52 protein-coding genes are annotated in these 56747 nt (G+C 63.4%); 26 read left to right on the top strand and 26 right to left on the bottom strand.

Annotation, left to right across the window (positions count from 1 at the left end):
• Window positions 1-5 precede the first annotated feature (5 nt).
• From ureG to ACQCSV_RS01430, 3 genes are read left to right on the top strand one after another with little or no spacing between them, the layout of a single operon-like run.
• The gene (ureG, locus tag ACQCSV_RS01420) at window positions 6-620 is read left to right on the top strand and encodes an urease accessory protein UreG (protein WP_354162631.1); all 615 of its coding nucleotides are present in this window, start codon (window positions 6-8) and stop codon (window positions 618-620) included.
• A complete protein-coding gene (locus ACQCSV_RS01425) occupies window positions 617-1486 on the top strand; it encodes an urease accessory protein UreD (protein WP_426939021.1) in 870 nt (289 codons plus the stop codon). The genes ureG and ACQCSV_RS01425 overlap by 4 nt, the downstream gene beginning before the upstream one ends.
• Complete coding sequence (locus tag ACQCSV_RS01430; protein WP_354162637.1) at window positions 1487-2545, top strand: nickel transporter; 1059 nt, start codon at window positions 1487-1489, stop codon at window positions 2543-2545. It begins immediately after the preceding gene.
• A 67-nt stretch (window positions 2546-2612) separates the two neighbouring features.
• On the opposite strand, the gene arfB is transcribed toward ACQCSV_RS01430, so the two are convergent.
• From arfB to ACQCSV_RS01445, 3 genes are all read right to left on the bottom strand, one after another.
• Window positions 2613-3035: an alternative ribosome rescue aminoacyl-tRNA hydrolase ArfB gene (gene arfB / locus ACQCSV_RS01435; protein WP_426939022.1), complete on the bottom strand. Its 423-nt coding sequence runs from the start codon at window positions 3033-3035 to the stop codon at window positions 2613-2615.
• 74 nt (window positions 3036-3109) lie between these two features.
• Entirely contained in the window at window positions 3110-3376 is a 267-nt protein-coding gene (locus tag ACQCSV_RS01440; protein WP_426939023.1) for a type II toxin-antitoxin system RelE family toxin, read from the bottom strand.
• Entirely contained in the window at window positions 3373-3639 is a 267-nt protein-coding gene (locus ACQCSV_RS01445; RefSeq protein WP_354155956.1) for a type II toxin-antitoxin system Phd/YefM family antitoxin, read from the bottom strand. The genes ACQCSV_RS01440 and ACQCSV_RS01445 overlap by 4 nt, the downstream gene beginning before the upstream one ends.
• A gap of 199 nt (window positions 3640-3838) precedes the next feature.
• On the opposite strand from ACQCSV_RS01445, the gene ACQCSV_RS01450 reads away from it, so the two are divergent.
• Window positions 3839-5071 carry a multidrug effflux MFS transporter gene (locus tag ACQCSV_RS01450; RefSeq protein ID WP_426939024.1) on the top strand — a complete coding sequence of 411 codons (1233 nt, stop codon included), beginning with the start codon at window positions 3839-3841 and terminating at the stop codon, window positions 5069-5071.
• Between the two features lies 1 nt (window position 5072).
• Here the strand turns inward: ACQCSV_RS01450 and ACQCSV_RS01455 are convergent, their stop codons facing one another.
• Genes ACQCSV_RS01455 through ACQCSV_RS01465 form a run of 3 tightly spaced genes read right to left on the bottom strand, consistent with a single transcriptional unit; the run spans window position 5073 to window position 7740 of the window.
• The gene (locus ACQCSV_RS01455; RefSeq protein WP_426939025.1) at window positions 5073-5777 is read right to left on the bottom strand and encodes an alpha/beta fold hydrolase; all 705 of its coding nucleotides are present in this window, start codon (window positions 5775-5777) and stop codon (window positions 5073-5075) included.
• Window positions 5778-5786: 9 nt separating this feature from the next.
• The gene (locus ACQCSV_RS01460; protein ID WP_354155958.1) at window positions 5787-6566 is read right to left on the bottom strand and encodes an ABC transporter ATP-binding protein; all 780 of its coding nucleotides are present in this window, start codon (window positions 6564-6566) and stop codon (window positions 5787-5789) included.
• 31 nt (window positions 6567-6597) lie between these two features.
• Window positions 6598-7740 (bottom strand): FtsX-like permease family protein, encoded by a 1143-nt coding sequence (locus tag ACQCSV_RS01465; RefSeq protein ID WP_354155959.1) that lies wholly within the window; start codon window positions 7738-7740, stop codon window positions 6598-6600.
• A gap of 165 nt (window positions 7741-7905) precedes the next feature.
• Here ACQCSV_RS01465 and ACQCSV_RS01470 point away from each other — a divergent pair, with 165 nt between their 5' ends.
• Window positions 7906-9225, top strand: a complete 1320-nt coding sequence (locus tag ACQCSV_RS01470; protein ID WP_354155960.1) for a sensor histidine kinase — start codon at window positions 7906-7908, stop codon at window positions 9223-9225.
• Complete coding sequence (locus ACQCSV_RS01475; RefSeq protein ID WP_354155961.1) at window positions 9225-9878, top strand: response regulator transcription factor; 654 nt, start codon at window positions 9225-9227, stop codon at window positions 9876-9878. Before ACQCSV_RS01470 ends, ACQCSV_RS01475 begins: the two co-directional genes overlap by 1 nt.
• Window positions 9879-9977: 99 nt before the next feature.
• On the opposite strand, the gene ACQCSV_RS01480 is transcribed toward ACQCSV_RS01475, so the two are convergent.
• Window positions 9978-10226 carry a hypothetical protein gene (locus tag ACQCSV_RS01480; protein WP_354155962.1) on the bottom strand — a complete coding sequence of 83 codons (249 nt, stop codon included), beginning with the start codon at window positions 10224-10226 and terminating at the stop codon, window positions 9978-9980.
• A 454-nt stretch (window positions 10227-10680) separates the two neighbouring features.
• Between ACQCSV_RS01480 and mptB the strand changes: the two genes are divergently transcribed.
• Window positions 10681-12300 (top strand): polyprenol phosphomannose-dependent alpha 1,6 mannosyltransferase MptB, encoded by a 1620-nt coding sequence (mptB, locus tag ACQCSV_RS01485; RefSeq protein WP_426939026.1) that lies wholly within the window; start codon window positions 10681-10683, stop codon window positions 12298-12300.
• 189 nt (window positions 12301-12489) lie between these two features.
• Window positions 12490-13077, top strand: a complete 588-nt coding sequence (locus ACQCSV_RS01490; protein WP_426939027.1) for a TetR/AcrR family transcriptional regulator — start codon at window positions 12490-12492, stop codon at window positions 13075-13077.
• Window positions 13078-13089: 12 nt separating this feature from the next.
• On the opposite strand, the gene ACQCSV_RS01495 is transcribed toward ACQCSV_RS01490, so the two are convergent.
• From ACQCSV_RS01495 to ACQCSV_RS01545, 11 genes are all read right to left on the bottom strand, one after another.
• Window positions 13090-13467, bottom strand: a complete 378-nt coding sequence (locus ACQCSV_RS01495; protein ID WP_426939028.1) for a DMT family transporter — start codon at window positions 13465-13467, stop codon at window positions 13090-13092.
• Entirely contained in the window at window positions 13467-13790 is a 324-nt protein-coding gene (locus ACQCSV_RS01500) for a DMT family transporter (RefSeq protein WP_426939029.1), read from the bottom strand. The genes ACQCSV_RS01495 and ACQCSV_RS01500 overlap by 1 nt, the downstream gene beginning before the upstream one ends.
• Before the next feature lie 125 nt (window positions 13791-13915).
• Window positions 13916-14560, bottom strand: a complete 645-nt coding sequence (locus ACQCSV_RS01505) for a DUF5134 domain-containing protein (RefSeq protein ID WP_354167923.1) — start codon at window positions 14558-14560, stop codon at window positions 13916-13918.
• 152 nt (window positions 14561-14712) lie between these two features.
• Window positions 14713-16659, bottom strand: a complete 1947-nt coding sequence (locus tag ACQCSV_RS01510; RefSeq protein ID WP_426939030.1) for a primary-amine oxidase — start codon at window positions 16657-16659, stop codon at window positions 14713-14715.
• Window positions 16660-16942: 283 nt separating this feature from the next.
• Window positions 16943-17944 carry a heme-dependent oxidative N-demethylase family protein gene (locus ACQCSV_RS01515; RefSeq protein ID WP_426939031.1) on the bottom strand — a complete coding sequence of 334 codons (1002 nt, stop codon included), beginning with the start codon at window positions 17942-17944 and terminating at the stop codon, window positions 16943-16945.
• Entirely contained in the window at window positions 17941-18927 is a 987-nt protein-coding gene (locus ACQCSV_RS01520) for a PDR/VanB family oxidoreductase (protein ID WP_426939032.1), read from the bottom strand. The genes ACQCSV_RS01515 and ACQCSV_RS01520 overlap by 4 nt, the downstream gene beginning before the upstream one ends.
• Window positions 18924-19406, bottom strand: a complete 483-nt coding sequence (locus ACQCSV_RS01525) for a dimethylamine monooxygenase subunit DmmA family protein (RefSeq protein WP_426939033.1) — start codon at window positions 19404-19406, stop codon at window positions 18924-18926. Before ACQCSV_RS01525 ends, ACQCSV_RS01520 begins: the two co-directional genes overlap by 4 nt.
• 9 nt (window positions 19407-19415) lie before the next feature.
• Window positions 19416-19796 (bottom strand): cupin domain-containing protein, encoded by a 381-nt coding sequence (locus tag ACQCSV_RS01530; RefSeq protein WP_426939034.1) that lies wholly within the window; start codon window positions 19794-19796, stop codon window positions 19416-19418.
• A 1055-nt stretch (window positions 19797-20851) separates the two neighbouring features.
• Window positions 20852-22429, bottom strand: a complete 1578-nt coding sequence (locus ACQCSV_RS01535; protein ID WP_426939035.1) for an APC family permease — start codon at window positions 22427-22429, stop codon at window positions 20852-20854.
• Between the two features lie 780 nt (window positions 22430-23209).
• A complete protein-coding gene (locus ACQCSV_RS01540; RefSeq protein WP_426939036.1) occupies window positions 23210-23413 on the bottom strand; it encodes a hypothetical protein in 204 nt (67 codons plus the stop codon).
• Window positions 23414-23425: 12 nt separating this feature from the next.
• The gene (locus tag ACQCSV_RS01545) at window positions 23426-23662 is read right to left on the bottom strand and encodes a hypothetical protein (protein WP_426939037.1); all 237 of its coding nucleotides are present in this window, start codon (window positions 23660-23662) and stop codon (window positions 23426-23428) included.
• On the opposite strand from ACQCSV_RS01545, the gene ACQCSV_RS01550 reads away from it, so the two are divergent.
• The 3 genes from ACQCSV_RS01550 (at window position 23651) to ACQCSV_RS01560 (ending at window position 26950) form a co-directional block, all read left to right on the top strand.
• Window positions 23651-23833 (top strand): hypothetical protein, encoded by a 183-nt coding sequence (locus ACQCSV_RS01550; protein WP_426939038.1) that lies wholly within the window; start codon window positions 23651-23653, stop codon window positions 23831-23833. The genes ACQCSV_RS01545 and ACQCSV_RS01550 overlap by 12 nt on opposite strands.
• 119 nt (window positions 23834-23952) lie before the next feature.
• Entirely contained in the window at window positions 23953-25395 is a 1443-nt protein-coding gene (locus tag ACQCSV_RS01555) for an IS1380 family transposase (RefSeq protein WP_426939039.1), read from the top strand.
• A 253-nt stretch (window positions 25396-25648) separates the two neighbouring features.
• Complete coding sequence (locus tag ACQCSV_RS01560) at window positions 25649-26950, top strand: ISL3 family transposase (protein ID WP_354156530.1); 1302 nt, start codon at window positions 25649-25651, stop codon at window positions 26948-26950.
• A 420-nt stretch (window positions 26951-27370) separates the two neighbouring features.
• On the opposite strand, the gene ACQCSV_RS01565 is transcribed toward ACQCSV_RS01560, so the two are convergent.
• Entirely contained in the window at window positions 27371-28093 is a 723-nt protein-coding gene (locus tag ACQCSV_RS01565) for a cache domain-containing protein (protein ID WP_426939040.1), read from the bottom strand.
• Window positions 28090-28779, bottom strand: a complete 690-nt coding sequence (locus tag ACQCSV_RS01570; RefSeq protein ID WP_426939041.1) for a FadR/GntR family transcriptional regulator — start codon at window positions 28777-28779, stop codon at window positions 28090-28092. The genes ACQCSV_RS01565 and ACQCSV_RS01570 overlap by 4 nt, the downstream gene beginning before the upstream one ends.
• A 482-nt stretch (window positions 28780-29261) precedes the next feature.
• Between ACQCSV_RS01570 and hxlB the strand changes: the two genes are divergently transcribed.
• The 8 genes from hxlB (at window position 29262) to ACQCSV_RS01610 (ending at window position 37839) form a co-directional block, all read left to right on the top strand.
• A complete protein-coding gene (gene hxlB / locus ACQCSV_RS01575; protein WP_354156480.1) occupies window positions 29262-29861 on the top strand; it encodes a 6-phospho-3-hexuloisomerase in 600 nt (199 codons plus the stop codon).
• Between the two features lie 57 nt (window positions 29862-29918).
• A complete protein-coding gene (hxlA, locus tag ACQCSV_RS01580; protein ID WP_354156429.1) occupies window positions 29919-30542 on the top strand; it encodes a 3-hexulose-6-phosphate synthase in 624 nt (207 codons plus the stop codon).
• Window positions 30543-30780: 238 nt separating this feature from the next.
• The gene (locus ACQCSV_RS01585; protein WP_354156482.1) at window positions 30781-30996 is read left to right on the top strand and encodes a hypothetical protein; all 216 of its coding nucleotides are present in this window, start codon (window positions 30781-30783) and stop codon (window positions 30994-30996) included.
• A gap of 46 nt (window positions 30997-31042) precedes the next feature.
• Complete coding sequence (gene zwf, locus ACQCSV_RS01590; protein ID WP_426939042.1) at window positions 31043-32611, top strand: glucose-6-phosphate dehydrogenase; 1569 nt, start codon at window positions 31043-31045, stop codon at window positions 32609-32611.
• Complete coding sequence (locus ACQCSV_RS01595) at window positions 32608-33600, top strand: glucose-6-phosphate dehydrogenase assembly protein OpcA (protein ID WP_426939043.1); 993 nt, start codon at window positions 32608-32610, stop codon at window positions 33598-33600. Before zwf ends, ACQCSV_RS01595 begins: the two co-directional genes overlap by 4 nt.
• A gap of 52 nt (window positions 33601-33652) precedes the next feature.
• Window positions 33653-34759, top strand: coding sequence for an S-(hydroxymethyl)mycothiol dehydrogenase (locus tag ACQCSV_RS01600; protein ID WP_354156501.1), 1107 nt, complete (start codon window positions 33653-33655; stop codon window positions 34757-34759).
• The gene (locus ACQCSV_RS01605) at window positions 34756-35376 is read left to right on the top strand and encodes an MBL fold metallo-hydrolase (RefSeq protein WP_426939044.1); all 621 of its coding nucleotides are present in this window, start codon (window positions 34756-34758) and stop codon (window positions 35374-35376) included. Before ACQCSV_RS01600 ends, ACQCSV_RS01605 begins: the two co-directional genes overlap by 4 nt.
• 108 nt (window positions 35377-35484) lie before the next feature.
• Entirely contained in the window at window positions 35485-37839 is a 2355-nt protein-coding gene (locus tag ACQCSV_RS01610) for an FdhF/YdeP family oxidoreductase (protein WP_426939045.1), read from the top strand.
• Window positions 37840-37908: 69 nt separating this feature from the next.
• On the opposite strand, the gene ACQCSV_RS01615 is transcribed toward ACQCSV_RS01610, so the two are convergent.
• From ACQCSV_RS01615 to ACQCSV_RS01635, 5 genes are all read right to left on the bottom strand, one after another.
• Window positions 37909-40146 (bottom strand): putative transposase, encoded by a 2238-nt coding sequence (locus ACQCSV_RS01615; RefSeq protein ID WP_426939046.1) that lies wholly within the window; start codon window positions 40144-40146, stop codon window positions 37909-37911.
• Between the two features lie 286 nt (window positions 40147-40432).
• Window positions 40433-41191, bottom strand: a complete 759-nt coding sequence (gene istB / locus ACQCSV_RS01620) for an IS21-like element helper ATPase IstB (protein WP_354223765.1) — start codon at window positions 41189-41191, stop codon at window positions 40433-40435.
• Complete coding sequence (istA, locus tag ACQCSV_RS01625; protein WP_426938360.1) at window positions 41188-42432, bottom strand: IS21 family transposase; 1245 nt, start codon at window positions 42430-42432, stop codon at window positions 41188-41190. Before istA ends, istB begins: the two co-directional genes overlap by 4 nt.
• 837 nt (window positions 42433-43269) lie before the next feature.
• On the bottom strand, window positions 43270-44007 hold the full coding sequence (locus tag ACQCSV_RS01630) for an IclR family transcriptional regulator domain-containing protein (protein WP_354167911.1): 738 nt from the start codon (window positions 44005-44007) through the stop codon (window positions 43270-43272).
• Window positions 44004-45461 (bottom strand): APC family permease, encoded by a 1458-nt coding sequence (locus ACQCSV_RS01635; RefSeq protein WP_354156497.1) that lies wholly within the window; start codon window positions 45459-45461, stop codon window positions 44004-44006. The genes ACQCSV_RS01630 and ACQCSV_RS01635 overlap by 4 nt, the downstream gene beginning before the upstream one ends.
• A 504-nt stretch (window positions 45462-45965) precedes the next feature.
• On the opposite strand from ACQCSV_RS01635, the gene ACQCSV_RS01640 reads away from it, so the two are divergent.
• The 3 genes from ACQCSV_RS01640 to ACQCSV_RS01650 are packed head-to-tail and all read left to right on the top strand — an operon-like array spanning window position 45966 to window position 50342.
• On the top strand, window positions 45966-47912 hold the full coding sequence (locus ACQCSV_RS01640) for a primary-amine oxidase (protein ID WP_426939047.1): 1947 nt from the start codon (window positions 45966-45968) through the stop codon (window positions 47910-47912).
• Entirely contained in the window at window positions 47909-49564 is a 1656-nt protein-coding gene (locus ACQCSV_RS01645) for an APC family permease (RefSeq protein ID WP_426939048.1), read from the top strand. The genes ACQCSV_RS01640 and ACQCSV_RS01645 overlap by 4 nt, the downstream gene beginning before the upstream one ends.
• On the top strand, window positions 49521-50342 hold the full coding sequence (locus ACQCSV_RS01650; protein ID WP_426939049.1) for a DUF5134 domain-containing protein: 822 nt from the start codon (window positions 49521-49523) through the stop codon (window positions 50340-50342). Before ACQCSV_RS01645 ends, ACQCSV_RS01650 begins: the two co-directional genes overlap by 44 nt.
• 286 nt (window positions 50343-50628) lie before the next feature.
• On the opposite strand, the gene ACQCSV_RS01655 is transcribed toward ACQCSV_RS01650, so the two are convergent.
• A complete protein-coding gene (locus tag ACQCSV_RS01655; protein ID WP_426939050.1) occupies window positions 50629-51936 on the bottom strand; it encodes a LuxR C-terminal-related transcriptional regulator in 1308 nt (435 codons plus the stop codon).
• A gap of 183 nt (window positions 51937-52119) precedes the next feature.
• Between ACQCSV_RS01655 and tkt the strand changes: the two genes are divergently transcribed.
• The 4 genes from tkt to ACQCSV_RS01675 all read left to right on the top strand — a co-directional run bounded on the left by tkt (window position 52120) and on the right by ACQCSV_RS01675 (window position 56713).
• Window positions 52120-54252: a transketolase gene (gene tkt / locus ACQCSV_RS01660; RefSeq protein WP_426939504.1), complete on the top strand. Its 2133-nt coding sequence runs from the start codon at window positions 52120-52122 to the stop codon at window positions 54250-54252.
• A 104-nt stretch (window positions 54253-54356) separates the two neighbouring features.
• Window positions 54357-55478, top strand: coding sequence for a transaldolase (gene tal / locus ACQCSV_RS01665; protein WP_426939051.1), 1122 nt, complete (start codon window positions 54357-54359; stop codon window positions 55476-55478).
• 34 nt (window positions 55479-55512) lie between these two features.
• The gene (gene rpe, locus ACQCSV_RS01670) at window positions 55513-56190 is read left to right on the top strand and encodes a ribulose-phosphate 3-epimerase (protein ID WP_354156486.1); all 678 of its coding nucleotides are present in this window, start codon (window positions 55513-55515) and stop codon (window positions 56188-56190) included.
• 49 nt (window positions 56191-56239) lie between these two features.
• The gene (locus tag ACQCSV_RS01675; protein ID WP_354156487.1) at window positions 56240-56713 is read left to right on the top strand and encodes a ribose-5-phosphate isomerase; all 474 of its coding nucleotides are present in this window, start codon (window positions 56240-56242) and stop codon (window positions 56711-56713) included.
• Window positions 56714-56747 lie beyond the last annotated feature (34 nt).

Consider the following 56747-nt stretch of genomic DNA (forward strand, 5'->3'; position numbering starts at 1 on the left):
GCACCATGAAACTCATCAAAATCGGCGTGGGCGGACCTGTCGGCGCAGGCAAGACCCAGCTTGTGGAACGCCTGACCCGCCACCTCAGCGCCGAGATTTCGATGGCCGCGATCACCAACGACATCTACACCATCGAGGACGCCAAGATCCTCGCGGCCAACGGGATCCTGCCCCTGGACCGCATCATCGGAATCGAAACCGGCGGCTGCCCGCACACGGCCATCCGCGAGGACACGTCGATGAATTCGGCCGCTGTGGAGGAGTTGCGGCTGCGCCACCCCGGCCTCGAAGTCGTCTTCATAGAAAGCGGGGGAGACAACCTCTCTGCCACGTTCAGCCCGGAGCTCGTGGACTTCTCGATCTACATCATCGATGTGGCGCAGGGCGAGAAAATTCCGCGCAAGGCCGGCCAGGGCATGATCAAGTCCGACTTCTTCATCATCAACAAAAAGGACCTGGCCCCGTATGTGGGGGCTGACCTCTCCGTGATGGAGGCTGACACGCTCGAGTTCCGCGGCGACAAGCCGTACTGCTTCACCAACCTCAAAACCGACGAAGGCCTGGAGCACGTCATCAACTGGATCAGGCGCGACGTGCTCATGCTTGATCTCCGCCAGTGACGGTTGCGCCTGCGGCCGAACTCCCGGTGGGCCGCGCCGCCGTCGAACTCGCCGGTACGCTCGCGCTCACCGTGGGTGTGCGGGGCGAGCGCTGCATCGCCACCAGCCAGTACCACCAGGGGGCGCTGCGTATTCTCCGCCCACACTACCTCGATGACACCGGCCAGGTCTGCTACGTGGTGGTCAATCCCGGGGGCGGGTACGTCGGTGGCGACGAGTATGAAATCGACATCGCCGTGGAAGCAGGGGCCCGGCTCCTGCTGACCACGCAGTCAGCGACGAAGGTCTACCGCACGCCCGGGAATCGGGCCGAGCAGCTCACACACATCCGGCTCGGCCCCAACGCGAGCCTGGAATCTGTGCCGGACCCGCTGATCGCCTACCGCGGCGCAACCTACCGGCAGGCCACTGTGGTTGAGATGGATGGCAGCGCCTCGCTGGTGATGGCCGAGATCGTCACCCCGGGCTGGTCGCCGGACGGCGCCCTGTTCGGCTATGACGAGATCCGTCTGCGGAATGAGATCTCGGTCAACGGGCGCCTGGCGGTGCTGGACAACCTGCTGATCCGCCCGCTGAGCGGTGCCGCCCCGCTGGACGGCATGGCTTTCCTCGAGGACTACACCCACGTCGGTTCCCTCCTGGTCATGGATGCCCGTGTGGACGCTGCGCTGCTGAACGAGCTGCATGAGGAGCTGCTGCCGCTGGCCGGCGGGTGCAATCTGGGCATGTCACTGCTCGACGGCGGCCTGGCCATCCGGGCCCTGGCCCGCGCCACCGAGCCGCTGGACGCCGTCATCCGCACCGGCATCGACTTCCTGCGCTTCCGCTGGCACGGCCAGCCCCGCCTTAACCTTCGAAAGTACTAAATGAAAGCGGTCTTGAACCACCATGAGCGGGAAGCCCTCCCGACGGCCCGCCGCTTGGCGGTGACGTTCGCGGCTGTCGCCGCCCTTCACGTGGTGATGCTCGCGCTGCTGGCCGATTCCCTGCGGACAAACCACAACCCTGTGGTGCTCGGCCTGCTGATCACCGCTTACCTTGCCGGTGTGAAGCACAGCTACGACTGGGACCACATTGCGGCGATTGACAACTCCACCCGCCGCTTCGCGGCCCAGGGCCGCAGCCCCGTCAGCGTGGGCTTCGCCTTCAGCATGGGCCACAGCATGGTGGTTGTCCTTGCCGGGGTACTGGTGGTCAGCGGTGCCGGCATCATTCAGGACGCGCTTAATGACGGTTCGTCCGCGAACATGGTTTTGAGCATTACCGGGGCAACTGTCTCGGGCCTGTTCCTGCTGACCATCGGTGTCTACAACGCCGCCGCGTTCCGACGTACTGCCGTGTTGTACCGCCGGGTCAAGGACGGTGCCACCGTCACCCGCGAGGAACTGGCCCCGACCGGTCTGGTGGCCCGCCTGCTCGACAAGCCGCTCTCCCGGGTTAACCGCCCGCGCGACATCTTTGTCCTGGGCTTCCTTTTCGGCCTCGGCTTCGACACGGCCTCGACCATCGCGTTCCTGCTCCTCACGGCGACGGCCGCCCTGGCTGGCATCTCCCCGGTCGCTCTGATGGCCCTGCCCTTCGGCTTCATGGCGGCGATGACGCTGTGCGATACGGTGAACGGCGTCGCGATGATGAAGATGTATGGGAGCGCCGTAGTGGACCCCCGCCGGCGGATCGGCTTCAACATGGTTATCACCGGTGTGTCCGCAGCGTCCGCCCTCTTCATCTCGGTCATCACTATCGCCGGCGTACTGCACGCGATGCTCGGACTCACCGACCCGGTGACCACCTTCCTGGCCGAACTCGACCTCGGCCACGCCGGGCTGGTCCTCGTGGCGCTGCTGCTGTTCATCTGGGCTGCGCATACCTGGATTCGCCGCGCCGGCGGATCCGCCTCAGCCACAACGGGCGCAAACCCGCAGTGATAGGGCCCGGCGGCGGGACCGCCGCTTGGTCCCGCCAGCGGGACCGCCGGCGCCAGGTTGGGCGGCGCTACTCGGCTGACGGCCGTTGCCGCTGCCGTTTCGTCGCCGACCGCTCTTCCTTGGCGGCGAGGCGGCGGCGGTTCGAACCCCGGGTAGGTCTGGTCGCCCGGCGCTTGGGGCCTTCGGGTGCCAGGCCTTCTGCCACCAGCTCGGTGAGCTTGGCCAGGGCGGTCTCGCGGTTGCGCAGTTGGGAGCGCTGTTCGGAGGAGGCCACGGTGATGATTCCGGTAACGAGGCGTGGTCCCAGACGTCTCAGCAGCATCTGCCGTTGGTCATCCGAAAGGGCGGCGGAGCCGGCGATGTTCCAGGAGAGTTCGGCGCGGCTGTCCGTCGTGTTGACGTGCTGACCGCCTGGCCCGGACGAGCGCGAAAACCGCCAGCGCAGCTCCGACGCGGGAATCGTGAGCGCGGGTGACACCTCCAGATCCATGCAACCAGCGTTGCACACTATGGGCGTGATCCACGCCGTCCAGGCCCGGCCCCGACGCAGTTGGGCGCACGCTCTTAAACCTGGTGTTGGTAGATGTCGCGCCGGTGGCCCATGGCGACGACCAAGACGATCTGCTGTGCGTCCCGGATCTCGTAGATGATCCGGTAGTCGCCGGTACGGACACGCCAGTCGCCGCTGTTTCCGGAGAGCTTCTTGGCTCCTGGGGGACGCGGCGTCGCGGCGAGCAGTTCGATGGCGGCTTGGATGCGTCGGCGTGCGTCGGGCGGAAGCTTGCGCAACTGCCTGACAGCGGCCGGAGCAAGCTGCACGGCATAGCTCACGCCAGGCCCAGTTCCGCCTTGACTTCCTCCCAAGGCACGGGGCCGTTGCCCGTCTCGGCCATTTCGTTCCGCGCAGAGTTCGCCGCGCGGAGATCCTCCAGGTCCTCGGCAGCCTCGATCAAGCGGGCGAGATCCTCGGCGTCGATCAAAGCGGCCACGCGGCGTCCCCGGCGTAGCAGGTACACCGGTTCATGATTCACCCGCGCGGTATCGACCGCTTCCGAAAGCCGGCTGCGTGCGTCGGTCACAGTCATCTCACTCATGACTGTATTTTAGTCCCAATCCGCCGAAACGTACATAAGCGCTACTAGGGCGAAAATGACCCTCCGCCACGCCCGTCGGGTGCAGCGGAGGGAGGTACTGCCAGACCCCTGACAGGCAGGGCCCTCGCTAGGTCCGGTATGAACGGGTTGTATTGAACGTGAACCCCAGTCCTGCCCCTACCCATAGACCGGAGCCAGCGTGTCCGCCGTCGTAACCCCGATTTCCGCACGCGAGCAGGCAGTCGGCCGCCCCCTCGCGATTGTGCTTGGTTTGCTGACCATCTTCGGTCCCATTTCCATGGACCTCTACCTGCCGGTCCTCCCGGCGCTCACCGCCGAGCTTCAAAGCACGACGTCGGTGGCCCAGTTGACCATCACCGCGTGTCTGTTGGGCCTCGCCATCGGTCAATTGGTGGCCGGGCCCCTCTCCGACCGGCTGGGTCGGCGGATGCCGCTGCTGATCGGCGTCGTTGCCTACACAGTCACCTCGATTCTCTGTGCGCTGAGCCCGACCGTCGAGACGCTCATCATCGCGAGGTTCGTTCAGGGTCTGGCCGGAGCCGTGGGCATTGTCATTGCGCAAGCCGCCGGACGGGACGTCTACTCGGGTGCCAAGCTGATCCGCTACTACGGCCGCCTCACGGTTCTCGGCGGACTGGCCGCCATCATTGGTCCGGTCATTGGCGGGCAATTGGCCACCGTGACCGACTGGCGCGGAGTGTTCCTGTTCCTCGCCGCCGTCGGGGTCGCGGTCCTGGTGGCGTCATTGGTGGTCTTCAAGGAGACCCTGCCCGCGAAACGGCGGGTGACCGGAGGCCTCTCCCATACCATCCAGGATTTCCGCCGGCTACTTGCCGACCCGGTGTTCGTCGGCGCCGTGCTGATCACCGGGTTCACGTACTCGGCGGTCTTCGCCTATTTGAGCGGGGCAACATGCATACTCCAGGGCACGTATGGGCTCTCCCCGCAGGGTTACTCGTTTGCATTCGGCCTGAATTCACTGGGCTTTATGGTTTTCGGGTTTATAGCCGGCCGGCTCGCCGAACGGTGGTCCGAACGTGGGACGCTCACCGTGGGCCTGATAATGACTGCGGTTCGCGCCCTGGGGCTGCTGGCGACGGCGCTCCAGCACCTGCCGCTGATTGCAATTATTTTGTCCGTTTTCACCATGGTCAGCGGGGTTGCTGTGACCAGCCCGCCGGCCACCTCGCTGGCACTCAAGGATTATCCCGACATGGCCGGGACGGCCTCCTCATTGCTGGGGCTGGCCCGGTACGCCTTCGGAGGGATCGCCGCTCCCTTGGTGGGCATCGGCGGCGCCACCGACGCCGTTCCGTTCGGGATAGTTGCAGCCGTTTCCGCGGCAGCGGCCGTCCTTTGCCTAAGGCTGGTCAGGAGGCGGCGCAGCCCAAGTGTTATCGGCCGGATGTAACTCACCCCGCCCGCTCCACCGCCGCCAGGATCGCCTGCCCCAGCTCCACGGGTTTGGTGAACTGGGGCCAGTGCCCGGTGGGAAGGTCCACGTACTCGACGTCGCGGATGCGAGCCAATTCCTCGGTGAAGGGGTGGCTGGCGTCGATCCATTCCGTCAGGAGCGATGACGGGAATTCGCACGCGATCACCGTGGCGGGGACGTTGTAACGGCGGATGTCATGCAGGCGCTGCCGGCCGTAGGCCACACCCTTGGGCTGCGGAATGGCTCGGGCCCGGAAGGACGCGCGGAGCTCGCCGGTGAGGTCCACCAGGTCGGCGTCCTCGAATCCGTCCCACGGCGGCAGCGGCACGTCGTCGCCGTCAGTGGGCAGCTCGTCATTTATGGCGCCGCCCTCGCCCAGAGGTCCGCTGTCCACGTAGATGTTCCTTGCCACCCGGCCTGGCCGCGCGTCCGCCACCGCGTGGATGATCGCGCCCCCGCCGGAGTGCCCCACGAGGACCACTTGCCCCTCGAGGCCATCAACGAAATTTACGACGGCGGCAATATGGTCCTGGAGGCTGATGCCGGCCCGGGGTGTATCGACAGATTCGAGACCGGGCAGCGTCAGCGGATGAGTTGCGTGCCCGGCCGCCTCCAAGGCCGGCGTCACCTCCTCCCACGATGAGGCGTCCAACCAGAAACCGGGTACCAGGATGATGTCCATGACGGAACCCTACTCCGCGCCCCCGGCACTCGGTAAGGCATTAAGCAAGGCGCCGGGTACAGCCGGCACAGACAAACCGCCGTCGCGCATTGCGGCGACGGCGTCGGTCAGCGGCACGAATTCCGTGTCGTGTGTGACCATCACGGTGGCCACTTTGAACTCGTCCGTGACCCGGCGAAGCAGCCCGACGATGGAGGCGCTGCGCGCGTGGTCCAGCGCGGCCGTCGGCTCGTCCACCAGCAGTACTTTTGGACTGCCCATCAGGGCCCGGGCAATGTTCACCCGCTGCCGCTGCCCGCCCGAGAGCTGATGCGGGCGCTTGTCCGCGGACTCCGCCAAGCCCACAAGGTCCAGCAGCTCAAGAGCGCGCGAACGCGCGGCCTTCAGGGACTTGCCGCGCAGGTGGTGGCCGATCATCAACTGCTCGACGCCGGTCAGGGAGGCCAGGAGGTTGGGCTGCTGGAAGATGATGCCCACCTTCTCCCGGCGCAGCGCGGTCAGTTCCTTGTCCTTCAGTCCCGCCGTGTTGGTCCCGTCAATGACCACGTCCCCACTGGTGGGGCGGACCAAGGTTGCCGCCACGGCCAGGAGGCTGGACTTGCCCGAGCCGGACGGGCCCACCAGCGAAACCATCCGGCCTGCCGCGACCTGGAGGCTGACGCTGTCCAGGGCCTTGACGGTTCCGCCGCCGTCCGGGTATTCGAGGGTGACGTTGGTGAGGGCCAGCGGCGGGCGGGCCAGGAGGGAGCCGGCAGTTGGCGTGGCCAGGAGTGCAGGTGTGACAGACATGGGAAGTACCTTTCGGAGGGTGAAAAAGGAGTTAGTTGCCGCCGAGAGCGATCAGCGGATCGACGGTGGTCACCTTGCGGACTGCCAGCGCGGCGCCCGCCATGCCCAAGGCCACAATTCCCAGCACGGGCAGCAGCGTGGTGGCTGGCGTAACCAGGAACGGCGCCGCCTGGGCTGCGGCGAACCCGCCAAGAATTCCGACCGCCCCGCCCAGGCCAGCACCGGCCAGCAGCACAATGGCGGCCTGGGTCATGGCGTCGCGGAGCACGTAACCTCCGGACGCGCCCATGGCCTTGAGGACCGCGATATCGCGGGTGCGCTGAACCGTCCAGACCGTCAGGAACGCCACGATCACCAGCGCCGAAATCCCATAGAGGAATGCCTGCATCAGCATCAGCGACCCGTTTTCGCTCTTGAAGGAGCCCAGCGCCTGGAACGATCCTGTGCGGGTGGTGCTGACAGTCTGCGCCATCGCATTGGCCGACTCCTGGTCCACCTCGGCGCCGTCTTGGTAGGTGACCGCCACGACGGTCGCCACCGGAGTGCTCCCCGGCGCGCTGCCGGCAACCGGAGCCAGATGCGCCACCTCGGCCCAGGTGGGTAGCGCTGTCCACACCACGCCGGTGTGCGAATACCACTGGTCATCCACGACGGCGGTGATGGTCAATTCAGTGCCACCCACCGTGGCCGTGTCTCCGACGTCGAGCGAGAGATCTGCGGCGACGGTCGCGCCGATCACTACCGATCCTGCCTTGACCGGCGACGGCGCCAACTGCCCGTCCTCGGCAACGCCGAACACCGCCACGTTGGTGGTGCCGCCGTCGCCGCCCTGGAGGCGGGACTGGCTGATACCCAGGGCCTCGGCCCGGGCCACCCCGGCGGTGCCCCTCCAGCTGTCCACCTGCGCTGCCGTCACCTCGCTCTCGGTGAAGGACGCCGTGGGCTGGTTGGCGCCCGGGGCGCCAAAAACGATGCTGTCCACCGGCTTGGCCTCAGCGCCGGAGCCAGGACCAGACCCTGCACCCAGCTTCCCGATGGCGGACGTGGACTGGTCGCCCAGCCCGGCGGTGAGCCCGGACAGCAGCACCAACAGCAGTGTCACCAAGGCCACCACGCCGCCCATCAGGGCAAACCTGCCCTTGGCGAACCGGATATCGCGAATAGCGAGAAACACGTTGTACTTCCTTCAAGTGGGGTGGATTTCCTTCTGATTCCACTCTCCGGCGCATCGGCCCAACCCACATCGGGGACTTGGTTGAGCCGGGCGGGACAAAGGGCTGACGGAGCGGTCAACCTTTTGGTTGATCCGTAGGCCCCCGCCGGCGCATAAGCTGATGAAATGCCTGCCGCGGACCCACAGACCACCACGTCGGGGGCTGCCATCCTGCGGTTCCTGCGGGTGACGCTTCATCTCAGTTTTGCCGTGCTGCTGCTGGTTGCCATCCTGCGGCTCCATTTGGCGGCTGGCGCGGTGGGCGCGGCAGCCGGCCAGCGCCTTGCCTGGTCCCTACTCGCACTTGCCTTGGCGGCCGCGTATCTCGCCGGCACCATCTTGGAAAAGCGCTTCGCCGCCGGCCGTTCCAGCTTCAACCCGCACCCCTACGCCGCCCCTTGGCTGGGCCTTGTCACGGTGCTGTGGGGCGTCCTCCTCGCGGGCAGCGCCGAGTTTTCCTGGGTCGCCTTTCCGCTTTTCTTCCTCCACCTGCACGTCCTCCCGCGACGGATTGCGCTGCTCACCATAGCCGCGATGACGGCCGCCGTTGTTGCCTCGCAGTGGGTGGCCAGCGGACTGCCGTCACCCACCCTCCCCATGGTCCTGGGACCGGGGCTGGGTGCCGTTTTCGCCGTGGTCACCGGGCTCGCATACCGCGCTCTCTACGAGGAGAGCGAGGCGCAGCGGCTGGCCGCGGACGAACTCCGGCGCACCCGGGCCGAGTTGGCCAAAACCCAGCACGACGCCGGTGTCGCAGCTGAACGTGAGCGCCTGGCCCGCGAAATCCACGACACCCTCGCGCAGGGCCTGTCCAGCATCGTCCTGGTGGCGAGGGCGGCGGAGAAGTCCCTGGCCGGCGGCGATCTTGCCGCCGCCGCCGAGCGGTTCGCGCTGGTGCAGCAGACGGCGTCGAAAAACCTCGCGGAGGCCCGCAGCTTTGTCCGCGGCCTCACCTCGCCGCAGCTCCAGGAGTCGTCGCTACCGGAGAGCCTGCAGCGGCTCTGCGCCGAAACCGAAACTATGGCGGCCGCCCGCGGTGACGGACTCCGCTGCCGCTTCGAGCTCGTGGGCAACCCCGCTGAGCTGCCGCCGCAGTACAGCGTCACCCTGCTCCGGGCCGCCCAGGCCAGCCTGTCCAACATCCGGCTTCATGCCAAGGCAAGCACCGCCGTCGTCACCCTCGCGTTCCTCGGGGACGAGGTCACACTGGACGTGTACGACGACGGCACGGGCTTTGTGCCGGAGGCGCCCGGTACCGGCGTGTCCGGCCGGGCGGACGGCAGTGGGTTCGGGCTGCGTTCGCTCGCTGCCCGGGTGGGTGAGCTGAGCGGCTCGGTGGACGTGGAGACGGCACCGGGCGAGGGGACCGTCATCGCCGTCCGGCTGCCGCTCACAGGCGGGGCGATACCCGGACAGCAGTTGCCCGGCCCGGGAGGGGAAAACTGATGGGGGAGCTCCGCATTCTGCTGGTGGATGACCACCCTGTGGTCCGCGCGGGCCTGCGAGCCATGCTGACCGAATTCGAGGACTTCAGCGTGGCTGCCGAGGCCGCCGACGGGGACGCTGCGCTGCGCGAACTCGCACGGCTGCGGACGCTGGGGGAGCGCGTGGACGTGGTGCTGATGGATCTGCAGATGGGCGCCGGGATGGATGGTGTTACCGCCACGGCAGCGATCCGCAAACTGGAATCCCCGCCACCGGTCCTGATCCTGACCACGTACGACACCGAGGCGGACATCCTGGCTGCCGTTGAGGCGGGCGCCAGTGGCTACATGCTCAAGGACGCCCCGCCGGAACAGATCCGCCAGGCGGTGTTGTCAGCGGCGGCCGGCCAGACGGCGCTGGCGCCCAAGGTTGCGGCACTGTTGATGTCTCGGATCAGCAGCCCGGAAACCGCCCTCACAACCCGTGAGGTCCAGCTCCTTGAACTGCTGGCCACCGGCCTGACCAACCGCGCCATCGCCCGGCGGCTCTTCATCTCCGAAGCCACGGTCAAAACACACCTCGTGCACATCTACGGCAAGCTCGGCGTGGACAACCGGACTTCCGCCATCGCCCTGGCCACGCAGCGGCGAATTATCCGCACGCCGGGCCTGTAACGGTTCCATATTCGGCGTGCATTGCTCCGTCGTCAGGGGAACTTTGAGGTGATCCGATCAGCTGGGGCCGCGTCATTAAAACTTCCTCACGAGCATTTATCAGCCGCGGGTGCTGGAGTCCTTTGCGGACTTAACGATCGCACCGTGGCCCTGAAGGAACATTTTTCGGCCGCCACCGTCATCGGTCCAGACCCAGATGATGGAGAAGTCCGCCGTGGCGGCATCCACAACCCCGGTGCCGGTGAGTGTTCCTTCGGCGAAGCTGACCTGCTCACCGACGACAAACCTCGGGTGGCGGATCCGGTTCTTCTTCCTGCGAGAGGATGTGAGGCTGCTAGGAGCCATCATCGGGTGGCTCCAGCGGCGCTGGGAGCGGTCATTTGGTGGTGATTCATAGGCATCCTTCGGTCGCATGTTGGCTCTGCCAGCTCATTACAACCCTGCCCGCTGCTCCCAGGTCACGCTCTGTGGACGTGGTGGGTCCAGCCTAACCGGGAGTAAGTTCGCGGTGCCTTCCGAACCCAATGCGACCAAGCATCATTTCCCTCTAGCTGGCTGACAGCAACGCGACCGTATATTCAATTGGTCGCGGATAACGTTACAGCCGCTCGCCGAACAGCGGCAGGCTTCGGGCGCTGCGGCGTGCAAAGGGCGGCGTGACGCCTCATTGTGTAACAGGGGGTCCGCCCGCCCCCAGCATGCTGGGGCAGGCCGCGGCCCAACTGCTAAAATGGCTGGGTTGTAGACCGGCCTATAGCTAGTCCAGCCAGCGCCGTAACGTAAGTAGGGGACCACACACGAGATGACGGCAGGCGGTTCGCACATCAGCACTACGAAGAAGTTCCCCGGTCCGTCGAAAAAGACAGCCGCCGGCGCGGAGTTCCCGAAGTCGGCTGCGACCGCCGTAGTTCCCCCCACGAAGCCCCGGGTGTACGTCGCCACCGGGCAGGGGTTCCTCGGCGCCCTCATGATGTTTGTTGGTTCGATAGGAACGGGCTGGATCGCCAACGGCTCACCCATGATCCGCCAGCCGGTGGTCATCGCCCTGCGGACCGAGGGCTGGGGCGTGACGCTGTCCACCGTGCTCCTGACCGTGGGGGCCATGCTCCTGATGCGGTCCTGGCTCAGGCTGGGCCAGCGGCTGGGTGACTGGGGCGAACACTCGCTGCGGTCGGTGGTCATAGCCATCTCCGCCTGGTCCCTGCCGCTCCTGCTGGCCGTCCCCATTTTCTCCCGTGATGTCTACGCCTACACCGGCCAGGGCCGCCTGGTCATGGAGGGGCAAAATCCCTACACCGTGGGCATCTCCACACTCAACAACTGGTTCGCCCTTGGCGCGGACCCGGCCTGGGCAGAGAACAGGACCCCCTACGGGCCCTACTTCCTGTGGCTCGCCCGCGGTGTTGTGCAGCTGACAGGGGCCCAGCCCGACGTGTCCGTGCTGCTTTTCCGCCTGATCGCCGGCTTCGGGGTTCTGCTCTGCGTCATCTACGTGCCGAAGCTGGCAGAACTGCACGGTATTAACGGCGCGCGGGCGCTCTGGATCGCGGTGGCCAACCCACTGTTCCTCATCAGCTTCGTGGCCAGCGCCCACAACGATGCGCTGATGGTGGGCCTCGCCGTCGCCGGTGTCTATTTCGCCGCGACGAAGCGCTACTTGGCCGGCATCCTGCTGGTCACCGCCTCCATCGGGATCAAGCCGATCACCGTGCTGCTGCTCCCGTTCATCGGGGTGATGTGGGCTGGGCCCGCCGCCTCATGGACGCGGAAGTTCCTCATTTGGGGCGCGACGGCGGGAATTAGTTTCGCCGTGCTGGCCGTCAGTGGGATTCCCTACAACCTCGGGTTGGGCTGGGTGTGGGCCATTATGGACCCGACTCCTGGGTACACCGGGTATTCGCCGTCGGGGTTCCTGGGGCAGCAGGTCGAGTTCCTCGGCAATGTGCTGGGACTGCCGGGCGGCACTATCGCGGACCTTTTGCGGACGGGCATGAAGTGGGCGGCTATAGGCCTGGTGCTGCTGCTGATGTTCCGTGGCGATTACTCGCGGGCGGTGCGCCGGCTGGCCCTGGCGTTCGCTGCCGTCGTGATGCTTTCGCCCATCATCCAGCCCTGGTACATTCTCTGGTTTGTGCCGTTCCTTGCTGCCACCGGCATCCGGAACGACTGGCAGATCCGGTGCCTCTACGTAGGCGTGACATTCTTTGTGGTGTTCGGCGCGCAAGACCAGCTCTCAGTCTGGTCCTTTGTAGAGCTGGCCGTTGACGCGTCGTCTTTGGCGTTCGTGACGGCGCTGCTGTTCACGTTCTACCTCCTGGTCCTGGACATCCACACGCGAAAGCTGCTGATCGAGGGCAAACCCTCGGACTGGGCCCGGCGTGGATGGGGCTGGGTGCAGGAGCAGAGGCGCAGGGCCCGTTGAGGCGCGCCCTGCTGGTTGCATCCCTTGCTCTATGTCGGCACGCAAGAAGGAAGAAGCTTGTCTGATACAGCACGAATGTTCAAGTCAACCGTTCTTGACGAAGGGCCTGGGCCTTTTTTCGAACGCGCAGGCAATAGTCTTGAGGAAGTGTCCCTGACGGGCCGAAATCGGGAGACTGGAGAGTGAGCTATGCGGGTATCCGCTGAAGATCGAAAAGAACAGCTGATTTCAGCGACAGTTGAACTTATGCGTCGTGAGGGCGTTCAGTCCGTGACCATCCGGGCCATTGCCAAGGAGGCTAACGCTCCGCTGGCTACAGCACATTATTGCTTCAGCAACAAAGAAGAGCTGATGGAGGCGGCCGCCGAGGCTTGGTTTAAGAACTTGAGCCGCTTCTCAAGCGACGTCCCGGTCCATTTAGGCCTTCGCAAGGCTGTGGAACAAGTAGCCGAAGGCTACTGGCGCGCCCTTGAGGAAGAGCCCGAAAGCATACTCTCGGAGATTGAACTCATTTTGTGGGCAACACGCAATGCCGCCGTAAGCCCGCTGGCCGGGAGGATTTATCCCGCTTATGAAGTGGAGCTCGGAAATATGTTCGCTTCCGCCGCCCAAAACACCGGCGAACAGTGCCTCATGGAATTCGCTAAGCTGGTCAGGATCTTTTTGATGATTTACGACGGAGCGGCCATTCAATACATGACCGACCCGAAGGCCGCCGATCATCGCGCCCACTTCTTTATGATGATTGACGCACTTCTCCTCAAAGCCGGCGTCTGAACCGGCGAGGCCTCAGGCGGGCACCTTGGTGTCGGAACGGTCGGCAGGGGACGTGGCGACCGCAGGCAGGGATTTCAGCCCGGCCGCGCAGCCCACAATCCCGGCGATGAACAGCACTTTCAGGATGCTGAAGGGTTCGATGCCGGTGGCCATCGCCCAGCCCACCGTCAGGGCCGCCCCGATTCCCACCCAGACGGCGTAGGCGGTGCCGAGCGGGATGCTGTGGATGGCCAGGCCGAGGCCGGTCATGCTGAGGGTGGCCGTGACGGCGAAGACCAAGGTGGGCAGCAGGTGGGTGAGGCCGTCGGACAGGCCCAGGGCGGTGGCCCAGACGGCTTCCAGTACGGCGGAGGCGAGGAGCATCAGCCAGGCGGCGGAACGCTTGGTCATTACGCCACGACCTTGAGGCCAACCACGCACGCGGCGATGCCGGTGAGCAGCAGGAGGCGGGCCGTCGTCGGGCGTTCAGCCTTGGTGAGGATCGCGTAGGCGGAGGTCAGCACCACGCCCACGCCCACCCATACCGCGTAGGCGGTGCCGGTGGGGATGGACTGCATGGCGAGGGCGAGGCCGGCCATGCTGGCGAGGACGGAGACCAGGAAGAGGAGGGCGGGTGCGAGCCGGCGCCGGCCGGAGGCCTGGAAGGTCCGGTGCAGGGCGGCGGCCCAGACGGCCTCCATCGACCCGGAAAGAATGAGGATCAACCACGACATAACAGATCCTTTGGCCTCGCTTGTAGGACCCGACGGCGGGTGGCCGGGCCGGAAGTCAGTCGCAAGATCAACCTCCCCGTGGGTTGGTGCCGGGGCCTCCCGCAGTGTTCACCGGGGATCAACACCTACGCCATGGTGGCGAACATGAGGGCCATGATGGCGGCGCCGAGGGCTTCGAGGCTGTGTTGTTCCCGGGGGGAGTGGGCGGTCTTTTTGGGCTCCGTGGTTGCCGGTTTCCGGGTGCGCAGCAGAAGGGCGATGAAGATCAGCGCCGCGGTTGCGAAGATGATTGTCAGCGGGGCGGCGAGGCTGGGTAGGTGATCGAGGGTTGCGGTGGCAGTGGTGGGGGCTGGGTGGGGCATTGCGTGGTGAGTGTTGGGCAGGGGCATGGCTTCTGCGGCGCCGGCTCCGGGGGTGATGTGGCTCGTCATCATGGTGATCATGAGGGCGGCGCCGGCCATGCTGACGCTGTGGTAAACGCATTTCAGGCGGCTCAGGCTGCCTGTGCAGAGTATTTTGAATTCGGGCCGGGCGACGGCCTGGATAATGAACCAGAGCGCTGCGCCGGTGAGGACGGCGATCTGGGCGAGCATCGTGGAAGGTGCGAGGTTCCAGAGCATGGCGGCCATCAGGAGGTTCATGAGGGCGTGGAGGCTGTTGTTGATACGTTCGGTGAGTTGGTCGGGCTTGGTGGCCTGCAGGAGGTGGTAGCTTCCGCTGAGCAGCAGGACGGCTGTGAGGGTCCAGGTAATTGCGGGGATATTGAACACGCGGATCACACTCTCGCTACAGGGTTTGGGTTAGGTGAAGGCGGTCCCCGGTGCTTTGGTTACAGCACCGGGGACCGCCTGTTTGAGGTTGTTCGTTTTTCCAGCTTTAGCTCAGATGTCTGCTTCTTGGCTTCCCTGAAGCTGGGCCGGGCTTATTTGTCGGTGGTGCAGCATGTTGCGGTGTTTGTTGTTTCGGTTCGGTTTTCGTTGGTGGGGAGGTTGAGGGTGGGGTTTTGGTCGAAGAAGCCGTGGGGTTCGAGCATGAAGCCGATGTTTTGGCGGGGCATGATGGGCCAGTCTTCGAGGCGGACGACGTGGTGCATGCCGAAGGTGTACCAGACTACGAGGTCTTGGTCCACGATGTTCCGGTCTGCTTGGGTCCAGATGTGCAGGCCGTCGTCGGCGCCGGTGGCCTGGTTGGGGAATTCGCCGGCGGCGAAGCGTTCGGTCCGGTCGTAGGCGGTGACCCAGAGGTTGTTCCGGGCGAACTGGGCTCGTTTGCTGACGTAGGACTCATCGCCGGCGGCGAGCTGGATGCCGTCGGTGGGGATGAGGCGGTAGGCGACGGGTTCGTCCACGATGTTGCGGCTGTCGCGGTTGGCGATCTTCCAGAAGCGGTGTTTGGAGGAGTCGGTCTTGCGGATGGCGGCCTGTTCGGTTTCCAGGAGCCGGTCCACGGCTTTGAACGCGGTGTGGGTGGGGTTGTGTTCGGGGATTTCCATGTCCACTTCGTAGACGGCGTTTGTGGGTCCGTCGATTTCGAAGTCCATGCGGACGTTGAACATGTGCTGGTGGATCGGGGCGTAGAGTCCGTCGTTGTTCAGGGTCTGGCCGTAGGGGCTCTTCTCGCCGGGCTTCTGGCCGGCGGTGGAGAGGATGCCGGTGGCCTTGACGAGGAACTCGATGCTGCCGTCGAGGAAGAGGTGCCAGTAGAAGGCGTACTCGTAGTTCGCGACGGTGGCGATGAAGGAGATCACGAGTTTGCGGCTGCGGCGGGTTTCGGTGGTGCCTTCGCGGAAGTCGAAGTGCTTCCAGAGGATCGAGTCGTCTTCCTCGTGCATGCAGATGGCGTTCTCGATGGTCAGCGGGTTGCCGTGGCTGTCGGCGGTGATGCCGTCGAAGTACTTGATCTCGCCCAGGCAGTCACAGCCCAGGGTCAGGGAGTTGGCCATGTTCCCGATGTTGTATTCGCCCGAGTCGAAGGCGTTCTTTTTGGCCTGGACGGGGGCGGTGTCGCCGTAGGGGACGACCATTTCCGAGAGTGAGGCCCGGTTGATCACGGGGCGTTCGACACCCTTGTTGCGGAACTTCAGCTGGTGCAGGACCAGGCCTTCGCGGGGGGTGAACCCGACGCGGAAGGACCAGTCGGCCCACTGGACGTGGTTGCCGGTGACGGTGAAGGACGCGCCTTCGGGCTGGGTGATGGAGATGGGCTTGAGGTCGGTGCGGGCCTCCCCGACGTACTTGGGCAGGTAGTTGCCGCTCGCGGACGGGACCGGGATCGCCTGGTCGTCTTCGACCTTGACGACCTCGCCGGAGTTCAGGTCCACGATGACGACGAAGTTCTCGATCGGGTGCGCGTACGGGCTGTCATCTGCCTCCTCGCGGACGAAGACCAGGGCGCGCATCAGGCGCCGGCCCTGATCGTCTTCGCCGAAGTAGCCCACGGACCAGGGCTCGAAGCAGACCAGGGACATGTCGGTGATGCCGCGCTTGGCCAGGGCGGCCTGGACCTCGGGGTCCTTGCGGCAGCTCTCTTCACCTTCGGCGAATTCGTCGAGCATGAACGGGGGGTGGATGTGCGCGGCCAGCTGCGTCCATTTCGAGACGATGCCCGAGTCCAGATCCACGATCGCTTCGTAGGAGCGTGCCTCGGCCCGGTCGACGAGGACCGCGTCGGCCTCGCGGACCGTTGCCGCGCCGGACCGGAGCAGTTCCTTCTCCGGCTCGCGCAGCTCAATACTGATGAAGCGGAACGATTCGGCCGCGGCCTGGCCATCCTTCAGGATCGCCGCGGCCCGGGAAATCTCCTCGCGGGAGAGCGGATCGAGAGGGTGTGCTACCCCTACCTCGGTGTGAATTTCAGTGGTGAGAGTCATGGTTTTCTCCTTGGTTCTTTCTTGAGGATGAGATCCCTAAGGACTGATAGGCGAGTTGCCCCGTGACATGGGTGGCGTTTCGCGAACACTCGGCCTGCATCGCCTGCGCTTGAAAGCCGCCTGGAGGATGCAGGGCCTTGCCGACGGAGCTCAACTCTGAACTCCACGGACGTGATTCCGGTCACGAGTTCCTCTTGCAGCCAAGCTACGTCAAATAAATCATTTAGTCTAGCTTTTTTTATGAATATTCTTTTATTGCCTCTTTATGGCGCGATGCCGGGGTTTAGCGGGCGAGCAGCCAGTCAGATGCAGCTTTGCGGTAGCGGATGATGCCCTTGTATTCGGCCATGTCGTCCGGTAATTCGGCCAGCACATGGCCCATCTTTTCCCGCCACGCAGGTACCCGGGCAATGTCGGTGAGCGGCAGGAGATGGGTCCGGACCAGGAACAGCAGGGCACCGGAGTGCGGGAGGCGGATCAAATGCTGCACTTCCACCCGCAGGTGTAGCTTCTCCGGCATGGCAGGATCGTCGGCTATGGTGGTGCGGTCGGGGCCCCATTCAGGGTACGTTTCCGTGGAGGTATCCATACGCCGGCCTATGGTCATCGTCCAGTTGGTCCGCCGAAATTGTTCCCCGGGCTGCAGGCGCAACAGGAACTGCTCGGCCCGGCTGGTGATGCGTTCTTCCTTCACCCGCGGGACGGGATGGTGGATTTCAAGGAAGTTCATTCCGACGTCGAAACCGAATGACCAGTCGGCGGCGAACGTGACCAGGCCGGCATCAAGCCACAACGTGTCTTCGCGGATATCAAGAAGAATGATGTCGTCCTGGATCTGGGTGCCGAGGAACAGCAGTGGCCCCTTCGGCAGCGAGCTGTCGTCTCCGACGGTGAATTCCACCTCGAGGTTCTGCAGACCGTTACGCCAACGGCAGATGTTCCCTTCCCGATGGAAAGACATCGTATCCGGGTAGTCTTCGGCCATGGAGGACAGCAGGGTGGTGAGGGCGTCCCACACCGCCGTTCGCATGTGGGGGAGGACATTCACGCGGGAAGGGTCGCGGGTCAGCACCTTGGCGCGTTCGGCCAGTTCATCCAGATAGTGTTCGTCGATGTCCACGAGATGGGCGCCCCAGGCGCCCGCCTCTGTCGGCGCTGTCTTGGTGGCTGGTTCGACGTTTGCGCTGTACCGGTAGGTGTCAGAGGCAAAAGGAAAGGGAAAGCGCCTGATCCGTTCCGGGAGGAGAGCGGCGTCAGGATCGGTTTCGATGATCGTGCTACTCAAAGGTCCAACTCCAATTCTGGGTCGTTGCTACGCGAAACGCAGCACATCATTGTGGTGTTCGCGGCCTTTTCCTGCTCGGATAGGTAAAGATCCCGGTGCTGGGGTGCGCCGCGAAGCACCGGCAGGACGCATTCGCCGCAGATGCCTTTACGGCACATATTGGGGATGGTTTGCCCTGCTGTTTCAAGGGTCTCCAGCAGCGAAACGCCGGCTGGAACTTCCAAGCGAACGCCGCTGCGTGCCAGATGCACCGTAAAGGGTTCGCCCGCGTCCAGTTCAGCTGCGCCAAAGGCTTCTGAATGGAGCCGGGCGGATGACCAGCCATGGCCTCGGGCCTCTTCCAGGACCGCATCCATGAAGACAACAGGACCGCACACGTAGAGGTGGGTTCCGACGGGCTGCGTTATGAGCGCTTCCGCCAGAACGTTTTGGAAACTGCCCCGGTCAGTGCACTCGACCAAAGCGGTCAACCCGGGCCCGAGCAGTTCCCGCGCTTCCGTTACGTGGGCGCCGGCGTCTGGCCGGTGCACGTAGATCATCGTTGCTGTGGAGCCCCGTTCCACCGCGGCCCTGGCATGTGAAAGAATCGGCGTGATCCCGATTCCTGCAGCAACAAGCAGATGATGCGTCGCTGTTGATGCGGGAGCAAAAGCACTCCGGGGGCGCGCAACATAAACACGATCACCGACGCAAAGCCGGTGCATGGCTAAGGAGCCGCCGGCTCCTTCGCCGACCCTCAGGACAGAGATGCTGTATTCGGACGGCGCGTTGCCTGAGCCTGTCAGTGAGTATGCATTGACGCCGTTTCCCCATTGGACCACAAGGTGGCTCCCCGGGACATAGGAGGGCAACCTTCCACCTTCCGGGGCAGCCATCGTGATGCTGACAATCGATTCCGTCTGGCGGCTGACGTTTGTGACCTCCAGCTGGAGGCCTCCTTCCACCGCCGGGTGGACGCGGGGCTGGAGCGCTATGGCGGTCATGCTGCCTCCTCGGCGTGGGCTGAGTAGCCCAGGTATGCGCCTCTTCGTCGGGAAAAGTGATCAGCGATGGTCAAGGTGGTGGCGCATCCTTGACACTTCACCTCGGTGCCGGCCGCCTCATCAACGGTGGTGGCAAGGCAATGCGGGCAATAAACAAACCGGGGTCCGGTTTCCTGGGGCAGGAGGGTTACCTCCTCGCCCAGAAGTCCGCAGTCTGCGGCGGCTGCCGCGGCTGCACGGATATCCGTCGGAGGGCCTGCGAGTATCAGACGGACGCCTACACGGGAACCGCTGAACACAGACTTGAGTTCCGAGAGGCTCTCGGCGGTTGCCGATTCGAAATGGAGATCGTACCGGGGCTGGCCATTGGTGTCTGGAAGTGCGGTGTCATCTGAGGATCCGAAAGATACACAGATGACACCGCGGAAACCAGGTTCCAGGCCGTTGCCAGCTGCTGGCGGCATGGACGAGGAACGCATGGTCGGTCCTTAGGGTGCGAAGGTGCGGTCGCCGGCGAAGAACCCCAAGCCGTACTCCGGGGTTTCGAACTTGACGGTGGTGCCCTTGGGGAAGAACAGCACGTCGCGCTCCTTCGCGTGCGTCACTTCGCCCGTGGTCTGGTCCGTGAGGATGAATTCACCCTTGATGACGACCTTCATTTCGTCGTAGGTGTACGTGTACACCAGCGGCTCAGAGGCCTTCAGCTCAAAGAATCCGGCGCACATGACCGACCCCTCGGGGTTGTGGAGGGAATCGCCGATCGCGGCGACCGTTCCCGGCTCGTCCATGGACGGGAGGCCGATGAAGCCGTTCTCTACCTTGTGGATCGATCCGGCCTTGGTCAGTGTTCCTACGAGGTTGGTTTCCATTGTGTCTCCTAAAGATAGTGTCTTGAAAGATTTGTCAGCGCTGCTCGTCTTTGGCAGGGCTGTTCAATCTTTTGGTGCATAAATGACTGAGCCGAGGATCAAGTCAGAACCCCGGTTCGGGCTCCGGGGAGTAATCTTCTGCAAACCGGCATCCTCTAATTTCCAAAGGCCCCAGCCAGGCTCTGCTCCGAGCCCATCGGGTGTGATGCCAGTCACATATGTTCTTCCCCACATGCAAAGCTACGCTATGTAATTCATATAGTCCAGTATTTTTTAGGAATATTCATTTGGAAAATTCAAGTTAATATTTCCCACAACAGTTGACATGTGGGGGCCTGAGCCCCGGGAGTCATCGTCGCCGGGCGTCATTTGCCGCTTTCATGGGACCTGGTTGGCCAGTCACGCAAGCGTCGGGCGTGTTGTGCCGGATATGCCGATAGTCCCGGAATCACGTTCCTGCGGGTTTGAGCTTTCTCGGGCTTCATCCAAGGCCCGGATGCTGTCTTCCTGGACGACGCGGGACCTGCTGTGAGCGAGATGCTGCCCTGCACTGCTGTAGTACGCACATGCGGTGCCGTCCTTGCCGCTGCGGGACATGACCCTCTACGAGGCGCCCAGCCCGCAGGCAGCCTGAGATCCCCCCGCCCCAGCTGGCCGTCCCCTCCGCCGTCTGGCCTGGAAACCGGCGCTTACGCAATCAAGAAAAACCCACCTGACTGCTTGGTAAAGAACATAGGGAAACCCCGCAACCGCGCGGCCATTCGTGTAGACGGTAGCCGAACAGGCGTGCTGAAAAATTCGCCCGTCATGTTAGAAACGTGGATGTCTCGGCAAACTCTGCGAGGCTCAACGCGAGGCTTGGCCCGTGCCGTCTTTGACGTATCGGCCGCCTAGTTCAGAGGGCACGGACACAACCGGTAACGCGATCCTCCAGCACAAAACGGCCAATAAAAGATCTGGCCTGTGATGAAACAAGCTAGGGCCACAGAATCCCGGCCACGGAGACAGGAAGGCAGACCGTTCCTTGCCCGGTCTGCCTTCCTGCCGTGGAGAGATTAGATCAGTGCGGGTGAAAGATGATCGTCCTCATCGGCATCAGCAGAGACCTGCACGGCTACCGCATGTTCTTCCAGGACACCCGTGCGGTGCCTGATACGCAGCTTGTACAGCAGGAGACCGACCACAACGACGAACCCGACAAAGATAACCCCACCCCACTGGAAATACCACTCGAACGGAGGCACGGAGTTGTAGATCTCCGGCCGAGGCCAGATCAGGTTGACGGTCATTGCGGATCCCCACACCACAGCAATGAGATTCACCATAAAGCCCCACTTACCCAGGCTGAAGCCTGACTCTGTCGCGTCGTCAGCCAGCGGCCACTTTTTCAGGAACCTGTTGCGGAGCATTGGAGCGGTGACCAGCAGGTAGGCCAGATAGATCAGGACGATTCCAATGCTGGAAAGAATCGTAAAGATGGCGGGCTGGCCGATATTGACCACCAGCGGGATGATCGCGAGAACGCCGGTGGTGATGGCCGCCACCGTGGGGGTCTTACGAGCCGGGTGGACTCTCGCAAGCTGGCGGCTGAACGGCAGGTTATTGTCTCGCGCCATGGCGAACATCATGCGGATGGCCGCAGCATGGACGGCGAGTGCGCACACAGTGATTGCCACCACGACGCAGAGCAGGAAGGCCTTGCCGAAGGGTCCTCCGAGGACCGACAGGACGATGTACTGCAGGCCTCCGTCTGCTTCCCCGAGCGCGGGGTCGGAGAGGTCCGGAGCAGCGAGGAGAGCAGCGAGGAGCACTGCTCCGCCCAGGACGAAGGACGCCGTCACGGCCCTGATGATTGCCCTTGGCGCCGTTTTCTTCGGGTTCTTGGTTTCTTCTCCGAGGGAACCGGCGGTGTCGAATCCGTACATGGCGTAGCCGGAGGCCATAGCTGCGATAAGGAAGACGCCGAAGTATCCCAAGGGCTGGTCTTGACCCAGACCCTGGGTGTCGAAAACGACCTCGGGCCCGCGCACTGCGTGCCATGCCAGAGCGAGGACCAGGAATACAGCCGCGAAGAGTTCCACAAATACGCCGACGCTGTTGATGGCGGCCGTGAGTTTGACGCCAAACGCGTTCACGAGTGTGGTGAAGGCGATCAGGATCGTTGCAAGCAGAACGCCGTTGACGGCGAAGTCGTTGGGGCCGGTTCCGTCACCCACCATCTGGAAGCCCTGCCAGATCTGCGGCATTGTAATTTGAAGAGACAGTGCGACAGCGCCGATTGTGACGATCGAGGCGATCAGCATCAGCCATCCTGCCATCCACGACGTCGTTTTCGAGGCAAGCTGCTTGGCCCAGTTGTATACGGCGCCGGCGACCGGATAGCGGCCCGCGAGCTCGGCAAAGACGAGCGCGACCATCAGCTGGCCGACGAATACTCCGACCCAGGTCCACCAATAGGCCGGTCCTCCGGTACCGTAACCGAAGTAGAAAAGCTGAAAAACACTAGTGAGGATGGAAATGTAGCTGACACCGGCCGCGAAGCTGGCGAATTTACCGATACTCCCGGTCGAGAGCGACTGCTTGTAGCCAAAATCACCGAGACCGCTCGTATCGTGGTCCTTGAGTTGAGTCATGTGGAGTCCTTAGTCGAATCTGAACGATTGCGCCGTTGGGGTCGTTGAGGAAGACGCCGTTGGAGCCGAATTGGCGGGGTGTCTGTATTCGGGGAAGTGCACTTCTTCATCCGGGTCTGCGATCTTTGCAGGACCTCGGACCGTTCCCGACAGCGTCTCCTGTGAAACAGATCACTATAAATATTACACATTTAAACATCTAGGACAAGAGCTTTTGTTCATGTCAATTTTTTCAGCTTCGTGGACCACTGTCAGGAGCGCTTTTCTCGGCAAACCTCGTCAGTCCAAGTCTAGGAGCGTGGGGCCGTAGTGGTTCAGTGGTTGACGTTTTGTGATCTGAGCTGCTGCGCGTGGCCGGCTGCCGTGCTGGTTCTCTGGTTTTTGGTGAGGACGCGCGGACCGGTCATGCTTTGTCGGGGGTCTCGGGCTCCCGGAGCGGGAGGGTAGGGCGTTCCGCGGCTCAAGCGCCCTTCCTTTAGGGTCCCGCAGTGACCAGGACCCTGGTGTGTTCCCGGTATTTGAAGAGTTTGAGCAGGCTGTGGCAACCCGCGGGCGGCCTGTTCGAGCCCGCGCAGGAGTCCGTGTTAGCCCTGACGGGTGTGGATTTGCCCGAAGACCGGTTCGATGATCGCCTTGCGCCGGACGTAAACGGCCCGGCCCTTCTTGGTTTTGAGTTTCCTCGCCATGCGTTCCTTGGGTGTGGGATTCGCGGGAATCCGTCCCTGGGGCGTCCCGGGCGCCTTCTCGCCGTATTTGAGAGGGCCTGTTGCGATGAAGAACTCAGTCAGTCCCTCCGGCGGTCTTGATTTCCTTGACATGTTCGAGGTTCGCTGCTGAACGATACCCGGCGTCGATGGTCCATTGGGCGTGCATGCGGCCCAGGGTTTCGGCGGTATGTCCGTTCATCGGGGCCAGTTGCTGCACGTCGACCGCCGTGTCGTTCAGTTCGCTGGCGACGATGACCTGGTGGTCGGCGTCGACCACGGACTGGGCGTTTTAACAGTAGTGGTTGGAGCCGTCGGCGGTTTTCATGATCCAGGGCTCCTGACGGTGATAATGGAAGTAGGCGGCCAGGTACCGGCGCATCACCTCGATCTTCCGGGCCTCCTTGGCGAATCGGATCAGCGGGATGTGGTTGGCCTCGGCGAACGAATTCACCGAGCGGCGAAAGGCGGTTCCGATCCTTTCCAGGGTCGCCGGGGAAGGGATCCGATAGCCCAGATGCCTGATCATGAACGAAACCACCTGGCCGCCGACCTGCAGGGTCGGGACCTAGCCGTTGAGATAGATCCGGTCCAGGCACTGAATATCCAGGGCCACGTGGCCGTGGAGAACCTCATTGACATTAACCACCACAATTACGGCTCTCCTGACTCTTCCGTGGGCGTTTTCAGCGCGCCTTAACCTGGGGTTTTCATCAGTCTTGGGCTGACGGGTGTGTTTAAGAGACGAAAGGTGCTCTGACAAGGGAAAATAGGGGTGTCTACGCCGTTATTTCCGTGTCTTGAAGGAGCACCTTTTCGATGCCCCAGTCTACCAAGGTCTTCCCATCCGTCCCGGTCACTTTCACCGGCCAGTCGCTGGTCTCCCATGCCGGTGCCAGGGTCCTGACCTCATTCATTGACGCCCTCGGGTTCCGGGATCTGTGCGAGGACCGGCTGGGCCAGTTCGTCCCCGCGATGGCCTCGCACCGGCCAGGGAGGCTGCTCGGGTCGCTGGCGGTGATGCTGGCAGCCGGCGGCGAGTACGCCTCCGACCTGGACATCCTGCGCTCCCAGCCCGGAGTGTTCGGGAAAGTGCCCTCCAACGCGACAGTCTCGCGGTTCTTCGAACGCACCGTGAAGAACGCGGACGTTTTCGATTACGGTTTTTCGACCCTGTCCAAGGAACTGCGGACCCGGGCCTGGGAAGCCGCGGGTGACCGCAGCCCCGCGGTGACCGCGACGTCCGCGGACCCGCTGCTCATCGACCTCGACGCCACACTGGTGACCTCACACTCCGAGAAGGAACAAGCCACCGGCAACTACAAGGGCGGGTTTGGATTCGCCCCGTTCACCGCCAGCATCGATTACGGTTCCGGCCGAGGCACCGGGGAGGAACTCGCGGTGCTGATGCGCCACAGCGGGGCAACAGCGAACAACGCCGAGGACCACATCCGCATCTTCGAGGCCGCCATCGCGGTCCTGCCCGACGCACTCTACGGTGAAGACGACGAACTGGACGGGCAGAAAATCCTGGTCCGCACCGACAGCGCCGGCGCGTCCCGGAAGTTCCTCTGGTACCTGCATTCGCGCGGCGTGCAGTTCTCCGTCTCGTACCCGGTTCCGGTCGGCAAGGCCCACATGATCGACTGGATCAACGACAAGAAATACTGGCAGCCGGCCCTGGACCAGGACGGCAACGAACGCGACGACGCCTGGGTCATCAACGCCACGCAGGTCATCCCGCTGAAGGACTACCCGCCCGGGACGAAGATCTTTCTGCGCGCCGAGCCGCTGCACCCCGGTGCGACACCGACCCTGCTCGACATCGACGGTCACCGTGTAACAGCTTTCCTGACGAATGCCCCACGCTGGCACGGACCGTTCCTGGATGCCCGGCACCGGGCCCGCGGCCGCTGCGAGAACCGCATCAAGACGCTGAAGAACACCGGCCTGAGCAAGCTCCCGTTCATGGATTTCGCCGCGAACCAGGCCTGGGCGAACCTCGCGGTCCTGGCCGCGAACCTGGTCTCCTGGCTCCAGCTCACCGCCCTGCCCGACGGCCACAAGGCACGGGGCTGGGACATCAAACGCTGGCGCTACCGGCTCTTCGCCACCGCCGGCAAGATCATCACCCGCGCCCGCCGGACCCACCTGCTGCTGCCCGACGCCGCACCGGAGAAACCCCTCATCGCCGCCCTGCTCGAAGCCATCGGACGGATCGCCGCAGCCGCGAACCGCCCCGCACACCTGCTGCGGACCTGACACCGCAGCCCCCGCCAACCAACGAGCAGGAAAGAAGAACACCAACGGGATCAGTGGAAGCCCGCGCCCCGCCCCGCGACCCCGGGGCCCTTCAGCCACGCCCGAAATCCGATCCAGCCCACCGGGACGACAAAAACCGGACCCGGCGCCCCGACCGCCGTCCGATGAAAAATCCGGGCTAACGAACGCACGCCGCTTCCTGTCTAGGTTTCTGACTGTTCAAGGAACAGAAACTTTCAGACGGGAAAACGGCGTGCGAAATGCAAGACTATGGCGAACTCTGCTCGGTGTCGAGAAAACGGTCGTCGAGGCCATCGATCTGGACGAGGAAACGGGGATACTGGTCGCCTCTGTCAGGCCGACAGGCTCGATGCGGAACCGGTGCGGGATCTGCCGCCGCCGTTGCCCGAAATACGACCAGGGCCAGGGTCGACGCCGCTGGCGGGCACTGGACGCCGGGACGATCCGGGTCGAGTTGGAAGCCGACGCCCCGAGGGTGTCCTGCCGGGTCCACGGCGTGAGCGTCGCCGCCGTGCCCTGGGCCCGGCATCAGGCCGGCCACACCCACCATTTCGACGCGCAGGTCGCCTGGCTGGCCACGCAAACGTCCAAGACCGCCATCACGGAGCTGATGCGTATCGCCTGGCGCACTGTCGGCGCGATCATCACCCGGGTCTGGAACGACACGGAGAAGCTCCACGACCAGTTCGCCGGCCTGAGGCGGATCGGCATCGACGAGATCTCCTACAAGCGCGGCCACAAGTATCTGACCGTCGTCGTCGACCACGACAGCGGCCGGCTGGTCTGGGCGGCCCCGGGCCAAGACAAGGCCACCCTGGGCACGTTCTTCGACGCCATCGGGGCAGAACGCTGCGCCCGGATCACGCACGTCTCCGCCGACGGGGCCGCGTGGATCGCCGTTGTCGTGGCCCAGCGGTGCCCGAATGCGGTCCGCTGCGCCGACCCGTTCCACGTCGTCAAATGGGCCACCGAAGCCCTCGACGAGGTGCGCCGGGCCGCGTGGAACGACGCCCGAAAGGCAGCCCGGACCACCGAGGCCAGGCGCGGCCGCGGCCGGCCAGCGAAAGACGCGCCGCCCCGCCCGGACAGTGCCCGCGCAGCCGGTGTGAAGAACTCCCGCTACGCGCTCTGGAAGAACCCGGAGAACCTGACCGAGAAGCAGCAGGTCAAGCTCGCCTGGATCGTGCAGACCAACCCCACCCTCGGCCGGGCCTACTACCTCAAGGAAGGACTCCGGGTCATCTTCAAACTGCCCCACGACGAAGCCGCCGAAGCCCTCGATAAATGGGTCGCCTGGGCGCGCCGGTGCCGGATCCCCGCGTTCGTGAAGCTCCAACGCAGCATCGTCAACCACCGTGCCGCGATCCTCGCCGCGATCGAGCATGGGCTCTCCAACGGACGAGTCGAATCGATGAACACGAAGATCAGACTCATCACCCGCATCGCTTTCGGCTTCAAATCACCCGAAGCACTCATCGCCCTCGCGATGCTCAGCCTCGGCGGTCACAAACCGGTGCTCCCCGGCCGAAATTGACCCACGGAAGAGTCAGGAGAGCCACAATTACCGCATCCCTGAACGAGCCTCCGATACGACCAGAATGCACCGCAGCGGACCGAGCGTCATCACCGACAGCTAACCAACCACCTCGGCGGTCAGAGGCGAAGCCTCACTGGACGTTGAGGTTGGTAGCGCCGGTCGTCCACGTCCAGACCCCACCAACTCCTCCGCTGAACGCACGCCGCCGCCCTCGCCAGCTGGCGGGAAGCCACCGTGTCCAGCCGGCGGACACGCCCGAGCTTGAACGCCAGGGATCGCAAAAAAGACAGTCATGAACCGGCCCAGGCGTCGAGGTGCTCACAGCACACCTTCCAGGCTCCCCTGGTAACGGGGACCCGGGCACTGGCATACCAGATCACCACGGCGTGAACTTTACCAACGTTCCACTGTCCTACTTCAGGAGGTCTGAGGCTGGGTGGTATAGATCAATGCGAGCCCCAGGTGAGGAACATCCAGAGCCAGTCGGTGCTGGTCTGGAGATCCGGATTTGATCCGCTCGCCAACCAAGTACATCCCGGAGTTGCCAAGAATGACGCGGTTGCTGGCGTTGATGAGGGCGGCATCGCCTGGGATAACGAGCAGGTTTGGCATGATGAGGGGTTCGAGGTCCTTGATCCGAATGTCGCATCCCGCCACCCCCGCAAACTTTCCATGGACGGAAAACGGTGCCGCGAACGTAAGAATGTATTCCTCGAAGCCGAGATAGTCTATGTACGGGCCCCAAAGGGTCTGTTCACCTGTGGAAGCGGCGGTCGAGAAGAACGGTAGCTTCTCGTAGTCGTAGTATCGATTGCTGCCTGGAGTCAGATCGAAGTCAAGCCTTCCGATGGCCCCGGAGTCCTTGCGGGACCACCATTCCAAAGCCCGACCGCCCTTCTTAACGGCTTCTGCGGCGAGGAAGGTCCCGCCGCCGACAGCAAAGGTGTTCTTGGTCAGGAACTCCCGTGAGAGCTCGTCCAATCCGAGCAGTGCAACCTTGGTGACCTTGGACTTGGCGACGAGATTTCGCTCAAGCAGGGAAGCGACGTCGCTGGAGAGTTTGGTGACCTCCGTGCAGACGCCGATTATCCAGGAAGAAAGCGCGTTGGCAGCATGTGCGACTTCGGTTGTGGGCTTCATTGACTATCCTGGTTTGATTGGGCGTAGCCGAGGGTGAGCTTCTTGTCGATCAGGTGAAAAATGTTTCGCCTGATGTGTTCAAGGACCAGTTTCTGGGCCTCTTCGGGCTGGTCTTGGGCCACGGCCCGGACCAGTTGCATGTGTTCAGCGGTTGCCGTTTCAGGGTCGAATGCTACGGCGAGAGGGGTCCATAGCTGTTGGACTGTTTCCTCCTGAAGCCGGATTTCGGCATTGGCAAGCCTCGGTGATTGCGCGGAGACTGCCAACTCGATGTGGAAGCGACTGTCAGCAGATGCACGCACTTCGGGGGTCGTGGCCAGAACCAATGCCCGCGCAAGTTCCTGAAGACGGTCGACGTCGTGTGCTTCCGCTCGCACACAAGCCAGACGGACAGTCGCGGCGGCTATGGCGGAGTGTTCGTCTCCGATGTCTCGTATTTCCGAAATAGACGTCAAGAGAAACCACTCCCGTATGGTGTCGGCCTGAGTTTGAGGCTGATTGACGACGAAGGTCCCCCCGCTCCGGCCTCTGCGGGTCTCCACGACTCCCTGCTCGCGCAGTTCCGCCAAAGCTTCGCGAAGTGTGGCGCCGCCGACCCCAAACATGTCCGAGAGTGCCGCTTCGGGAGGCAGCCGTTCACCCACTTTGAGCAGCCCGAGGGCGATGGCCTTGGTAATTCTGTCCACGATCGCATCGGCCCTCTCGATTTCCGGCAGGGACCGATATATCTGGGACTGGAATGAGGACGGCGAGGCCAAAAGTCTGCGCTCCGGAGATATGGGCTAGAGGTCGGTCAAGAAACAAGCAGTCTGAACAGCGCGTTAAGGATTTAACTTACTCTTCAGAGTCTATGCAATGAATCCTTCAAAACTGCGGCTTTCAGAAGGATAACCCACCGACGACTTGGCGTTCATTCAGGCCTGCGCTTTACGGCCACCGACGACTTGGCGTTCATTCAGGCCTGCGCTTTACGGCCATCACGCCTTGGCGAGCGGGTGGTTGGTTGCTGACTCAGTCACCGGCCGCCGGCAACGCCCAATCCTAAAGTGTAGTCAGAACCGTCAGAAAACAGAGTTTCCCCCGCCCCTTCGCTTCGGGAGTATGGATACCAACCACAAAGCATCGTTCGACCGGATCCCGGCCGACGACCGAATGGAAGGGACAAAACGTGACTCCGACAGCAAATGCAACGCTCACCGGATACAGCACCACCGGTGACATTGTCCGGAATCTCGCTCTTGTACAGGACGAGATCGCGGAGACAGCGGCCAAGATCGACGAGCAGCAGATCGCCGACGTGGCCCGCCACCTTAGCCACCCTGGCCGGGTATTCGTCGCCGGAGCCGGCCGAAGCGGCCTGGTCCTGCGGATGGCCGCCATGAGGCTGATGCACCTTGGCCTGAACGTCCACATCGCCGGTGACACCACCACGCCCGCAATCGCCTCCGGTGACCTGCTCATGGTGGCCTCGGGATCGGGAACGACCTCGGGAGTAGTCAAGTCAGCAGAAACAGCGGCGAAGGCCGGAGCGCGGATTGCCGCGTTCACCACCAACCCGAGTTCACCTCTCGCCGGGCTCGCTGACTCGGTGGTGATCATTCCCGCCGCACAGAAGACCGACCACGGCTCCAGCGTTTCGCGCCAGTACTCCGGCTCTCTCTTCGAGCAGGTACTGTTCCTCGCCACTGAAGCACTGTTCCAGTCCCTGTGGGACAACACCGATGTACCGGCCGAAGAGCTTTGGCTCAGGCACGCCAATCTCGAATAATCGAACCCTCAATTTTCCACACCCACCTGTAGTTCACGACAGAAAGAAAACAACACCATGAAGCTCCAAGTTGCTATTGACCTCCTGACCACCGAAGCCGCCCTCGAACTCGCTGGCCAGGTCGCCGAATTCGTTGACATCATCGAGCTCGGTACCCCGCTGATCAAGGCCGAAGGCCTCTCCGTCATCACCGCGATCAAGAACGCCCACCCGGACAAGGTAGTCTTCGCTGACCTGAAGACCATGGACGCTGGCGAACTCGAAGCCGACATCGCGTTCAAGGCCGGCGCTGACCTGGTCACCGTGCTCGGTGCAGCCGACGACTCCACCATCGCTGGCGCCGTCAAGGCAGCCAAAGCCCACAACAAGGGCATCGTCGTTGACCTCATCGGCATCGCAGACAAGGTCACCCGTGCCAAGGAAGTCCGCGCCCTGGGTGCGAAGTTCGTTGAGATGCACGCCGGTCTCGACGAGCAGGCAAAGCCCGGCTTCGACCTGAACGGCCTGCTCCGCGCCGGCGCCGAAGCCCGCGTTCCGTTCTCCGTAGCAGGCGGCGTGAAGCTCGCCACCATCGCAGACGTCCAGAAGGCCGGCGCCGATGTCGCCGTCGCCGGCGGCGCCATCTACGGTGCAGCCGACCCCGCACTGGCAGCCAAGCAGCTCCGCGCCGCCATCAACTAACCAGCCGGTTGACGGTGTCGTCCCGCACTCCTAACAGCCGCGGGACGCCACCTCCTGGCTCCAGGACCTTGTGTTTGGGGCCTGCAGCCCGGAATATCTTTATCTGTACTGCCCGCGGAGATACGTCCCCGCGGGCAGTACGGTTCAGTGCTGAATTCGATTCCAAGGACACCACGCCCCAAATGATGTGGGGTTGGCGCATGGGCCCACTCAACCCCATGGGAAGGAACTGTTCATCATGCGTAGTCAGGCCACACACAATTTGGAAGTAGTTGTAACCGAGCCGAGCCGTCTTTACGAATCGCTCGACGATGCCGAGGCCGCCCTCCGGCAAGTAGCCAGGTCCCACGGCTATTCGGGCATTCTGGTCACCCGCCACACTCCCGGCCGGTACACCCTTGCGCTTAGCGACACCGTTCCCTACGGTGAGACCCGCGAGCTGATCCTCTCCTAACCGCCGGTCCGCGGCCGCACCACCCTGTCGAAAGTTAGAAGCCACCATGTCACTTACCAACGTTGATTCAAGTGCGAGGCTCGGGCACAAGTCCCGGGCCAATCCGTTGCGGGATCCGCGGGATCGTCGACTGAATCGGATTGCCGGTCCGTCCTCGTTGGTGCTCTTTGGAGTGACCGGTGACCTTGCCCGTAAGAAGCTCATGCCGGCGGTGTATGACCTGGCGAACCGTGGGTTGTTGCCGCCGAGTTTCGCGTTGGTGGGTTTCGGCCGCCGCTCCTGGTCGGACGCGGAGTTCGCTGCCGAGGTGAAGGCTTCGGTTCAGGCGTATGCGCGGACCCCGTTTGATGGGGCGGTGTGGGACCAGCTCGCCGAGGGTATCCGTTTTGTCCAGGGCGAGTTCGACGGCGATGATTCGTTTGAGCGGCTCGGTGAAGTCATTGATGAGCTCGATCAGACTCGGGGAACGCGGGGTAATCACGCGTTTTACCTCTCGATTCCGCCGAAGGCGTTTGAGCAGGTCTGCCGGCAGCTTTCCAAGCATGGGCTCGCGCAGGCCGAGGGTGAGAAATGGCGGCGGGTGGTGATCGAGAAACCGTTCGGGCATGATCTGGACTCTGCCCGGCAGCTCAACGACATTGTGGAGTCGGTGTTCCCGCCGGATGCGGTGTTCCGGATCGATCATTACCTGGGGAAGGAAACGGTCCAGAACATCCTGGCGTTGCGGTTCGCGAACCAGTTGTTCGAGCCGTTGTGGAACGCGAACTACGTGGACCACGTCCAGATCACGATGGCCGAGGACATCGGCACGGGCGGCCGGGCCGGGTATTACGACGGCGTGGGTGCGGCCCGGGACGTGATCCAGAACCATCTGCTGCAGTTGCTGGCGCTGACGGCGATGGAGGAGCCGATTTCCTTTAACGCGGACGATCTGCGGGCGGAGAAGGAAAAGGTCCTTGCCGCGGTGAAACTCCCGGAGGATTTGTCGACGCATTCGGCGCGCGGGCAGTTCGCCGGTGGCTGGCAGGGCGGGGAACAGGTCCAGGGTTATCTGGCGGAAGAGGGTATCCCGGCGGATTCGAAGACCGAGACGTTCGCTGCGATCCGGGTCGATATCCATACCCGCCGCTGGGCCGGTGTGCCGTTCTATTTGCGGGCGGGTAAGCGTTTGGGGAGGCGGGTGACCGAGATCGCGGTGGTGTTCAAACGCGCCCCGAACCTGCTCTTCCGTGACCATGGTGAGGATGACTTCGGCCAGAACGCGGTGGTGATCCGGGTCCAGCCCGATGAGGGTGCGACGATCCGGTTCGGGTCCAAGGTCCCGGGCACGCAGATGGAAGTCCGGGACGTGACCATGGACTTCGGGTACGGGCATTCCTTTACCGAATCGTCTCCGGAAGCGTATGAGCGGCTGATCCTCGATGTGCTCCTGGGCGAGCCGCCGTTGTTCCCGCGGCACGCGGAGGTGGAGCTGTCCTGGAAGATCCTGGATCCTTTTGAAGATTACTGGGCCGGGCTCACTGAACAGCCCGAACCCTACGCCCCGGGGTCCTGGGGCCCTGCTTCGGCGGACGAGCTCCTTGCCCGCGACGGACGAACCTGGAGAAGGCCATGATTGTAGATTTGCCGGACACCACCACCTCGAAGATTTCCAAGAAGATCACCTCCTTGCGCGAGCAGGGCGGTGTGATCGCCCTGGGCCGGGTCCTGACCCTGGTGGTCGTGACCCGGTCCGGGCTCGAGGAAGAAGCGATCGAGGCCGCGAACGAGGCCAGCCGTGAACACCCCTGCCGGATCATCGTCCTCGCTGACGCCGGCTCTGAGGCCCCGGACCGGCTCGACGCGCAGATCCGGGTCGGTGGGGACGCCGGCGCCTCGGAGGTCATCGTGCTCCGCGGCTACGGCGAACTCGCCCACGAGTCCGAATCCCTCGTCGCGGCCCTGCTGCTCCCGGACGCCCCGATCGTGGCCTGGTGGCCGCACGGGGCACCGGCGAACGCCTGCGAAACCTCCGTGGGCCGGATCGCGCACCGCCGGATCACCGACTCCGCGAACGAAACAGATCCTCAACTGGCGCTGGAAAACATTCGGGCCACCTACAAGGCCGGGGACACCGACCTCGCCTGGACCCGGCTGACGAACTGGCGGATCCAACTCGCGGCGGTCCTGGACCAGGTGGACTCCTCACCCGTCACCGCCGTGGCCGTCGAAGGCGCTTCCGACTCCCCGTCCACGATCCTGCTCGCGGCCTGGCTGACCCTGGCCCTGGACGCGCCCGTGACCATCGTCGCGGACCCCGCCGGGACCGGCATCCGCCGGGTAAGGCTCACCCGCCACACCGGCGACGTGCAGCTCTTCCGCCCCGGACTCTCCGTCGCGGAACTCACCCAGCCCGGCCAGCCCGCGCAACGCATCTCCCTGCCACGCCGCAGCCTCAAAGACTGCCTCGCCGAAGAACTCCGCCGCCTCGACCCCGACGAAGTATTCGGCGAAACGGTTCGCAGTCTAGGTAGTTCCAGAGTGCATCAAGCCAGCAGCGTGACATTCACCTGCAGCGGGGAGCCAGAACGTAACCGGGACCGCGTGTCACTGATCGCCGTATAAAGGGACCCCGACTCACCAGATCCACCCGGATCCAGAAAAGGAACACAAAGTAATGGTTCACAAAGTCAAAGCGGTCATCGCCAGGGAGAAGAATGCCCCGGTTTCGGTGGAGACTATCCTGGTCCCGGATCCCGGGCCGGGGGAGGCCCTGGTGGACATTCTCACCTGCGGGGTCTGCCACACCGACCTGCATTACAAGCAAGGCGGCATCGGCGATGAGTTCCCCTACCTGTTGGGCCACGAGGCCACCGGTGTGGTCAGCGCCGTCGGTCCCGGCGTCACCGAGGTGGCCCCCGGCGACCGAGTGATCCTGAACTGGCGTGCTGTCTGCGGTGAGTGCCGGGCATGTGCCAAGGGCCAGCCGCAGTACTGCTTCAACACGCACAATGCCACGCAGAAAATGACGCTCGAGGACGGTACGGAACTCTCTCCCTCGCTGGGCATTGGCGCCTTCGCGGAAAAGACGCTGGTTGCTGCCGGGCAGTGCACAAAGATTGATGACGACGTCGATCCTGCCGCCGTCGGGCTGCTCGGCTGCGGTGTGATGGCCGGCATCGGTGCCGCCATTAACACGGGCGAGGTCAAGCGCGGCGAATCCGTAGCCGTGATCGGCTGCGGCGGCGTGGGCATCGCCGCGATTGCCGGCGCAAGGCTCGCAGGTGCCACCACGATCATTGCGGTGGACATCGACGCCAACAAGGTGGAGATGGCTAAGTCCCTTGGAGCCACCCACGGGGTGAATTCCGGCGAGGAAGACCCCATCGAGGCCATCCGGGCATTCACGAACGGCAACGGAGCGGACGTGGTGATTGACGCCGTCGGACGTCCTGAAACCTACAAGCAGGCGTTTTACGCCCGCGATCTCGCCGGCCGCGTGGTGCTGGTGGGTGTCCCGACGCCGGGCATGTTGCTTGAACTGCCACTGCTGGACGTCTTTGGGCGGGGCGGGTCGCTGAAGTCCTCCTGGTACGGGGACTGCCTGCCTTCCCGCGATTTCCCGATGCTCGTGGCGCACTACAAGCAGGGCAACCTTGACCTGGATGCCTTCGTCACCGAACGGATCACCATCGATCAGGTGGAGGACGCCTTTGCCAGGATGCACGAGGGCAAGATTCTGCGCTCGGTTGTTGAAGTACAGACTCTGAAGGAGCTCTCATGACAGTCACCATCGAAAACCTGGTCACCTCGGGCACTTTTACGCTCGACGGCGGCACCTGGGACGTGGACAACAACGTCTGGATCGTGGGCAACGAGGATGAGTGCGTGATCATCGACTGCCCGCATGACGCCGAGGCGATCATCAACCAGGTCCGCGGCCGGAAAGTCCTGGCCATCCTGCTGACCCACGCACACAATGACCACATTGGCGCCGCGCGGCAGGTCGCGGACGCTGTCGGCGCCCCGATAGTCCTGAACCCGGACGACCTGGTCCTCTGGAAGCAGGTCTACCCTGATTCTGAACCGGACCGGTACCACGGGGACGGTGACGTGTTCGAGGTGGGTGGCACCGCGCTGTTGGCCATCCACACCCCGGGCCATTCCCCGGGCTCCACCTGCTTTTACCTCGAGAGCGAGGGAACCGTCTTCACCGGCGACACCCTCTTTAACGGTGGACCGGGAGCGACGGGACGCTCCTACAGCGACTACCCCACGATCCTGATGTCCATCAGGGAACGTCTTTTGACGCTCCCGGCCGAGACGGTGGTTCGCACAGGCCACGGCGACCACACTACGATCGGAGCTGAACGGGAAACGCTGGCTAAGGTTTCCCGGTAAGCAGGGCCCTTGAACAGCAGCATCCCGTTGAGGCGCGCCAGGACAGCTGGCGCGCCTCAATGGGCGTTTTGGACATGAACGGCGCGAGCCGCAAAGGAAGTTGGACCAATGAAGTTCGGTAAGCAGCCAGCCCCCGTCGCAGACATCAACGAGGACAACCTCGCAGTCCACAAACCCAAAACGGAAGCGGCCGGAGTCAAAGCCGTGATGGTGGCACTGGAGCGGGCCGTGGCCCAGGCTGGCGTGACACGGACGGCGCAGTCCCTGCTGCGGCTGAATCAGCAGGGCGGGTTTGACTGCCCGGGCTGCGCGTGGCCGGAATCTGCCACGAAGCGCAAGGCGGCCGAGTTCTGCGAGAACGGTGCCAAAGCCGTGGCTGAGGAGAACACCCTCCGCACGGTTGGGGCAGAGTTCTGGGCCAGGCATTCCATCGCCAAACTGTCCGGGAAAACGGAGTACTGGCTCGGTAACCAGGGCCGGCTGAGCGAGCCGGTGGTGATCCGGGAAGGGGAGACCCACTATTCGCCGATCTCCTGGGCCGAAGCGTTCGACCTGATTGGCGAGCACATCCGGGCCTCCACGCCGGACCGGTGCGTCTTCTACACGTCCGGCCGCACGGCGAACGAGACGGCGTTTATGTACCAGTTGTTCGCGCGGGCCCTCGGCACGAACAACCTGCCGGACTGTTCCAACATGTGCCACGAGTCCTCGGGCTCGGCGCTGAACCCGACCATCGGCATCGGCAAAGGGACCGTGTCCCTGGAGGACATCCACGACTCCGAACTGATCTTCGTCGTAGGGCAGAACCCCGGCACCAACCACCCCCGCATGCTCTCGGCGTTGAAGGAGTGTAAGGACAAGGGCGGCAAGGTGGTGGCGGTCAACCCACTGCCGGAGGCCGGGCTGTTCAACTTCAAGGATCCGCAGACCGTCTCGGGCGTGGTGGGCGGCGGCACGCCGCTGGCCGATGAGTATCTTCAGATCAAGGTGGGCGGTGACCTGGCACTGTTCCAGGCACTGGGCCACCTGCTCCTGGCGGAGGAGGAACGGAACCCGGGCACCGTCGTCGACCGCTCATTTGTTGACGCTCAAACCGACGGGTTCGATGCCTACCGCGACGCCCGCGGCGAGCTGGACTGGGCGGACACTGAGAAAGCCACGGGCTTGTCCCGGGAACAGATCGAAACCGTAGCCGGGATGCTGGTCCGGTCCAAGGCCACCATCTTCTGCTGGGCCCTCGGTGTCACGCAGCAGCCGCACTCGGTGGACACCATTAAGGAAATGGTCAACGTCCTGCTCCTTCAGGGCAACTTCGGCAAGACCGGCGCCGGCGCCTGCCCGGTCCGCGGCCACTCCAACGTCCAGGGCGACCGGACCATGGGCATCTGGGAGAAACCGAAGGAATGGCTGCTCGAGGCACTGGACACCGAGTTCGGTATCCGGTCCCCGCGGCACCACGGACACGATGCGGTGGAAGCCATGGAGGCGTTCGAGCGTGACGAGGTGGACGTTTTTGTCTCCATGGGCGGCAACTTCTCGCTCGCCTGCTCGGACACCGAAACCCTGGAAGCGGGTATGCAGCGGATCGGCCTGACGGTGCACATCTCCACCAAGCCGAACAGGTCCCATGTGGTGCATGGCCGTACGTCCCTGATTCTGCCCACGCTGGGCCGGACCGACAAGGATGACAAGCATCCCAAAGGCGCGCAGTTCCTGTCCGTGGAGGACTCCATGTCCGTGGTCCACTCCACCCAGGGCAGGCTGGTGCCGGTCTCCGATCACCTGCTCGCCGAACCGGTCATCGTGGCGCGAATGGCAGAGGCCACCTTCGGGCCGGACCACCATGTGGCCTGGAAGGCGATGGCCGAGGACTATGACGTGGTCCGTGACCATATCTCCCGCGTCCTGCCCGGCTTCGAAGACTTTAATGCCAGGGTCCGGACTAAAAACGGCTTTGTGCTGCCTAACCCGCCGCGGGACACCCGCTCGTTCAAGACGGACATCGGGCGCGGCCGCTTCACGGTCAGCCCGCTGGAATACCTGACCCCGCCGGAGGGCCACCTGGTACTGCAAACCATCCGCAGCCATGACCAGTACAACACCACGTTCTATGGCCTGGATGACCGGTACCGCGGCATTTCGGGCGGCCGGCGCGTGATTCTGGTTCACCCTGAGGACCTGGCAGAACTCGGTTTCAAGGACCGGGACTTGGTGGATGTGGTGAGCACCTTCCGCGACCACGACCGGCAGGCGGACAAGTTCCGCCTGGTGGCCTACCCGACGGCGAAGGGCTGCGCCGCGGCGTACTTCCCCGAAGCCAACGCCCTGGTCCACAAGGAAAATGTCGCCAGGGAATCCAACACCCCCGGCTTCAAAGCAATGTTCGTCCGGTTCGTGCCACACCCGGGTGAAGCCGGAGTGGCCGTTGAATCGGCTTCCCTTGAGGCTGCCGCTGCCGTCTAGGGAGCAGCAGAACGCCCCAGGGGCTCCTGACCTGGTGAGCCTGGTGCCCAGGACTCTGGACGTAGCGATTTAGTTTTTGAGTGACGTTTCTTTGTTTTTGATTTCGAATCGTAGGATCCGGTCCGTGCCCGGGTAACGGGTTTCGGTGGTGTTGAGGTGGGTGCAGAGCTCGCTGATCGCGGTGGTTGCCCGTTGGGTGGGGAGCGGATCGAGACGGATGGTGAGGTAGCCGTCGATGCGGGGGTCGATGTCGCCGCTGCCGGTGAGGGCCTGCCGGATCAGGGCGTGGGCTTCGTCCTCGCCGCGGGCGTAGCCGGTGTTGGTCCGGACCTCCCTGGCCAGGGACGATCCGGTGTTGAACGCGGCCATCCGGATCGCGTGGGTGAGCAGTTTCGTTTCGGTCTCCAGGACCTGCTGTCCCGCGGCGATCTCGCCCAGCGGTACCCGGGCCGGGATCTGCCGGTGGGCTGCCTGCGCGGTATCGAGAGCGGTTTCAGCGGTCAGCAGGTCCGCGGTGATCTTGTTGTGCATGGTGTTCGTGATCAGGACCGTGGATGTTCCCGGCGGCGGGGTGCGGGCCGCGAGCATCGCGGCGTCGGTCTCGGCCAGGGTCTTCTCGTACCGGGTCCTGGCGGCGAGGACCTGCTGGTAGGCGAGGCGTTTGGCCGGGTTCGGCACGGACCGCTCCGAATCATCATCAGTGGATGTGTAGGCGTCGTGCGAATCCAGCGCGAAACGGATCCGGGCGTAGCGGAAATAGTTTTCCTGCCGCCACCTCGCGCCCATCCGGTAGATGATTTCCCCGGCGGGCATGTTGGTGTTGGTGGTGAGGATGTGGATCTGCCGGGACCCGCCGCCGGGAGTGTTGACCTGGCGGCTGAGCTGGCGCATCGGAAACACTTCCCCGGTGGTCCCGACGGGCACCTCAACCTGGGTGTCCGCGGCTTCCCACGCCCGGGTTTGCCCGTGCCCGTCGGTGTGGGTGACCTCGGCAAAGTGGGAGGGCCCGATGTCCTCGGTGATGCCTTTGCGCCACGTCAACACATCGAAGTTGTTCTCTGCCATGTGTTTGAAGAGTGCCGGGGACCAGCCTCCGCGGTCAAAACCGACCAGCACCCTCCGGTCATCGCCGACGATGGTGCGCAGTCTCGGCAGGAGCCGGCGCAGTTCACCCGTCAGGGCTGCCCCGGGCTCGGCCATGACCACCAGCACGGGGGCGCCGGCCGCGTCGGCGACCCAGGTTTCCTCGGTCGCCGGGACCGGGAACTTCAACCTCGTCGAATGGACCTTCCCAATCTTCCGCGTGCCCTGGTAGGCGCGGACATGCCCATCAACATAGAGCACAGCAGCCAGATCCCCGCCCTCTCCGTGACTGCCATTGAGGTGTCTGGCAGCCATGGCGGTCAGCAGGTCCCCGGCCTTGCCTCTGCTGGCGAGGGCGGCGGTTTTACGGCGGAGGGTCTTCACTTCGGGTGCCCGGTCCAGGCCCAGGACCCTGCCCAAAGCTGCCGGGTCGATCCGGGTGATCCCCTCGGCGCGTGGTTCCCCCGCCAACGCCTGGAACACGGCGCCGGTCAGGATGGTCTCCAACCCGTAAAACCCGTTCGGCAAAGCCCCGAAGACCTCCTTCGCGCACTCCAAAAGTCCCGTGGTTTCCAGGGCGGGCAGGGCCAGGAACAGCCCGGCCAGCGGCACCCGGGCTGCGGGTGCGAACACCGGTGCCGCGCACTGGACCAACCCGGTCCGGGCCCACGCCCGTTCTCCGGACCGGTCCAGCGGTGCAGGGAGCACCGGCAACTCCTCTTGGACCGGCTCCGTTACCGGAGGACCCGGGTGCGCAGCAGCCGGCTCTTCCGGGGCCGGGGTTTCCATGGCCAGGGTGCGGCGGACACTGAATTCGGAGACGCCCACAGCCGCTCCCACAGCGCGCAGGGATAATCCCGTCGCACGAAGGGAACGGATCCGGGACATCACGGCGTCCGTCAGCCGGCTGGGCCCTTTCGGACCGGACTTTTCCGGGGCCAACCCCAGCACCCCGGCCGCGCTCAGATCCTGGCGCCACCGCCATAACGTGCCCGGATCCACCCCGAACGCGGTAGCCACCTCAGCGACCGAACCGGCTTTGATGTCCGCCAGTTTCGCCGCTGCGAACCGACGGGACACCGAATCCCCGGCGTCCCAACCGTAGGAGAGCTCGCCATGGACGAAAACCCGGCCGCCGTCCTCGTCTTCGACCAGCGACGCGGCGGCGCCTATCGGGACGGCTCCGGCGTCCATCGAGGCAGGAAGAGGCAGCTGAGCAGTCATCGCACCCATCTTCCCACCCCGCTCATCACGATCAATTATCTTGTCTAGATTTTATCGCAAACAGGGGAAAATTAACAGCCCATCACGTAACAAAAGCACCGGAATCACGCGGAAGTCACTCCCCAGCATCCTCCTGTGTCAGGAGCCCTGGTGCCGGGGGAGCGCGTTTTGGTGGTGCTGAGGTGCTGTCGGAGTAGGAGCCCGACTCCGCCCCAGCGGCCTTGTTAACGCCAACCGAAAATAGGGCCAATAGTGCCAATTGAGAACGGGGCCACGGGTTGTTGTTCTATTGTGCCGTACTGGCGGCAGGTTGGTGTTTTTTGAGGCGGTAGCTGTTGCCTTTGAGGCTGATGACGTCGGCGTGGTGGACGATCCGGTCGATCATGGCCGAGGCGATGGTCAGGTCTCCGAAGACGTCGCCCCAGCGGGCGAACGGGAGGTTAGACGTCAGAATCATGGACGCGTGTTCGTAGCGGCTCGAGACGAGCTGGAAGAACAGGTTCGCGGCGTCCTGATCGAACGGGATGTAGCCTACTTCGTCAATTATGAGGAGCCCGTAGCGGCGGAGTTTGACCAGTTCCTGGGCGAGTTTCCCTCGGGAGTGGGCCTCCTGCAGTCGGGCGACCCAGCCCGTGGCGGAGTCGAAGAGGACCCGCTGCCCGGCCTTGGCTGCCTTGATGCCGATGCCGACCGCGAGGTGCGTTTTGCCGGTGCCGGGCGGCCCGAGGAGGACCACGTTTTTGGCCTCGGAGAGGAACACCCCGGTGCCCAGGTGCGCGATGAGGTTCCGGTCCGCGGAGGGCTGATGGTCGAAGTTGAACTCCTCCAGGTCCTTGTGGGCCGGGAACCGTGCGGCCTTGATCCGTGTTGCCGCGCCGGAGGCTTCGCGTTCGGAGACTTCCCGGGAGAGGACCGCGGCCAGGTACTCCTCATGGGACCAGCCGGCGTCCCGGGCCTGGTCCCCGAGCCGGCGGAACCCATCGCTGATCCGCGGTGCACGCAGGGCCCGGGCGTAGTACTCGATCTGTGACGGTGTCCCGCTCATGACGCCACCTCCAGGACCAGGTTCGGCTGCTGGCCGAGGTCGATGCCGAAGATCTCGTCGTAGGCGGCCAGATCCCGCACCTCCACCGCTTCCTCGGGTTCGGGGCGGTGCACCCGCTGGGTCCGGAAGTCCCGGCGCATGACCGCCGCGCGGGCCACATGGGCCGGATCGGTCAGGACCAGGTGCCGGGCCCATGCCCGGACATGGGTGGCGATGATGACACCCTCATGAGTGACCCAGACAGTGTCCAGATCAGCAGTGACATCCACGATCCTCCCAATGAACGAAGGGTCCACGGAATAGTCGTTGGAGAACACCCGCACGTAGTAATCCCGCGGGAGCCGCACCGCGTTGCGGAACACCGCCTCCGGGGTCACCGGCGGCAGTTCCCGCATCCTCTCCCGGTCCAGGACGATCAGCTCGTCAGGGCGGCCGTGGCGGGACCGCGAGTACCGGTGATTGGCCTTGGGCAGCCAGTCCTCCAGCTGGCCGTTGAAATCCGCTGGTGAGCGGAAGTCCCGGCCCGGCATGAACCGTTGACGGAAGAACCTGTTCATCCGTTCGACCATGCCCTTGGACTCCGGATCTCGCGGCGGAAGCAGCTTAATCTCCAGTCCTAGGGACCCGGCGAACGCCGCCACCGGCTCCGTCGGTTTGCGCCGGCCGATGCCGGACTCGTTGTCCCACAACAGCCGCGACGGAACCGCCTGAGCGTCCTGCAGCAGAGTCCACATCCCGCCCAGAAGATCCGGCGTCGTCCGCGACGGCAGCATCCGTGCCTGGATGAATCCCGAGAACGCCGAGGTCATCACCAGCACCGGTGGCGTGTCGTTCTGGCCCGCACCGACGGGCAGCGGCTCGTGCGGGAACCAGAGATCGCACTGCACCTGGAACCCCGGCTCGTGGACCAGACGGTCGGCCGGGTCAGGCGGGGCGTATTCAGGCCGGATCGCGGCGACCTTCGCCCGGAACAACGACGCGGAACCAGACCAACCCACCCGCTCCGCCAGCGTCGCTGCCGGCATCGTCGGCGTCTTCACCAACAACTCACGCACCCTGGGAGCAAACGCATCAAAACTCGACACCCCGGCCGCCCGCTGATACTTCGGCGCCCGGTCCGACTCCAAAGCCCGATCCACCGTTCCGCGGGAAACCCCCACGATCCTGCCGATCTCACGCTTCGAGTGCTTGCCCGTCGAAAACAGGTGGCGTATCTCCGCCCAATCATCCAAATTGATCACCTTCCATAATGGTCGGTGGCCCTATTTTCAGTTGGCGTTCCTGGCCCTATTTTCGGTTGGCGTTAACAGGCCTCGCTGTCGGTACGCCGCAGACATTCCCCACAGCCTCCCGGTCACCGGCTTCACAGCTCCCGGGAGTTTCCTGTCGCTTGCCAGCGGGATGGGACCACCGCTTTGCCACGAGTATGGGACCACGTGCACCAGTGGTAGTTGTTAATACGGCGCCCCGGCTTTGTCAGGGCTGCTCCCACCCATACTGGCGCCTCCCGGAACAGACTGCCCTCAGCTCCTGCCAGGCCCGCTGCGACCGTCTGGCGGTGGTGGTCTCTCACCTCCACTCGAATCAACAGCGACTCACCGCGCACGAAGCCCGCTTTGAACGCCTTCGCCATCACTTTCAGCGACCGTTTCCCGGCAGCTGAAAGCTACTAAACGAAACGCCGGATAATTGGGTCAGCCGCTGCGCTGTCGTGAACCGTCCCGACTTTGTCACGGCTGCTCCCACCTTCACCACCAATCCGTGGATCAGGCTGCCGTCAGCTTCAGCCAGCAACTACGATTACCAGCCGACGAAGGCCTTCCACCTCCATTCGAAATACAAGCGCCTCGCGGCGAACACCGTAAATGAGACAGTCACGTCCTGCGACAGAACATGATTAAAAGTCTTTGGCCAGCAAGAATGTCCGGAAACTCAACAAATCACCTACCCGGACCCTCGGTCACCGTCAGGAGCCCTGGTCCCCGAGTGAACCAGTTCAAAGGAGACGGGGCCGTTGTCGAGCCTGGCAGCGATTCGCGGTGTACGGAGTGCCGGGTCCGTTCTGTTTGGGCGTCTGATCAGAACAGGAAGGGTGCGAGTCGCGACGTCATTTCACGGGCCGCCTCCGTGTATTCGCAGATATGGGCAAAGCGTTCTGCCGGGCTGGAGAGGCAAAGGGCTGCGCCTGCCGGCCCGTTGGGCAGTCTTACTGGAAACGCCAGGCTGGCGGATCCCTGTTCTAGTTCGTTGATTTCCGAAGCATGCCCCTTCAACCTTATTTCCGCGAGTTGTTGTTCCAGTTGACCCCTGTCCGTGATGGTGTGTTGTGTCAGTTGCATCAGCGGCCCATTCGGGAATGGGGGGGCCGAATCGGCAAGTTCGGCAAGCATCAGTTTCCCTGCGGCAGAGCTGTGTGGGTACCGCAGCATTTCGTATACGGAGTGGATCCGATAGTCCGGATCCTCATCTGCGATTCTGAGGGATGCGTTCCGGAACATAATTAGGTGCACTGCGAACCGTTTTCCACTCCGGAATTTCTCTATGACGTTACGGGCCGCGGTGGGAACGGTGGGGGGAGTCGCTGCCGTTATCAAACCCGAAAGGGCGTGCCCGAGGGCGAATCCGCGGAGGTCAGACGTGCGGACCAGATATTCGTCCGCGACGAGGGAGTTCAGTGTCCGGTAGACGGTCGTCTGGGGCATCTGCAAGGTATCCGTGATCTCTTTAGCCGTAGTCCCCGTTCCGAGCCGCGCCACGATCTCCAAGATTCTGAACGAGTTAAGCGCTGCACCGGAGTGCGTTGCCCTGTAGCTCATTGGCTGGGCCTGCCACGAAACAGGTCTAATTCACGAGTCTCGTCGTAGATGCCAACAGACGCCAGGCGCTCGGGTAACCGGATGCGAAGGAACATGGCATAAATGACGCTGGCGAGGATGACACCTCCGTAGATGACGGCATGCAGGTTGCCGGTGCGGGCCGATGCCGCCGCAGCCGTCCAGAGCACTGCCCCCAGGGTTACGGAGGAGGCTACCCCCAATATCCAGCTGCCGTAAGTGTTCTCTCCTATACGGCGCAGGAAGAAGGGTAGGGATGCGCTGGCAAGGATATAGGACCCAAGGTATCCGTAGGCACCTAGGGTGAAGAGGTCCACGAGGCCCCGCTCAGGACTGGTGCCAGAGAGAATGATTGCGATTGGAATGATGGCGACTGCCGGCATTATGCAAATGATTGCCGCCGACGGGGTTCGAAAGGCGGGATGGGTCCGGCCGAATATTCGCGGCGCAACCCCTTCTCTGCCCATACAGAAGATTATCCGGGCGAGGGCGTTCACTGATGCGATCGTGCACGCAAACCACGACGCTGCGATTCCCAAGTCAAGGACTGCGGCGAACAGGGGGGAAGTCTGGGAAAACAGGTCAGAAAGCGGTGTGGAACTGGCCGCGATGCTTGGAGCTGCCCCTTTGAGCGCCACGTCCTGGGCGGTCACCGCAAGAAGATAAAGCACGCCCGCCAGGATGGGGGTCCACGTGATGGCCCTTGGGACAGAGACGAAAGGCCTGTGCGCCTCGCCTCCCAAGGTGGTGGGGCTTTCAAAGCCGACAAAGGCACTGACGGCCACCACGATTCCGATCGGTAATACGTCGAAATTTCCGGTCCAGACAAACAAACTCTGGATACTCACCTTCGGTGCGTGAAAGATGAAATAGGCAAGCATGAGAACCGCGAGTACTCCAATTGAAATGATTTCCATTAGCAACGTGGACCACGCGGATATCTGGATTCCCCTAACCATAAGGAAACAGGCGACGCACGCCGTGGCAAGGATAACGAGCACATTGACAACCTTGGAATCTGCGGGGGTAACCCCGAGGTTGACGAAGAGCTGAACGACGTATGTACCGACAACCAGCAGACCGGCCATGGCCACGACAGCGTAACCGAACATTGCGGACCAGCCAGCCGTAATTGCAGTCCGCTGGCCAAGTCCTTTCGCCGTGTAGCTGTAGAGGCCGCTGACGGCGGCCATGCGCTTTGCCATTGGCCTCAGACAAAACGAAACCAAGACCATGACCGCCATGGCTACGCCGAATGTCAACACGAGGTTGGGTCCATTGGATCCAAAGACAAGACTCGGAATGACAGACATGGCCCCCGCAGGCGCCACGGCGGCTATTGCCTGTGCAAAAACCGGCAGGAAGGACAGCTTCCTGCGGTTCAGACCCTCCACTGGAGAGCGTGGAGTGATGAAGCGATCAGCACGGGCAGACACGGGGTACCAACTTTCCCTCAGGTAATAACGCTTGACTTGCTTGCTGGAGACGCAAGTCACAACCCTGAGGTGCCAAACATTAGCATCTGCAGCTCCCGCCACGATGCTCGGATACGTGTTCCGAAATGTTTCCAACATGTTAACTGCGGTGGGAAAACTTGACCCTGAAGTTCCCATGGCAATAGCCGCAAAAGGGTCGCCTACATGAACTCTTTGGCGTAATTTTTTCTACACGGACGGAATGTAAGTGACTGGCATCACGTCGACGGGGTTCAAGGTAGAGCTCCATTGGCCCTTAGCAACTTAAGGGATGCCGGTTCACCGGGGCCCGGAACTTGCAGGTCAGCTGCCGGCTGCCGCAAGCTCATGCCCGGGGTCCTCCATGCGGCTTTCAAGCGCAGGCGATGCAGGCCAAGTGTTCGCAAAACGCCACCCATGTCACGGGGCAACTCGCCTATCAGTCCTTAGGGATCTCATCCTCAAGAAAGAACCAAGGAGAAAACCATGACTCTCACCACTGAAATCCACACCGAGGTTGGGGTAGCACACCCTCTCGATCCGCTCTCCCGCGAGGAGATTTCCCGGGCCGCGGCGATCCTGAAGGATGGCCAGGCCGCGGCCGAATCGTTCCGCTTCATCAGTATTGAGCTGCGCGAGCCGGAGAAGGAACTGCTCCGGTCCGGCGCGGCAACGGTCCGCGAGGCCGACGCGGTCCTCGTCGACCGGGCCGAGGCACGCTCCTACGAAGCGATCGTGGATCTGGACTCGGGCATCGTCTCGAAATGGACGCAGCTGGCCGCGCACATCCACCCCCCGTTCATGCTCGACGAATTCGCCGAAGGTGAAGAGAGCTGCCGCAAGGACCCCGAGGTCCAGGCCGCCCTGGCCAAGCGCGGCATCACCGACATGTCCCTGGTCTGCTTCGAGCCCTGGTCCGTGGGCTACTTCGGCGAAGACGATCAGGGCCGGCGCCTGATGCGCGCCCTGGTCTTCGTCCGCGAGGAGGCAGATGACAGCCCGTACGCGCACCCGATCGAGAACTTCGTCGTCATCGTGGACCTGAACTCCGGCGAGGTCGTCAAGGTCGAAGACGACCAGGCGATCCCGGTCCCGTCCGCGAGCGGCAACTACCTGCCCAAGTACGTCGGGGAGGCCCGCACCGACCTCAAGCCCATCTCCATCACCCAGCCCGAAGGCGCGTCCTTCACCGTCACCGGCAACCACGTCCAGTGGGCCGACTGGTCCTTCCGCGTCGGGTTCACCCCCCGCGAAGGCCTGGTCCTGCACCAGCTGAAGTTCCGCAACAAGGGTGTCGAACGCCCCGTGATCAACCGGGCCTCACTCTCGGAAATGGTCGTCCCCTACGGCGACACCGCCCCCGTCCAGGCCAAAAAGAACGCCTTCGACTCGGGCGAATACAACATCGGGAACATGGCCAACTCCCTGACCCTGGGCTGTGACTGCCTGGGCGAGATCAAGTACTTCGACGGCATCACCGCCGACAGCCACGGCAACCCGCTGACCATCGAGAACGCCATCTGCATGCACGAGGAAGACGACTCGATCCTCTGGAAGCACTTCGACTTCCGCGAAGGCACCACCGAAACCCGTCGCAGCCGCAAACTCGTGATCTCCTTCATCGCCACCGTCGCGAACTACGAGTACGCCTTCTACTGGCACCTCTTCCTCGACGGCAGCATCGAGTTCCTCGTCAAGGCCACCGGCATCCTCTCCACCGCCGGCCAGAAGCCCGGCGAGAAGAGCCCCTACGGCCAGACCCTGAACAACGACGGACTCTACGCCCCGATCCACCAGCACATGTTCAACGTCCGCATGGACTTCGAAATCGACGGACCCACAAACGCCGTCTACGAAGTGGACATGGAAATCCCCGAACACAACCCCACCCACACCGCGTTCAAAGCCGTGGACCGGCTCCTGGAAACCGAACAGGCAGCCATCCGCAAGACCGACTCCTCCAAACACCGGTTCTGGAAGATCGCCAACCGCGACAGCCGCAACATCGTGGACGAACCCGTCGCCTACCGCCTCATCCCCACCGACGGCATCCAGCTCGCCGCCGGCGATGAGTCCTACGTCAGCAAACGAGCCCAGTTCGCCCGGAACAACCTCTGGGTCACCGCCTACGACCGGACCGAACGCTTCGCCGCCGGCGAATTCCCCAACCAGGCCACCGGCGCCGACGACGGCCTGCACATCTGGACCCAAGCAGACCGGAACATCGTGGACCAGGACCTCGTAGTCTGGTACACCTTCGGCATGCACCACGTCGTCCGCCTCGAAGACTGGCCCATCATGCCCCGCCAAAACATCGGCTTCATGCTCGAACCCCACGGCTTCTTCGACCAAAACCCCACCCTCAACCTCCCCACCAACGCCACTACACCTGCCTCCGGCGACACCGGATGCTGCTCCGGACACGAATCATGAGTACCCGAAGTCCCCGCACGGATGCTCCCGCCAAGCGTGGCTCCCAGCCGGGCAAGCTGAAGGCCAACACCCTGGGCCTCTGGGATGTGGTGTTCATGGCGGTCGCGACGTCCGCGCCAATTACGGTGATGAGTGGAAATGTCCCGTTTGCGGTCGGCTATGGCGTAGGAACAGGAACCCCGGCAACATATATTTGGGCGACGGTTATCCTGACGGTCTTTGCGGTCGCTTATGTCTCCATGGCCCGCTATGTGACTTCAACAGCGGCCTTCTACGGATTTATTTCCCGCGGTTTGGGACGCGTGCTTGGCCTCGGGACTGGTTTCATGGTCACCTTCAGCTACATCGTCTTTGAAGCTAGCATCATCGGTATCTTCTCTTACTTCGGGCATCTGGCCTTCCTGGACCAACTCGGACTGGATGTTCATTGGGTTGTTTTCGCCGTGGTTGGGATCCTCCTCATCGGGTTTTTGACCTATTTCGAGATCAGCCTCGCAGCGAAAATTCTCACATTGCTGCTGGCCACTGAGATCGGGATACTCGCTGTCATGGCCTTCGGCGTGCTCTTCAATGGCGGAGGTCCGGACGGGCTGATGCCTGAGACGCTGAATCCGGTTAATATCTTCCTTCCGAACGGTCTGCAGGTCGCCGCGCCGGGTCTCGCGTTGTTCATCGCGTTCTGGTCCTGGACCGGATTTGAATCGACGGTCATGTACGGGGAGGAATCGAAGAACCCGAAGAAGATTGTCCCTATCGCAACGTTGATCGCGGTCACGGGAGTCGGCGTCTTCTACACGTTCGTCTCCTGGATGTCCGTCGCCGGGAACGGCGCCGACCAAGCCATCGCTTTGGCCCAAAGCGCCAATCCGCTCGACATGTTCTTCCACCCCACGGACGTCTTTGTCGGGCACGGTTGGGTCTTGGTCATGGAATGGCTGATGATGACCGGATCCTTCGCTTGTGCGATGGCCTTCCACAACGCCGCAGCACGGTACATGTACTCGCTGGGACGTGAAGGAATCCTGCCCAGCGTACTTGGCAAAACGCACCTGAAGCATGGGTCGCCGCACATCGCGTCATTCCTCCAGACGGGCATTGCAATCCTGTGGATTCTCGGGTTCTGGTTCTTCAACAAGGATCCGTACCTGGATGTCTTCGTTCTGCTGGCGGTGCTCGGGACATTTACGCTGCTGATTGTGCAGACCGTCACCATGGCCGCCGTATTCAACTACTTCCGGAAGCACCACCCGGAAGAAAACATATGGCGCACCAAAGTCGCACCCGTTCTCGGTGGAGTGGGGATGCTCGGTGTTGTCGTCCTGATGTGCATGAACTTGGACACCGCTGCCGGTCCTGCAGCATCGTCCCTGCTCTTCAAGCTCATCCCCTACATCGCTGTTGGACTCTTCGTCGCGGGGGCAGGCTTGGCCCTTTACCTGCGGAAGGCCAATCCGCTCAAGTACGAAACCATCGGGTACGTTGTTCTCGCCGAAGACGGTCACGGCCCGGTCCTGGACGAAGAAGAGCCAGAGCCGATGCGCCCGATCGATCTCGAACGCATCAGGGAACTGGAGCGGAAGAATCCGTTGGGCGTACTCGAACTGACTGATGAAGATGAACTTGAACTTGAACTGGAGAGGCGCAAGCCTTAACGAGAGAGGCGCAAGCCTCAAACAGTCGGTCCCCGGTGCTGCGGCAGCATCGGGGACCGACCCCGTTACCAACTCAAACCCCACCAGCGAGAGCGTGATGCGCGTGTTCAATATCCCCGCAATTACTTGGACCCTCACAGTCTTCCTGCTGGTGAGCGGAAGCTATCAGGTCCTGCAGGCGGCCAAGTCCCAGCAGCGCACGGACCAGATCAACAAGTGCCTACATGCCCTGATGAATGCCTTGACGGTGACCATGTTATGGAACCTTGCACCGTCGACCATGCTTGCTCAGGTCGCCGTCCTTGCCGTTGCGGCACTATGGTTTTTCATCCAAGCGGTTGCACGGCCGGAATTCAAGACAATCTGCGCGGGCAGTCATGGCCGCCTGAAATGCGCTTACCACGGCATCACCATGGCTGCCGTTGCTCTCATGGTCGCCGTGATGGGTCGCGTAACCATAGGGGAAAATGTCGCGCCAAGCGGAACGTCGATGCCCCACGCCCAGCACGCGATGATGGTCCAAATCCACGGGATGCCGTCCGCAACACTTGATCACTCACCTGACGTCGCCATCTTCTTGACGATAGTCTTCGGAGTAGCGGCGGTGGTTTTTACCGTTCTCCTCCTGCGTTTCCGGGTACCGGCAACCACACTCCCCAAAACAGCTGATTCCAAACCGTCTGTCAAGGCAGAACAAGCACTGGAAGCCCTCGGCGCCGCCGCCATGGCCCTGATGTTTGCCACCATGTCGCATGATGGCATACTCACGGCGTCATAAGCTTGGCGGCCAGGAAACTCCTCCCGCCAAATAGCATCCACCCGGTTACCTCGAGCGCCCGGTCCCCAGCTTGCTACGTCCCGGGCCGTCGCTAAATTACGAAATAACCCGAGCCCGCATCCGGATGTTTCTCGAGCTGTTAATGGTCCGGTTGCCGGAATTCTGACCTGCCGGCCAGCCGGCGGTAGTGCAGCGATGGCCCCCTCCGCCAGTATTAGGCTGCCATTGCGTCGTAGTTCTTGGACGAGGCAGGCACGGCCCCGGTACCGCCGGGTTCCTTAAATCACTACCGGAGTCCGTGGCTGTGTGCCAGGGCGATAGCTTCGGTGCGTGAACCGACCTCGAGCTTCCTGAACAGGTTGCGCACATGGAACTTGACCGTGTTCTCGCTAATGCCAAGCGTGGAGGCGATGGTCCGGTTGCGGTGCCCGGCAACAAGGTGCTCGAGCACCTCGAGCTCCCGAGCAGCAAGATCCCAGCCGGCGACATCCCCCACCGGGCGTGACGTTTGCAGGTCCAGGGGGAGGGTGACAAAAACGTCCGCACCCCAGCCCGGCATAACGTCGATCCGCAGTGTTCCGGTGAGCGCCTGGACTCTGCGGTCCAGGCGGGCGATGCTCGGCGCGTCGGCTTTGAGTGCACCCCGGCCGTCGTCGCGGACGTTGATCAGCAGGTTTTCGCCGTCGCAGTCCCATTGCGTCCGGACCCTGCTGACGTCCGGTTGTTCCGTCATGGCCAGCACAAGTCCGCGGACGATTGCCCGTGCCGCGTGGGCAACTTCGCCGGGCAGGGCCCGTCCGTTGAGCGGCGGTTCGATAAATTCGATCTCGATGCCGCTGTAGCGTGTGAGTGGCCGCAGGTCCTCCCGCAGGCGTTCGAAGGCCTTGGCGACGGGCTCTTTCACCAGGTCAGTTGTGCGGTCGCTGTGGGTCCGGAGCCCGATCAAAGCCTTGGCGGTGAGATCGATGACGGTTGTGCGGGCCGCCGCATCCTCCAGGGAAGATGAACGAAGGGCTGCCAGCAGGGTCTCCAGGGTGGTGGAGTGCACATCGGTCAGTTCCGCTGTCACGCGAAGGCGTTCAGCGGATGCCGCCCGCGATTCGAGCAGGTACGACGGCGGCGCATCGGCCACCTTCTCCCGGATCCGCCGCGCAGTAAGGCGCCAGAGATACGTCACCAGGTCCAGGCGGGCACTGCGCCCCGGATCGGCAGGGGGATCGGTAAGGACCAGGAGGGCGTTGCTCGAGGCGTGTTTCAGGGCGAGCACGGGGCGGGTCTTGCCAGCGAGCTCGGCTTCCCCGAACCAAGGTGCCTCATCCTTGAGGGTGGCACGGAGCGTGTCCAGCTCGGTGATGGAGACTCGGGAAATGATGTCTTCGTCGCCAGCCTTCTTCTGCGGGCGGCCTGTGCAGTCTTCCGTGAAGATCACAAGCGCGCTGCTTCCCATGTAGGGGAGCGTGGCATCACGCAGGCGCTCCGCTATCTGGGCCAGAGGGGCATCAGCCAATGCTGCCACACTCTGCAAAAGCGGCCACGGCAGGTCTGGTAGGGCCACGGCGAGTTCTTTCAGGGATGGGTCCGGCGCTGCACTCATCCAGACATCATACCCGGCCGGAAACGTCCTTCCAACCCAAAAGGGTAGTAAGAACCGTCAGAAAACAGTGTTACCCCTGCCCATTTGGTTCGCGATTATTGATATCAACCAGAAAGTATCCGTCCGGCCGCTCCAGGCCGACCAGATCCAAAAGGACAAACCGTGAACCCGACAACAAATGCGATGCTCTCCGGCACTGCAAACTCAGCAACACTCAACTGGACGCCCGAGGACGAGCGCGCCGTAGACACCGCCCGTGTTCTGGCGGCGGACGCTGTGGAGAAGGTCGGCAACGGCCACCCCGGCACTGCCATGAGCCTTGCCCCGGCCGCGTACCTTCTTTTCCAGAAGCTGATGCGCCACGATCCCCGCGACCCGGACTGGCTGGGACGTGACCGTTTCATCCTGTCACCCGGCCACTCCTCCCTGACCCTTTATGTCCAGCTGTTCCTGTCCGGCTACGGCCTGGAACTGGACGACCTCAAGGCGCTTCGCACCTGGGATTCGCTGACCCCGGGCCACCCGGAGTACAAGCACACCGCCGGTGTCGAAATCACCACCGGCCCGCTGGGCCAGGGTCTGGCTTCCTCGGTGGGCTTCGCCTACTCACAGCGGCGGATGCGCGGCCTGTTCGACGCCGACGCTGCCGAGGGCACGTCCCCGTTTGACCACACCATCTGGGTCATCGCCTCCGACGGTGACATTCAGGAAGGCGTGACCTCCGAGGCTTCCTCGCTGGCCGGCCACCAGGAACTGGGCAACCTTGTAGTTGTCTACGATGAGAACCATATCTCCATCGAGGACGACACTGACATCTCCTTTACCGAGGATGTCCTCAAGCGCTACGAGGCCTACGGCTGGCACACCCAGCGCGTCGACTGGACCGAGACGGGCGAGTACGTCGAAGACGTCCAGGAGCTTTACTCGGCCCTGCTCGCTGCCAAGGCGGAGACGTCCAAGCCGTCCATCATCTCGCTGCGCACCATCATCGGGTACCCGGCGCCGAAGAAGCAGAACACGGGCAAGATCCACGGTTCAGCCCTGGGCGCCGAGGAAGTCGCAGGCCTCAAGGAGGTCCTGGGCTTCGATCCGGAGAAGTCCTTCGAGGTGGACCAGGACGTCCTGGCCCACGCCCGTGCCGTCGTCGACCGCGGCGCTGCCGCCCGCAGCGAATGGGATTCCTCATTTGAGGCGTGGCAGTCGGCAAACCCTGAGGGCGCCGCATTGCTGGAGCGGATCGAAGCCAAGACGCTTCCCGCCGGACTTGATGCAGTCCTGCCGGTCTTCGAAGCTGGCAAGGATGTCTCCACCCGGGCAGCGTCGGGTAAGGTCCTGAACGCACTCGGACCGGTCATGCCGGAACTCTGGGGCGGTTCGGCTGACCTCGCCGAGTCCAACAACACCACCATCGAAGGCTCCGCCTCCTTCATCCCGGTTTCCCGCTCCACCGATGCCTGGAAGGGCAACCCTTACGGCCGGGTCCTGCACTTCGGCATCCGTGAGCACGCCGCGGCGTCGATCGTGAACGGTATCTCGCTTCACGGCCGGACCCGGGCGTTTTCCGGTACGTTCCTGATCTTCAGTGACTACCAGCGCCCGGCCATCCGTCTCTCGGCTCTGATGGGTGTCCCGTCCATCTACGTGTGGTCCCACGACTCCATCGGCCTGGGCGAAGACGGTCCCACCCACCAGCCGGTGGAGCAGCTCTCCACGCTGCGCGCCATTGTGGGCCTGGACGTAGTCCGCCCCGGCGACGCCAACGAGGTGGGCATCGCATGGAAGACCATGCTGGAGAACCACGAAAACCCGGCCGGCATCGTCCTGACCCGTCAGAACGTCCCCACCTTCGCCCGCGGTAACGGTGCAGCACAGGGTGAGACCTTTGCTTCCCCGGCAGGTGTGGCCAAGGGCGGCTACGTCCTGGCAGAAGCGGCCAGGGACGGTGCAACCGTTCCGGCCGACGTGCTGCTGATCGCTACCGGCTCCGAGGTCCAGCTGGCCGTCCAGGCCCGCGAAGCCCTCCAGGCCGAAGGCATCGCCGCCCGCGTCATCTCGATGCCGTGCGTCGAGTGGTTCAACAAGCAGGACGCGGCCTACCGCGAGTCCGTGCTCCCCGCAGCAGTCAAGGCACGCGTCTCCGTCGAAGCCGGCCTGGCCCTGGGCTGGAGGGAATTCGTTGGCGATGCCGGCCGTTCCATCTCGCTCGAGCACTACGGCGCTTCGGCAGACTACAAGCGCCTGTTCCAGGAGTTCGGCATCACCGCGGAGGCTGTCGCCGCCGCCGCCAAGGACTCCCTCGCCGCTGCCCGCAACTGACCTTTACCTGCACTGCGGCCAGCGCCGCGGGACGGCCTCATGGGGGACGTCCCGCGGCGCGGCCGCGAACTGTCACCAGTCCACAATTTTTGAAGGAAGAAGCCATGACCAACGCAACCCCCACCGCCCAGCTCTCCGACGCCGGCGTGTCCATCTGGCTCGACGACCTCTCCCGTGAGCGTCTCGCCAGCGGCAGCCTGCAGAAGCTCATCGACGAAAAGAATGTGGTGGGCGTGACCACCAACCCGTCCATCTTCCAGGCTGCGATCACCTCCGGCTCTGACTACGACGCAAAGATCGCCGCACTTGCCGCGCAGGGTGCCGGCGTCGAAGAGACCATCTTCGAAATCACCACCACCGACGTCGCTGACGCCTGCGATCTCTTCGCACCGGTGGCAGCAGCCACCAACGGTGTTGACGGACGCGTTTCCATCGAAGTTGACCCGCGCCTCGCCTGGGACACGGCCGGCACCATCGCCGAAGCCAAGAACCTCTACAAAAAGGTGGACAAGGACAACGTCCACATCAAAATCCCGGCAACCCTTGAAGGCCTCGAAGCGATCACCGCTACCCTGGCCGAGGGCATCAGCGTCAACGTGACCCTGATCTTCTCGCTCGAGCGCTACCGCGCCGTCATCAACGCGTTCCAGTCCGGCCTGGAGCAGGCTAAGGAAAACGGCCACGACCTGTCCACGATCCACTCGGTGGCCTCGTTCTTCGTCTCCCGCGTGGACTCCGAGATCGACAAGCGCCTCGACGCCATCGGCACCGACGAGGCCAAGGCCCTCAAGGGCAAGGCAGGCGTAGCCAATGCACGCCTGGCCTACCAGGTCTACGAGCAGCTCTTTTCCACCGACCGGTGGGAAGTCCTGGCCGAAGCCGGCGCCCGTCCGCAGCGTCCCCTGTGGGCCTCCACCGGTGTCAAGGACCCGGCCTACCCCGACACCCTGTATGTCACGGGACTGGTTGCTGCCGACGTCGTCAACACCATGCCGGAGAAGACCCTCGACGCCACGTTCGACCACGGCGTGGTTACCGGTGACACCATTACCGGCGCCTATGCCGAGTCCAAGGCCGTCCTGTACGCACTGGACGCACTGGGTATTTCCTACAACGAGGTGGTTGCCCTCCTCGAATCCGAGGGCCTGGAGAAGTTTGTAGCCAGCTGGAAGGAACTGCTGGCCGACGTCGAAGGCGCCCTCGCCGCCGCCCGGAAGGCATCCTGATCCGAGCTCTGACAGCTACCGAAAGGCAGACACCATGTCCGCATCACCTCTGAAATGCTGCATCAACCCCAGCATCCTCTCGGCCGACTTCGCCAACCTCGAGGCCGAGCTTGCCCGCATCAGCAACGCAGATGCCGTGCACGTGGATGTCATGGACAACCACTTTGTGCCAAACCTGACCATCGGCCTGCCTGTTGTGGAACGGCTGCAGAAGGTCAGCCCCGTCCCGTTGGACGCCCACCTGATGATCGCCAACGTGGACCGCTGGGCGCCGCTGTACGCCGACGCCGGCCTGAGCTCTGTGACGTTCCACGTGGAGGCATCAGATGCCCCCATCAAACTCGCCCGGGAACTCCGCGCCCGCGGAGCCAAGGCGGGCATGGCACTTCGCCCGGCCACTCCGGTGGAACCGTACCTGGACATGCTCTCCGAACTGGACATGCTGTTGATCATGACGGTGGAGCCGGGCTTCGGTGGCCAGGCATTCCTGGACGTCATGCTGCCCAAGATCCGTCGTGCCCGCGCGGCAGTGGACGGTTCGGGGGTGAACGTGGCCATCCAGGTGGACGGCGGCATCACCGAGGAAACCATCACCCGCGCCGCGGAGGCCGGTGCCAACGTCTTTGTGGCCGGATCTGCCGTATACGGCAAGGCCTCACCTGAGGACGCCATCGAGTCGCTGCGCGCCAACGGGCAGCTCGCTTTCGGCTAACTACGCCGCACAACAACAACACCGCACCCCACCAGTCTGAAGGACCCTCATGCGCGTTCACATCGCAACCGACCACGCCGGTATGGAGCTTAGCTCTCACCTCATCACCGCACTGTCAGCCAGCGGCTACGAGATGGTAGACCACGGGCCAGCGGCCTACGACGCCGAGGACGATTACCCGTCGTTCTGTATTAATGCAGCAGCAGCCGTTGTGGCCGATCAGGCCGCCGGCGTTGACGCCCTCGGGATTGTGCTGGGCGGCTCGGGCAACGGTGAACAGATCGCGGCGAACAAGGTCAAAGGCGTGCGCGCGGCCCTGGCATGGAACCTCGATACAGCGAAACTGGCCCGCGAACACAACAACGCCAACGTTGTGGCAGTGGGTGGCCGCCAGCACACCGTTCAGGAAGCCACCGAACTGATCAAAGCGTTCCTGGCAGAACCCTTCAGCAACGCCGAGCGCCACGAACGCCGCATCGGCAAGATCGCCACCTACGAATCCACCGGCGAGGTTGCCGAGTAGCTTCATTTCACCGAGGCCCCGCGCAATCCTTTCG

The organism is Pseudarthrobacter sp. S3 (assembly GCF_050156905.1).
Lineage (GTDB): Bacteria > Actinomycetota > Actinomycetes > Actinomycetales > Micrococcaceae > Arthrobacter.

Bases quoted from the DNA above. Each gene is read 5' to 3' on its own strand.
- ACQCSV_RS01655 (WP_426939050.1), bottom strand. From the start codon at position 51,936: ATGAGTGCAGCGCCGGACCCATCCCTGAAAGAACTCGCCGTGGCCCTA.
- ACQCSV_RS01500 (WP_426939029.1), bottom strand. From the start codon at position 13,790: ATGTCGTGGTTGATCCTCATTCTTTCCGGGTCGATGGAGGCCGTCTGG.
- ACQCSV_RS01550 (WP_426939038.1), top strand. From the start codon at position 23,651: ATGCCTGATCATGAACGAAACCACCTGGCCGCCGACCTGCAGGGTCGG.
- ACQCSV_RS01640 (WP_426939047.1), top strand. From the start codon at position 45,966: ATGACTCTCACCACTGAAATCCACACCGAGGTTGGGGTAGCACACCCT.
- ACQCSV_RS01525 (WP_426939033.1), bottom strand. From the start codon at position 19,406: ATGCGTTCCTCGTCCATGCCGCCAGCAGCTGGCAACGGCCTGGAACCT.
- ACQCSV_RS01535 (WP_426939035.1), bottom strand. From the start codon at position 22,429: ATGACTCAACTCAAGGACCACGATACGAGCGGTCTCGGTGATTTTGGC.
- mptB (WP_426939026.1), top strand. From the start codon at position 10,681: ATGACGGCAGGCGGTTCGCACATCAGCACTACGAAGAAGTTCCCCGGT.
- ACQCSV_RS01445 (WP_354155956.1), bottom strand. From the start codon at position 3,639: ATGAGTGAGATGACTGTGACCGACGCACGCAGCCGGCTTTCGGAAGCG.
- ACQCSV_RS01460 (WP_354155958.1), bottom strand. From the start codon at position 6,566: ATGTCTGTCACACCTGCACTCCTGGCCACGCCAACTGCCGGCTCCCTC.
- ACQCSV_RS01475 (WP_354155961.1), top strand. From the start codon at position 9,225: ATGGGGGAGCTCCGCATTCTGCTGGTGGATGACCACCCTGTGGTCCGC.
- ACQCSV_RS01615 (WP_426939046.1), bottom strand. From the start codon at position 40,146: ATGACTGCTCAGCTGCCTCTTCCTGCCTCGATGGACGCCGGAGCCGTC.
- ACQCSV_RS01490 (WP_426939027.1), top strand. From the start codon at position 12,490: ATGCGGGTATCCGCTGAAGATCGAAAAGAACAGCTGATTTCAGCGACA.
- arfB (WP_426939022.1), bottom strand. From the start codon at position 3,035: ATGGATCTGGAGGTGTCACCCGCGCTCACGATTCCCGCGTCGGAGCTG.
- ACQCSV_RS01455 (WP_426939025.1), bottom strand. From the start codon at position 5,777: ATGGACATCATCCTGGTACCCGGTTTCTGGTTGGACGCCTCATCGTGG.
- ACQCSV_RS01530 (WP_426939034.1), bottom strand. From the start codon at position 19,796: ATGGAAACCAACCTCGTAGGAACACTGACCAAGGCCGGATCGATCCAC.
- hxlA (WP_354156429.1), top strand. From the start codon at position 29,919: ATGAAGCTCCAAGTTGCTATTGACCTCCTGACCACCGAAGCCGCCCTC.
- zwf (WP_426939042.1), top strand. From the start codon at position 31,043: ATGTCACTTACCAACGTTGATTCAAGTGCGAGGCTCGGGCACAAGTCC.
- ACQCSV_RS01675 (WP_354156487.1), top strand. From the start codon at position 56,240: ATGCGCGTTCACATCGCAACCGACCACGCCGGTATGGAGCTTAGCTCT.
- ACQCSV_RS01510 (WP_426939030.1), bottom strand. From the start codon at position 16,659: ATGACTCTCACCACTGAAATTCACACCGAGGTAGGGGTAGCACACCCT.
- ACQCSV_RS01545 (WP_426939037.1), bottom strand. From the start codon at position 23,662: ATGATCAGGCATCTGGGCTATCGGATCCCTTCCCCGGCGACCCTGGAA.
- ACQCSV_RS01565 (WP_426939040.1), bottom strand. From the start codon at position 28,093: ATGAAGCCCACAACCGAAGTCGCACATGCTGCCAACGCGCTTTCTTCC.
- ureG (WP_354162631.1), top strand. From the start codon at position 6: ATGAAACTCATCAAAATCGGCGTGGGCGGACCTGTCGGCGCAGGCAAG.
- ACQCSV_RS01480 (WP_354155962.1), bottom strand. From the start codon at position 10,226: ATGATGGCTCCTAGCAGCCTCACATCCTCTCGCAGGAAGAAGAACCGG.
- ACQCSV_RS01585 (WP_354156482.1), top strand. From the start codon at position 30,781: ATGCGTAGTCAGGCCACACACAATTTGGAAGTAGTTGTAACCGAGCCG.
- ACQCSV_RS01600 (WP_354156501.1), top strand. From the start codon at position 33,653: ATGGTTCACAAAGTCAAAGCGGTCATCGCCAGGGAGAAGAATGCCCCG.
- ACQCSV_RS01555 (WP_426939039.1), top strand. From the start codon at position 23,953: ATGCCCCAGTCTACCAAGGTCTTCCCATCCGTCCCGGTCACTTTCACC.
- ACQCSV_RS01595 (WP_426939043.1), top strand. From the start codon at position 32,608: ATGATTGTAGATTTGCCGGACACCACCACCTCGAAGATTTCCAAGAAG.
- ACQCSV_RS01610 (WP_426939045.1), top strand. From the start codon at position 35,485: ATGAAGTTCGGTAAGCAGCCAGCCCCCGTCGCAGACATCAACGAGGAC.
- ACQCSV_RS01630 (WP_354167911.1), bottom strand. From the start codon at position 44,007: ATGAGCTACAGGGCAACGCACTCCGGTGCAGCGCTTAACTCGTTCAGA.
- tal (WP_426939051.1), top strand. From the start codon at position 54,357: ATGACCAACGCAACCCCCACCGCCCAGCTCTCCGACGCCGGCGTGTCC.
- ACQCSV_RS01470 (WP_354155960.1), top strand. From the start codon at position 7,906: ATGCCTGCCGCGGACCCACAGACCACCACGTCGGGGGCTGCCATCCTG.
- rpe (WP_354156486.1), top strand. From the start codon at position 55,513: ATGTCCGCATCACCTCTGAAATGCTGCATCAACCCCAGCATCCTCTCG.
- ACQCSV_RS01495 (WP_426939028.1), bottom strand. From the start codon at position 13,467: ATGACCAAGCGTTCCGCCGCCTGGCTGATGCTCCTCGCCTCCGCCGTA.
- ACQCSV_RS01650 (WP_426939049.1), top strand. From the start codon at position 49,521: ATGAAGATGAACTTGAACTTGAACTGGAGAGGCGCAAGCCTTAACGAG.
- ACQCSV_RS01605 (WP_426939044.1), top strand. From the start codon at position 34,756: ATGACAGTCACCATCGAAAACCTGGTCACCTCGGGCACTTTTACGCTC.
- ACQCSV_RS01430 (WP_354162637.1), top strand. From the start codon at position 1,487: ATGAAAGCGGTCTTGAACCACCATGAGCGGGAAGCCCTCCCGACGGCC.
- tkt (WP_426939504.1), top strand. From the start codon at position 52,120: ATGCTCTCCGGCACTGCAAACTCAGCAACACTCAACTGGACGCCCGAG.
- istB (WP_354223765.1), bottom strand. From the start codon at position 41,191: ATGAGCGGGACACCGTCACAGATCGAGTACTACGCCCGGGCCCTGCGT.
- ACQCSV_RS01645 (WP_426939048.1), top strand. From the start codon at position 47,909: ATGAGTACCCGAAGTCCCCGCACGGATGCTCCCGCCAAGCGTGGCTCC.
- ACQCSV_RS01520 (WP_426939032.1), bottom strand. From the start codon at position 18,927: ATGACCGCCATAGCGCTCCAGCCCCGCGTCCACCCGGCGGTGGAAGGA.